This window comes from Phenylobacterium sp. LjRoot97 (genome assembly GCF_964254345.1).
Taxonomy (GTDB): domain Bacteria; phylum Pseudomonadota; class Alphaproteobacteria; order Caulobacterales; family Caulobacteraceae; genus Phenylobacterium.
This window is the reverse complement of record NZ_CAXUTH020000001.1, coordinates 163,798-219,832: the sequence shown is the minus strand read 5'-3', so window position 1 is coordinate 219,832 and position 56,035 is coordinate 163,798. Positions and strand designations below refer to the sequence as shown.

The window sequence follows — 56,035 nt, the reverse complement described above, 5'->3', positions numbered from 1 at the left end:
GCCGTTCCGCGGTCTTCACGGCGCAGCCCTTGTAGGTCGTGCCGCCCAGCGCGACCTCGGCGGCCAGCGGATAGACCAGGTCCGACATGCCGTCCGAGCAGCCGGCCTGCTCGCGCAGCGTGACCTTGATCGGCCGCGGGCCGTCGGCGTTCTCCCAGACCACCGCGCCGTTCACCGCCGAAGCGCCCTTGTTGGGGAAGGCGATGTTGGAGTCGGGGGTCGAGAACTCGATCTGGTTGTCGCGGATCCTCACCGCCCAGAACGGCTCGGTCCCGTGCGCGTCCAGGTCGCCCTGGAAGGCGGCCGGGAGCGCCGCGGCCGGCGGTGGAGCCGGAGCCGCGGCGGGCGCGACGGGCGCCGGCGCGGGCGCATCGGCCGGCGGCTGGGCCACCGAACCGTCGGGCGCCTGCGGCTGGCAGGCGGCGAGCGATACGGCGGCGAACGCCAGGAGGACAGCGCGCATCGAAGGGTCCTTTCGCTAGTGGTCCGCCGTCCGACCTTGCAGGCGTGAGGCGCAGCCCTGCAAGGTGGTCTCGCCGTATGTGACCATGGCCACATACGGATAGATCAGGTCGGAGGTTCCGTCCCGGCACTGTCCCTCATCCAGCAGAGTGACGATCAGAGCTTGGCCGTCCACCGTCGTCGACCAGACCGCGCGGTCCACCTCGTCCAGCACGCCGGGATTGTCGACCACCACCGGGGCGCGGCCGTCTTGATTCAGGGTCAGCTTGTCGGCGCGGATCTTCAGCGACCAGGGCGGGCGCATGCCGGCCGCATCGATGTCGCCCGCGAACAGGTTCTGCGGGGGCGGCGGCTCGTCGCTATGCTCGCCGCCGCCGCCCTGCCGTTGGCAGGCGCTCAGCGCCAGAACGGCGACTACGGCGATGAGCGCGCGTCGTATGATGGCGTCCGTACGCATGACGGTTAAACTTCCCTGCAGATGAGTCGGGCTCTCCACTTCTACGAGTTTTTTGCCGGCGGCGGCATGGCCCGCATCGGCCTTGGCGGCAACTGGACCTGCGCGTTCGCCAACGACTTCGATCGGCTCAAGGCCGCGACCTACCGCGCCAACTTCCCGGATGCCGAAGACCATCTGCACGAGGGCGACGTCTGGGCGATCGATCCGGCCGCCCTGCCGCCGCGTGTCGATCTGGCCTGGGCCTCCTCGCCCTGCCAGGACTTCAGCCTCGCCGGCGCCCGCGCCGGGCTGGCGGGCGGACGCTCGTCGGCCTTCTTCGGGTTCTGGCGGCTGGTCCAGGCGTTGGACGACGCCGCCCCCCGCGCCGTCGTCATCGAGAACGTCAGCGGCCTGCTCACCTCGCACGGCGGCGAGGACTTTATAGCCCTCTGCCAGGCGCTCGCCGATCAGGGCTACGCCTTCGGGGCGCTGGAGATCGACGCCGCCCGCTTCACCCCGCAGTCGCGTCCGCGGGTCTTCGTGGTCGCCACGCGCGAGCCGCCGGCGCCCGGACTGATCGGCGACAGCCCGTTCCAGACCCGTGCGGTGCGCGAGGCTCACGCCCGGCTGCCCGAGCATCTGGCCCGCCGCTGGATCTGGTGGCGTGGCGCCGCGCCCGCCGCCCGCAACACCGACCTCGCCGCCCTGCTCGAACCCGATGACGCCGTCGTCTGGCACGGACCGGACAAGACCGAGCGGCTGCTGGCGCTGATGGCGCCGCAACACCGGGCCAAGATCGAGGCCGCCCGCGCCGCGGGCAGCCGCCAGGTCGGCGCCGTCTTCCGGCGGATGCGGGTCGAGGACGGCCAGCGCGTACAGCGCGCCGAGGTCCGCTTCGACGGCCTGGCCGGCTGCCTGCGCACCCCGCGCGGCGGCTCTTCGCGCCAGACCCTGATGGTCGTCGAGAACGGCCAGGTCCGCAGCCGGCTGGTCTCGCCGCGCGAAGGCGCCCGCCTGATGGGTCTGCCCGACGGCTACGCCCTGCCGCGGGCCGCAACCGGCGCGCTGCACGTCGTCGGCGACGGGGTCGTGGTCCCGGTCGTGAGCTGGCTGGCCGAGCAAATCCTCGAACCGCTGCTCGACCGACGGGCGGCCGTCGCCGCCGAATAGCCAGGCTGGCCGACGAAACAGAAGAAGTGCGCTTCCAAATCTCTACTGGGCGCTTAGGTTGGCGGCACAGCTAAACCGACGAGAGAGCCATGGCCGACTCCACCTACGACGCAGCCCGCTACAAGCGTTCCGGCCGCGGCAAGATCTTCGACTCCGTCATCGACCTGATCGGCGACACCCCGCTGGTCCGCCTGCCGAACCTGACCAAGGCGCTGAAGCCCAAGGGCGAGGTCGTCGCCAAGCTGGAGTTCTTCAACCCGCTGGCCTCGGTCAAGGACCGCATCGGCGTGGCGATGATCGAGTGGCTGGAAGCCACCGGCAACCTGAAGCCGGGCGGTTCGATCGTCGAACCGACCAGCGGCAACACCGGCATCGCCCTGGCCTTCGTCGCCGCCTCCAAGGGCTATCCGATCACCCTGGTCATGCCGGAAAGCATGTCGATCGAGCGTCGCAAGATGCTGCTGATCCTCGGCGCCAAGCTCGAGCTGACTCCGGCCGAACGCGGCATGGCCGGCGCCGTCGCCCGCGCCAAGGAAATCGTCGAGGCCACGCCGGGCGCGGTCATGCCCCAGCAGTTCGACAACGAGGCCAACCCGCTGATCCACCGGGTCTCGACGGCCGAGGAAATCTGGAACGACACCGACGGCAAGGTCGACGCGGTGATTTCCGGGGTCGGCACCGGCGGCACCATCACCGGCATCGGCCAGGTGCTGAAGGCCCGCAAGCCTGGCCTGAAGATGGTCGCGGTCGAGCCCGAGGCCTCGCCCGTGCTGTCCGGCGGCCAGCCCGCCCCGCACAAGATCCAGGGCATCGGCGCCGGCTTCGTGCCCGCGATCCTCGACCGCGGCGTGATCGACGAGATCATCCAGGTGTCGAACGACGACAGCTTCGCCATGGCCCGCCGCGTGGCCAAGGAAGAGGGCCTGCCGGTCGGCATCTCGTCGGGCGCGGCCCTGACCGCCGCCTTCGACCTGGCGTCGCGCGACGAATACGCCGGCAAGCTGATCGTGGCGATCATTCCCAGCTTCGCCGAGCGCTACCTCTCCACCGCGCTGTTCGAAGGGCTCTAAGCCCCTGAGGATCGCAGTCGTCGGATGCGGCGTCGCCGGCATGGCGGCGGCGCGCGCCCTGGCGCGCAAGGGTCATGCGGTGACGCTGCTGGAGGCCTTCCAGCAGCCGCGCCCGCTGGGCTCGGGCCTGCTGCTGCAGCCCTCGGGCCTGGCGGCCCTGCGCCAGCTTGGCCTCGCCGAACAGGTGATCGCGCGCGGGGCGCGGGTCGAGCGGCTGGACGGCCGCGACCTGGGCGGCCGGCTGATCATGGATATGCGCTACGCCGACTGGCGGCGGGACGCGTTCGGCGTCGGCGTGCACCGCGCGACACTGTTCGACGTGCTGCATGAGGGCTTGGAGGCCAGAGGCGTCGAACTGCGCACCGGCGTCGAGGTGGCGAGCGTCGAGCACCGCTCCGCCGCACGCCTGATCGACACGGCCGGCCAGAGCCACGGCCCCTTCGACCTGGTGATCGTCGCCGACGGCTCGGCCTCGCGCCTGCGCGCGCAGCTACGGCCGAACGCCAAGGCTCCGGTCTATCCGTGGGGCGCGGTTTGGGCCAACGCCCGCGACGACGCCGGCGCCTTCGCCGGGTCGCTCTCCCAGCGCTATGATCGCGCCTCGACCATGATGGGCGTGCTGCCGATCGGGCGCGGCCCGGACGGCGGCGACCTGGTCAGCTTCTTCTGGTCCTTGCCGGTGACGCAGATGGACGGGTTCTTGAGCGGCGACCTCAGCGACTGGCGCAAACGCGCGGTCGCCATGTGGCCGCAGGCCGCGCCGATCATCGACCAGTTCCAGGATCCGGCCGTCTTCTCCCGCGCCAGCTATCGCGACGTGCGCGTCGGTCGCTGGTCGGACGGGCCCTTCGTGCTGATCGGCGACGCCGCCCACGGCACCAGCCCGCAGCTCGGCCAGGGCGCCAATATGGGGATCATCGACGCCGTCGAGCTCGCCGAGCGGCTGGGCGACGACGTCCCGCGCTCGGTCCGCGGCTTCCAGGCCTCGCGCCGCCGGCACGCCGGGCTCTACCAGTTCATGTCGCGCTGGCTGACGCCGATGTTCCAGTCCAGCGGCTGGCTCGGACCGTTCGTGCGCGACCTCGTCTTCACGCCGATGTCCAAGGCCCCGGGCGGCCACCAGATCGCCGCTCGGGTGCTGACCGGGACCTTGCGCCTGGGGCGCACGCCCAAGGCGCTGCGGCCATGAGCGACGTCTTCACCCCCGAGAAGCGCTCGGCGGTGATGGCCCGGGTGAAGGGCAAGAACACCGCGCCCGAGCTGAAGGTGCGCAAGGCGCTGACCGCGCTCGGCGCCCGCTATCGCCTGAACCGCAAGGACCTGCCCGGCTCGCCCGACATCGTCATGCCCGGCCGCCGGCTGGCGATCTTCGTGCACGGCTGCTTCTGGCACGGCCACGACTGCCCGCGCGGCTCACGCGTGCCGAAGGCCAACCGCGAGTACTGGACCGCCAAGGTCGCCCGCAACGTCGCCCGCGACCAACGCACCGCCGCCGAACTGACCGCCGCCGGCTGGCGGGTCGAAACGATCTGGGAATGCGATCTCAAGGACGCCGCGGCGCTGGAGCATCGGCTGGGCGAGCTCTTGGCCCCAAAACCCGCTCATCCCGGCGAAAGCCGGGACCCAAGCGGCGCCCCCGCCGAGCTAGTCCTGCCGTTCAGCTTGGTCCCCGGCTTTCGCCGGGGGTGAGCGGTGTGACGTCAAACCACCGTCACTTCGGTCTTCACCGAATTGGCGATAAAGCACTCCTCGTGCGCCTCGTGGTGCAGGTGAGCCAGCTGCTCGGCGTCGGGGGCGGCGCCGTCCCACTCGATCTGCGGCGACAGCGTCACCTTGGTGACCGCCATCTTGCCGGGCGCGATCTCCTCCATGATCCCGCTGGCGTGGTCGCGATAGGCAGTGACCACGAACCCAGCCAGCCGCGCCTTATGCAGGAAGGTCAGCATGTGGCAGTTCGACAGCGCGGCGACGAACATCTCCTCGGGATCGACCGCCTCCTGAACCGCCCACTTGCCGACCACATGCGGCGAGGCCGAGGCCGGCACGATCAGCCCGCCGTCGAAGCTGATCACGTGGCCGCGGCTGTAGCGGCCTTTCGCGAAGTCCTCGCCGTCGCGCAGGCTCCAGGCGACGTCGGCCGTATAGGCGGCCATCAGAACGCCTCCGCCGGCAGCGCCATCATCAGCTCGGCGCCGGTCTTCAGCTTGACCAGGTGCGCGGCCGTCTCCGGCAGCACGCGCTCGACGTAGTAGCGGCCGACCACCAGCTTGTTGGCGTAGAACGGATCGGTTTCGCCGGCCGCGATCTTGCCCTGCACGGTCTTGGCGATCTGCGCCCACATGTAGGCCAGCGCCGTCAGCCCGAAGAGGTGCATGTAGTCGGTCGAGGCCGCCCCGGCGTTGTCAGGATTCATCAGCCCGTTCTGCATCAGCCACATGGTGGCGTCCTGCAGCTCGCCCTTGGCCTTGGAAAGCCCGTCGGTGAACGGCTTGAGGTCCTTGTCGCCCTCGTTGGCCTCCACGAAGGCGTCGACGTCGGCGAAGAAGCTCATCACCGCACGGCCGCCCTGCGCCGCCAGCTTGCGGCCGACCAGGTCCAGCGCCTGCACGCCGTTGGTGCCCTCGTAGATCAGGGCGATGCGGACATCGCGCATGTACTGGCTGACTGGGAAGTGCTCGGTGAAGCCCGAGCCGCCATGCACCTGCACGGCGTTGGAGCAGACCTGCAGCCCCTTGTCGGTCAGGAAGCCCTTCACCACCGGGGTCATCAGCGCCATGTAGTCGCCGGCCTTCTGGCGCACCGCCTCGTCGGGGCTGGCGTGGGCCAGGTCGCCCTGCAGCGCGGTCCAGAACAGGAAGGCCCGGCCGCCCTCGATCAGCGCCCGCGAGTCCATCAGCATCCGCCGCACGTCCGGGTGGACGATGATCGGGTCGGCCGGACCGTCGGGGTTCTTCGGCCCGGTCAGCGAGCGGCCCTGCAGGCGTTCCTTGGCGAAGGTCGCCGCGGCCTGGTAGGCGGCCTCGGCCTGGGCCACGCCCTGCAGCCCGACCCCGATCCGCGCCTCGTTCATCATCACGAACATCAGCGAGAGGCCCTTGTTCTCCTCGCCGACCAACCAGCCGACCGACTCCTCGTGACGGATCACGCAGGTGGCGTTGCCGTGGATGCCCATCTTCTCTTCGAGGCCGTCGCAATAGACGCTGTTGCGCGCGCCCGGCTTGCCGTCGGCGTCGGGGATGAACTTCGGCACGATGAACAGGCTGATGCCGCGGGTGCCCTCCGGCGCGCCCTCGATCCGGGCCAGCACCAGGTGGACGATGTTCTCGGCCATGTCGTGCTCGCCGCCAGAAATCCAGATCTTCCCGCCCGTGATCTTGTAGGAGCCATCGCCCTGCGGGACCGCCTTGGTGCGCAGCAGACCCAGGTCCGTGCCGCAATGCGGCTCGGTCAGGTTCATGGTCCCGCCCCACTGGCCGCTCGCCAGCTTGGGCAGATAGAGGTCCTTTTGCGCGTCCGAGCCGCCGTTCAGGATCGCCGAATAGGCGCCGTGGGTCAGGCCCGGATACATCGAGAAGGCCATGTTGGCCGACGAGCTCATCTCCGAGAACGACAGGTTGACCACGTGCGGCAGGCCCTGGCCGCCATAGGCCGGCTCGGCGCCCAGCGCCGGCCAGCCGCCCTCGACCAGCTGGGCGTAGGCCTCCTTGAAGCCCGCCGGGGTCTTGACGGTGTGATCGGAGCCCCAGGTGCAGCCCTGCTTGTCGCCGACGCTGTTCAGCGGGGCCAGCACCTCGCCCGTGAAGCGGCCGGCCTCCTCGACGATCTGCGTGATCACGTCCATCGAGGCGTCGGCGAAGCCCGGCAGGTTCGCGTACTTCTCGATCTCCAGCACGTCGCGCAACAGGAACAGGTGGTCGCGTACGGGGGGCTGATAGGGCATGTCCGCTCCAATGACGGGCCGGTGACGGCGAAAGGGGCTCCCGACCGCGTCGAAAGCCCCGAAGGTTTATCGTGGTTGCATGATCACGGCGAACCGTGATCGGCGATTACTTGGCGTGTTCCAGATCGCCCAGCCGCTCGCGCAGCACCTGGTCGTAGTCGGCCGCTCGCGGCAGCAGATCGGGCCGGGTGGCCTTCAGGTGCTCCTCCAGCGCGTCGCAGCCCTTGCGCAGCTCGTCGATCGCCTGCTCGATGTCGTTGCGCTGGGCTTCCAGCTCGACGATGCGCTCGCGGAACTTGACCAGCGACTTGGCGTTCTGCGCCGCCCCGCCGTCGTTCAGTTCGTAGAGGTCGAGGATCTCGCCGATTTCGGAGAGCGCCAGCCCCACCCGCTTGCCGCGCAGGATCAGCTGCAGCCGGGCCCGGTCCTTGTAGGAATAGACCCGGTTCATCCCGTCCCGCGCCGGCGAGATCAGCCCCTTGTCCTCATAGAACCGCAGGGCGCGCGGGGTGCATTTGAACTCCAGGCAAAGCTGGCGGATCGTGAAGGTGCGATTGGGCCGACGAAGGTCAGTGGCCATGCGGCGCCCTCCCTGGACGCTGTCGTTTCTATTGATTGACACCGTAAGGCGGTGCTTCCGTTTACGTCAAGGTGATCAACGATCACCCGTGGGTGAGGCGCGCCCTGGACCGGTCGGATCGAACGACCCTAGGTTGGTCGCGCAAAGGGGGCGTTTTCATGGTTCGATCTGGTTTGTTGGCGACGGTCGCGGCCGCAGCCTGTCTGGCGCTCTCGCCCACCGCCTTCGCCGCCCCCGCCGACAAGCCGGCTGCATCCATCGCCGGCGCCGTGCGCCAGGACGGGCTGCTGCCGGTCTATGTCGACAAGGCCCGCGGCCGCATCCTGCTGTCGTTGCCCGCCCCTGACGCCCAAGGGGTCAGCGGCCGCTTCCTCTATGTCACCGCGCTCAAGACCGGCCTCGGCTCGGCCCCGGTCGGGCTCGACCGCGCGCGGATCGGCGACACCCAGGTGCTGGCCTTCCGCCGCATCGGCAGGAAGGTGGTGGCCGAGTTCGAAAACCATCGCTTCCGCGCCGCCGGCGCGCCCGACGCCGAACAGGCCGCGGCCCGCGAGGCGTTCTCGGTCTCCACGGTCTGGGCCGGCGAGGTGATCGAGACCGCGCCCGACGGGCGCATCCTCGTCGACATCGCAAGCTTCCTGACCCGCGACGGCATCGGCGTCGCCGACGCCCTCAAGCAGGCCGGCGAGAGCGGCTACAAGCTGGTCCCCGACCTCTCGCTGGCCGACCCCAGCGCGGTGAAGGTGTTCCCGGAAAACCTCGAGTTCGAGGCCCGCCAGACCTACGCCTCCGACACGCCGGGACCGGAGGTGCGCAACATCGCCCCCGATCCCAAGCTGATCACCTTCGAGGTCCGCCACAGCCTGGTGAAGCTGCCCGAACCCGGCTACCAGCCGCGCGCCTTCGACCCGCGCACCGGCGGGTTCTCGACCATGGTGCTCGACTACGCCGCCCCGCTTGGGGACGAGATCGTCCAGCGCTACGCCAACCGCTTCCGGCTGGAGAAGACCAACCCCGCCGCCGCCCGCTCGCCGGTCAAGAAGCCGATCGTCTTCTATGTCGACCGCGCCGCACCCGAGCCGATCCGCAGCGCCCTGGTCGAGGGCGCGGCCTGGTGGAACCAGGCGTTCGACGCCGCGGGGTTCGAGGACGCCTTCCAGGTCAAGGTGCTGCCCGAGGGCGCCGACCCGCTCGACGTCCGCTACAACGTCATCAACTGGGTCGACCGCGCCACCCGCGGTTGGTCCTACGGCCAGGCTGTGGTGGATCCGCGCACCGGCGAGATCGTCAAGGGCTCGGTGCTGCTGGGCGCGCTGCGCGTGCGCCAGGACATGCTGATCTTCGAGGGCCTGGTCGGCGCGCACCACAATGGAACCGGAGGTCCGAACGATCCCGTCCAGGTGTCGCTCGCCCGCCTCCGCCAGCTCTCGGCACATGAGGTCGGCCACTCGATCGGCTTTGCGCACAACTTCGCCGGCTCGACCCAGGACCGGGCCAGCGTCATGGACTATCCGGCCCCGCGGGTGCTGCTGAAGGACGGCCGCATCGACCTCTCGGACGCCTACGGCGTGGACATCGGCGGCTGGGACAAGTTCACCGTCGACTGGCTCTATGGCGAGGACGGCCTGCCGGCGCTGCGCAAGGTCAAGGCCTCGGTCGACCAGGGCCAGCGCTACGTCACCGACGTCGACGCCCGCCCGCTCGGGACCGCCCAGCCGTGGGGCAGCCTGTGGGACGACGGCCCCGATCCGGCCGCCGAGCTCATCCGCATGATGGAGGTGCGCCGTGTCGCGCTCAGCCAATTCGGCCTCGGCGCGCTGAAGCCCGGCGAGCCGGTGGCCAATCTCAAGCGCAAGTACGTCCCGATCTACCTGCTGCACCGCTACCAGCTCGAGGCGGCCAGCAAGCTCGTCGGCGGCGTCGACTTCGCCTACGCGGTGATCGGCGACGGTCGCGAAAGCTCGCCGCCGGTCCCCGCCGCCCAGCAGCGCGCGGCGCTGTCGGCCCTGCTGGCCACCCTCGACCCGAAGGAGCTCGACACGCCCGAGACCCTGACGGCGATGCTGTCCTCGGCGCAGTCGGGCGACCCGGACCGCCAGTACGTGATCGAGGTGTTCGCCACCGCCGGCGGCCCGGTGTTCGACCCGCTGGTCGCGGCCGAGGTCGCCGCCGGCCTGACGCTCGACAACCTGCTGGCCACCGACCGCCTGGCCCGTCTGGTCGACCAGCAGCGCCGCGATCCGAGCCAACTCGGCGTCGGGGAAATGCTGGACCAGTTGATCGACGCCGCGTTCACGCCGGCGCCCGGCCGGCTGGGCGAGATTTCCCGGCGGGTGCAGACCCGGCTGGTGCTGAACCTCGCCAATGCGGCGCGCGACCCCAAGGTCTCGCCGGCCGTCGGCTCGGCGATCGGCGCGCGCCTGGCGAGCCTGCCAGCGCGGCTCAAGGGCGGCGCCGACGCCGCCGACCGCGCCCACCGCCAGCGCCTGATCGCGCTACTCGGCGACCCGACGCTGCTGGCCGAGCTGTCGGAACCGAAGTTGAAGCCGCAGACCCCGCCCGGCATGCCGATCGGCGACGGGGATTTCGGGGGGCGGGAGTAGAGCAAACACCGCTCACCCCGGCGAAAGCCGGGGCCCAAGCGGTGCTTCAACCACCTGGGCGCTTTGACCGTCTTGCTCAGCTTGGGTCCCGGCTTTCGCCGGGATGAGCGGACATCAAGCCGCCGCCAGTTCCCCGGCCAACGCCTGCTCGATCAAGGCGATGGTCCGCTCCAGGCCGAAGATCGCCGCGAACGAGCCGAAGCGCGGCCCTTGGCTCTGGCCCAGCAGCACTTCGTACAGGGCCTGGAACCAGGCGCGCAGCGGCTCGAACCCGGCGGTCTTGCCGACCTCGAACACCTCGTTCTGGATGGTCTCGGCGTCGGCGTCGGCCGGCAGCGCCTTGAAGCGGGCCAGCAGGTCCTCCATCGCCGCGCGCTCCTTGTCGTCGGGCGCGCGGAACTTCTTCGAGGGCTTCACGAAGTCCTCGTAGTAGTTGATCGCATAGCCGATCAGCCGGTCCAGCATCGGCTCGGTTTCGGCCGAGGCGCCCGGCATGTAGCGGCTGACGAAGCCCCAGAGGATGTCCTTGGTCGAAGCGTCGGCCGCCGACACCAGGTTCAGCAGCAGCGAGAATGACAGCGGCGAGCCCTTCTCCGGCGGCGCGCCCCGGTGGACGTGCCAGGCCGGGTTGTCGATCGCCGTGCCATTGCTGGTCGCGCGCGCCTTGTTGAACGCCTCCAGCTGCTGGAGGTACTCGTCGGTCGCCTTCGGGATTACGTCGAAATAGAGCCGCTTGGCCGACTTCGGCGACTGGTACATGTAGTAGGCGAGGCTCTCGGGCGCGCCGTAGCGCAGCCATTCCTCCATGGTCAGGCCGTTGCCCTTGGACTTGGAGATCTTCTGGTTGTTCTCGTCCATGAACAGCTCGAAGTGGAAGGCCTCCGGCGGGGTCCCGCCCAGCACCTTCACCAGCTTGTTCGAGACCCGCACGGAATCGACCAGGTCCTTGCCCGAGGCTTCGAAATCGACGCCCAGCGCGTACCAGCGCGCGGCCCAGTCGGGACGCCACTGCAGCTTCACGTGGCCGCCGGTGACCGGGACCTCGGTCAGCGTCCCGTCCTCGTCGGCGAAGGTGATGGTGCCCTTCTCGACATCGCGGCTCACCGTCGGCGCCTGCAGCACCCGGCCCGACTTCGGGCTGACCGGCAGGAACGGCGAATAGGTCGCGCGGCGCTCTTCGCCGAGCGTCGGCAGCATCACGCCCTGCACCGCGTCGAAGCGGGCCAAGATCTTCAGCAGCACCTCGTCGAACCGGCCGGACTTGTAGGTCTGCGTGGACGACATGAATTCATAGTCGAAGCCGAAGCCGTCGAGGAAGGCGCGCAGGCGGGCGTTGTTGTGGGCCGCGAAGCTCTCGTACTCGCCGAACGGGTCGCGCACGGCCGAGACCGGCTTGTCGCGGTCCTCTTCCAGCATCTCGCGGTTGGGCACGTTGTCCGGGATCTTCCGCAGGCCGTCCATGTCGTCGGAGAACACGATCAGCTTGGTCGGGATGGCGTCCTCGGTCAGGGCGCGGAACGCCGTGCGCACCATGGTCGGGCGCGCCGCTTCACCGAACGTGCCCATGTGCGGCAGGCCCGAGGCCCCGAACCCGCACTGGAACACCACCGGCTGCGCCAGCGCCGGGAAGCTGCTCACCGCCTCGTCGGCCTTGCCCTGGGCGATCAGGTTGGCGGCCAGGTCCCGCTCGGCGTCCGACAGGCGAAGTTTGAGCGTCCGATCCAGCAGAATGCGGGCCTGTTCGAAGGGCCAGCTTTTCGCTTCGCGCGCCTGGGCAGAGAGGCCGCGCAGGGAGGGGTTCTGGATCGAGGTGTCGGACATCTGCGCGGCCTAACGCCAGTACGCCCTCGCCTCAAGCAGACTTTTGCGCTCATCATCGTCGCGGAGCTGTCACGGAACCGGCGCAAAAGCCCGGCCAGTCGCTCTTTCGGGGGAAGTTTCCATGCTCACGCGCCGCCTCGCGCTAACCCTGGCCGCCGCGCTCGCGCTGGCCGGCTGCAGCCAGAAGCAAGAGACCAAGGCGCCGCCCCAGGTGATCAACTTCTCGATCATGTCGACCGAGGGCCGCCAAACCCAGATGGACGACTGGGGTCCGTTCCTGGCCGACATGGAGAAGTCGGTTGGCGTGCCGGTGAAGCCGTTCTTCGGCACCAACTACACCTCGCTGATCGAGGCGATGCGCTTCAAGCAGACCGATGTCGGCTGGTTCACCAACCATTCGGGCCTGGAGGCCGTGCGCCGCGCCAACGGCGAGGTCTTCGCCCGCACGGTCAAGCCGAACGGCCCCGACGGCTACCAGGCGGTGATCGTGGTCAAGAAGGGCTCGGGGATCACCCTCGACCGGCTGCTGAAATGCGACCACACGCTGAACTTCGGCATGGGCGACGCCAAGTCGACCTCTGGAACCCTGGCGCCGATGACCTATCTGTTCGCGCCCAAAGGGATCGACCCCAACGCCTGCTTCAAGACCGTCCGCTCGGCCAACCACGAGGCCAACCTGTTCTCGGTCGCCCAGGGCCTGCTCGACGCGGCGACCAACAACACCGCCTCGATTGAGCGCATGGAGATGCTGGGCACGGACCTGGCCAAGAAGACCATGGCCAGCATCGACGTGATCTGGACCTCGCCGACCATTCCCGAAGACCCGATGGTCCGCCGCAAGGATCTCGACCCGACGCTGAAGGCCAAGATCGACGCTTTCATGTTCAGTTACGGAACCGGCGAGGGCCCCGAGGCCGAGCGCCAGCGCAAGGTGCTCGAACGCATCCAGACCAAGCCGTTCAAGCGCGCCGACAATTCGCACCTGTTGCCGGTCCGCGAGATGGAAGCGGCCGGCCAGCTGATCGTCGCCAAGCGCAAGGGCGATGCGGCCGCGACCGCCGCCGCCCAGGACGAGCTCGACAAGATCGCCGCCGAGAAGAAGGCCCTGCCGCCCGAGGCCTAGGGGAACCCAAGCGCCGCTTTCGCGTCCTCCCTACCTAGGCTGGTACGGAGGCGCATATGAATCTGGTGGTCGCAAAGCGGGCCTTGGGCCTGTTCTCCCTGGCGGTCGGCGTGGCCGCCGTCGCCGCGCCGCGCCAGGTGACGCGGTTTCTCGGCCTCAAGTTCGACGACCAGGCGATGAGCGCCTTCGGCGCGCGCGAGATCGCTTCGGGCGCCGGCCTGCTTTCGCCGGTGCCGCCCGGCCCGTGGTTCTGGATGCGGGCCGGCGGCGACCTCATGGACCTCGCCGCGCTCGGCCGCGCCATCGGCCGCGACAACCCACGCCGCAAGATCGCCTATGTCGCGTTCGGCGCGGTCGCCGCGGTGGCCGTGGTCGATATCGCCATCGCCATCCACACGGCCCGCAACCGCCGCGACGATCACGAGGCGGCGGCCTAACAGATCTCAATTCCTCCCCTTCTGGGGGAGGTGGATCGATGCGCAGCATCGAGACGGAGGGGGCCTGCTGAGTCAGCAATCCCCCTCAGTCAGCCATCCGGCTGACAGCTCCCCCAGAGGGGGAGCAACTAAGCGGTTCAGCCGCCTACGCCCCGCTCAGCAGGAAGTGCCCGCGCAGGGCGGCGGCGGGCTTGTCGCGCGCCTCCTGCCAGGCCTCGACATGGACGTTGGCGATCTGGCGGCCGACCTTCCGCACGTCGGCGCGGGCGTACATGGTCATCGCCTTGCCGGGCCGCAGGTACTCGATGGTGATGTCGATGGTCTTGTGGACCTTGGCGCTGGGGGCGATCACCGACAGCTGGGCCAGCGCTGTCATTTCCATGAACGCCCCGATCACCCCGCCGTGCAGGGCCGGCAGCACCACGTTGCCGATCAGGTGCGGCGCGAACGGCAGGATGGCGGTCATCTCGTCGCCGGCCAGTTCGGCCCGCATGCCGAGGAACCGGACGTACGGGACCCGGCCGAGAAACTCTTCGAGACGTTGGGCGGCGGCCTGCTGGGTCATGGCGCGGCCCGTTTCAGGATGAAGGCGGCCTGGGCCGTGGCGATCGGATCTTCCGGATCGGCGTCGAAGGCGTGGGCGCGCACGAAGGCGATGTTGCGGGTGAGCTTGTAGCAGTGGGCGTCGGCGATGATGTCGGCGCGCGGGGCGGCCGGGCGCATGTAGTCGATGCGCAGGTCCAGGGTCGCCGTGGACAGAAATCCGCCTTCCAGCGATCGGGAGGTCACGGCCAGGCCGCAGACATGATCGAGAAGCGCGGTGATCACTCCGCCCGCGATGACGCCGGTGTCGGGATCGCCGACCAGCTCTTCGCGCCAGGGAGTGAGAATGGAGCCGCGCTGGGGCTCTACGGAAAGCAGCTTGAAGCCGAGGGCGGAGGCCTGCGGCACGGTCTCAACCATGCGCCGGGCCGCATCGCGAAGGGCCTCCGGGGTAATCGTCATCCCCGTTCTTTGAGGCGCCTCCGCCTATCGGTCAACGTGACGGCAGGTCAACTTCGCACCTGCCGATTAAGCGACGCCGGCGGCCTTGGTCAGGATCGCGACGGCGATGGCCATCAGCGGGGTGGCGGCGAGAACGAGGTTGGCGAAGCCGTTGAAAGCGTAAGAGTTGCGCATGGTGTTGTCCCTCTGGTCTGGTGTGGTCCGCGATGTCCGCGTCCCGATGAGAGAGGTATAGGCAACGACTTCGACGAATACTCGTTAAGTCTTGGTCATGACGCCGATTTCACAATATGAATACTGTGTAATGTTCCTCCGGCCCGCCGCCACCCCATATCCCCAGGCATGATCCGGCCCGAAAGCCTGCTGTGCCCCAAGCCCGAGGGGCTGTACTGCGCGCCCGGCGACTTCTTCGTCGATCCGGTGGCCCCGGTGGCGCGCGCGGTGATCACCCACGGCCATGCCGACCACGCCCGCGCCGGCCACGGCACGGTCATCGCCACGCCGCAGACCCTGGCGATCATGGCCGAGCGCTACGGCGCCGATTTCGCCGGCTCGGTGCAGCCCGTCCCCTATGGCCAGAGCGTCAGCCGCGACGGGGTGCAGGTGACGCTGGTCCCGGCCGGCCACGTGCTCGGCTCGGCCCAGGCCGTCGTCGCCTGGAAGGGCCTGACCATGGTGGTCTCCGGCGACTACAAGCGCCGCCGCGACCCGACCTGTCCGCCGTTCGAGCCGGTCCCCTGCGACGTGTTCATCTCCGAGGCCACCTTCGGCCTGCCGGTGTTCCGCCATCCCGACGACGCCCACGAGATCGCCAAGCTGCTGCGCTCGGTGCAGCAGTTCCCCGAGCGCGCCCACATGGTCGGCGCCTATGCGCTCGGCAAAGCCCAGCGGATCATCCGACTGCTGCGCGAGGCCGGCTGGGACCAGACCATCTACGTCCACGGCGCGCTCGACCGGCTGAACCATCTCTACGAGCGCCACGGCGTGCCGCTGGGCCCGCTGGCCCCGGCCACCTCGGACGCCAAGCAAGACTTCGCCGGCCAGATCATCGTCGCCCCGCCCGGCGCCCTGGCCGACCGCTGGTCGCGCCGGTTTCCCGACCCGGTCACGGCCTTCGCCTCGGGCTGGATGCAGGTCCGCGCGCGGGCCCGCCAGCGCGGCGTCGAGCTGCCGCTGGTGATCTCCGACCATGCCGACTGGGACGAGTTGACCGCCACCGTCGACGAGCTGCGTCCCGGCGAGCTCTGGATCACCCACGGCCGCGAAGAAGCGCTGATGCGCTGGGCCGATCTGCACGGGATCAAGGCCCGCGCCCTGGCCCTGGTCGGCTACGAGGACGAGACCGAGGACTAGCGCTGCGCGCATTTCCGCACCGATGGTTGTGAAGGCCGCTTGCCGGAGATCACAGATCCGTTACCGTCGGGGGCGACATCTCGATGGAGCGGCGCATGCGATCGACGATCGGACTCGGACTGGCTCTCGTCCTGCTCGCTGGCTGCGGCAAACCCTCGGAACCCAAGCATTACGAAGATCTGGCAGCCGACGCAGCAGCAGCAGCGCCACAGGCGCTCGAAAGGCCAGCGACGCCAAGCGTCCCGGCCGGCGCGCCCATGCTCGCCTATTCCTACGGCTATGGCCTGCAAGCCTCGCCCAAGGGCGTCCGCACGCTCATCGCAAAGCACGAAGCCGCCTGCGCCAAAGCCGGTCCCACGCTCTGTCAGGTCACCGGGTCGTCGGTGAGCGAGCGCGGCCAGGATCAGTTGTCGGCCGAGCTCACCCTGCGCGCCGCGCCGCCCTGGCTGTCCCAGTTCCGCCAGGGACTGAGCGCCGACGCCAAGGACGCCGGCGGACGGGTCGTGCGCTCTGAGGTTTCCTCCGAGGACCTCTCGCGCCAGATCGTCGACACCGAGGCGATGCTCCGCGCCAAGATCACGCTGCGCGACCGACTTCAGGCCCTGCTCGCCTCTCGGCCGGGCAAGCTCGCCGACCTCGTCGAACTTGAGCGCGAACTCTCCAAGGTCCAGGGCGAACTCGACGCCGCGCAGTCGGAACTGGCCATGATGCGCCAGCGGGTGGCGACCTCGGACGTGACGATCCGCTACGAATCCGGCGGCGTGCTGGCGCCCCAGGGCGTCTGGTCTCCGATCGGCAAGGCGCTCAGCGACTTCCTCGGCATCCTCGCGGCCACCATCGCGCTGCTGATCAACGTCGTCGCCTGGACCCTGCCCTGGCTGCTGCTGGGCGGTCTGCTGCTCTGGGTGCTGCGCAAGCGGCTGAAGTGGCCCTGGCGGCGCAAGCGCGCCTGAGGCCAAGCTCGGCGTCGCGCGTTAAGCTGATCCCATGCGCGCCTTCGCCGAGCTCCTCGACCGCCTGTCGCTGACCGCCTCGCGGAACGCCAAGCTCGTCCTGCTGCGCGACCACTTCGCCAATGCGCCCGATCCCGACCGGGGTTGGGCGCTCGCCGCCCTGACCGGCGACCTGACCTTCGACGCCGCCAAGCCGGCCTTCATCCGCAAGGCGGTCGAGGCGCGGATGGATCCGGTGCTGTTCGGTTGGTCCTACGACTATGTCGGCGACCTGGCCGAGACCGTCGCCCTGGTGTGGCCCGCCCGCCCCGGCGCCAACCGCGAGCCCGAGCTGTCGGAAGTGGTCGACGCCCTGCGCGGCGCCTCCCGCGCCGAGGTCCAGCGGCTGATCGAGGGCTGGCTCGACGCCCTCGACGCCACCGGCCGCTGGGCGCTGCTCAAGCTGATGACCGGCGGCCTGCGGATCGGCGTCTCCGCCCGCCTCGCCAAGACCGCCGTCGCCGCCATGGGCCCCGTCGAGGTCGCCGAGGTCGAGGAGGTCTGGCACGCGCTGACCCCGCCCTACGACGACCTGTTCGCCTGGCTGGAGGGGCGCTCTGAGCGCCCCACCGCCGACGCTCCCGGCCGCTTCCGGCCGGTGATGCTGGCCCAGGCGATCGACGAGGCGGTCGACTTCGGCAAGCTCGACCCCGACGACTATGCCGCCGAATGGAAGTGGGACGGCATCCGCGTCCAGGCGGTCAGCGAGGGCGGCGTGCGTCGGCTCTACACCCGCACCGGCGACGACATCTCGCGCACCTTTCCAGACGTGATCGCGGCGCTGGACTTCGAGGGCGCGCTGGACGGCGAACTGCTGGTCCTGCGCGAAGACGGCGGCATGGCCAGCTTCGCCGACCTGCAGCAGCGGCTGAACCGCAAGAGCGTCACCGACAAGATGCTGGCCGACTTCCCGGCCGGCGTCCGCGCCTACGACCTGCTCTCGGACGGCGGCGAGGACGTCCGCGCCCTGCCGTTCGCTGAGCGCCGCGCCCGGCTGGAGGCCTTCGTCGGCGGCCTCGCGACCCGCCGCATCGACCTCTCGCCGATCCAGCCGTTCGCGACCTGGGAGGAGCTCGCGGACCTGCGCCGACAGCCGCCGCCGGGCGACCCGACCCTCGCCGAGGGCCTGATGCTCAAGCGCTGGGACAGCGTCTACGAGGCCGGCCGCCCGAAGGGCCCTTGGTTCAAGTGGAAGCGCGACCCGTTCCTGATCGACGCGGTGCTGATGTACGCCCAGCGCGGCCACGGCAAGCGCTCGAGCTTCTACTCCGACTACACCTTCGGGGTCTGGACGCAGGCGGTCGACGGCTCGCGCATCCTGACCCCGGTCGGCAAGGCCTATTTCGGCTTCACCGACGAGGAGCTGAAGGAGATCGACAAGTACGTCCGCGACCACACCGTCGACCGCTACGGCCCGGTCCGCGCCGTCCGCGCCGACGTCCGCCAGGGCCTGGTGTTCGAGGTCGCCTTCGAAGGCCTGCAGCGCTCGACCCGCCACAAGTCCGGCGTCGCCATGCGCTTCCCGCGCATCAGCCGCATCCGCTGGGACAAGCCCGCCGGCGAGGCCGACGAACTGACCACCCTGGAGCGGATGCTGGAGCAGATGGAGGGGCGTCCCTAGTTGCTCCCCTGCTGGGGGAGCTGTCGGCCGCATGGCCGACTGAGGGGGACTTTGACTCAGCTGCTGGAGAGCAGTCCCCCCGTCTCGATGCTGTGCCTCGATCCACCTCCCCCAAGGGGGGAGGAATTAAACAGGACCTACCCCGCGAACCGCTTGAAGAAGCTGTCGTCCTTCCACTTCGGCGTCGCCGGCGCGTTGGCGATGTCGGTGATCAGCTGTCCCAGGAAGGCGTCGAATTTCACAGCTTCAGCCTTCTCGACCGGCTGGGCCAGGTCGTCGGCCAGGGCGTGATAGCGCTCGGCCCGCCAGGTCTTCTCGGTCGCCGCGCGGTCGGTGTCCGCCTTGAAGCCGAACTTGAACGACAGCGCCGGGATGCCGGCGCGGATGAAGCTGTACTGGTCCGAGCGGATGAACGAGTTGCGGTCCGGATAGGGGTCGGCGACCACCTCCAGGTTCGCAGCCTTGGCCGCCGCCTTGGCGGTGTCGCCCATCGTGCTCTCGTCGATGCCGTAGATCAGCACCGAGTCGAATTTCCAGAGCGGCAGCGCCATGTCCATGTTGAGGTTGGCGACCACCGAGGCCGGCGGCACGCTAGGCTTGCCGGCGAAATACTTCGAGCCCAGCAGCCCCTTCTCTTCGCCGGTGACCAGCACGAACAGCACCGAGCGCTTGGGCTTCACCTTCGCCGCGGCCATGTCGCGGGCGATCTCCAGCACCGAGGCGACCCCGGCGGCGTTGTCCAGCGCGCCGGCGAAGTAGGGCGCCCCGACCCCCGAAGTGTTCGGACCCAGATGGTCGAGGTGGGCGGTGACGACGACGTGCTCAGCCTTCAGCTTCGGATCCGATCCCGGCAGCTTGGCGACCACATTGGCCGAGGCGACCTGCCCCACCTCGGTGGCGACCTGCGCCTTCAGGTCCATGTTCAGCGCAAAGCCCTTGATCGGCTTGGCCGCGTCGGCCAGGGCGAGCACCTCGGCGAAGGTATGGCCCGACTTGGCGAACAGCTTCTCGGCCTCGGCCGGATTAAAGCTGGCGGAGAACGCCTCGCCGGTCAGTTCGCGCAGGTCCTCGTCGGCCGGATACATGCCCGGCTGGCCGGCGCTGGCCATCTGCCGCGTCCACGGCACGTCCATCGACTTGGGCGTCGGCAGGGCGATCAGCCCGACCGCGCCGGCCGCCCGGGCCGCGCGCCAGGTCTCCGAGCCGCGCGAGTGCGCCTTCAGCGCCGCCGAGATATCGCCCGGCCCGCCGTTCACATAGACCGCGATCTTGCCCTTCAGGTCCTGGCCGGCGAAGTCGTCATAGCCGACCTCGGGCAGGTGCAGGCCGTAGCCGATGAACACCAGCGGCGCCTGGATGGCCTTGGGCTGGGGAATGCGCGCGCCCAGCAGCAGGTCGGGGCCGATGCGCAGCGGCTGCTCCTGGCCGTCCACGACCAGCGCGGCGCTGGAGCCCTCGGTCAGCACCCGCTGCACGGTGAACTTCATCGGCTGCAGGTAGCCGTCGGTCCCGGCCGGCTTCAGCCCGAACGCCTGGAACTGCCCCGCCGCATAGGCCGCCGCCTTGTCGTAGCCCGGCGTCCCGGTCAGGCGACCCTCGAACTGCGGCCCGGCCAGGGTCTCGACGTGCGACCACCAGCGGGCGCCGTCGGCGTCGGCCGCCGCGGCGGGAAGCGCGCTGAGCGCGGCGATCACAAGGGCAAGGGGAAGGCGCATCGGTCTTGGGCCGCTCCGGTTGTTGGGGGGGAAGGCTCGACCATTCGCCGATCCGGCCCCCTGCGGCAAGTCGCCGACCGACAAGATCCGGCCCGCCCGGCGAGGTGGATCGACGCACGGCGGGCGAGACCCAGCACAGGCCAGCTCCCACACTAGCCACGAAGGAGCATCCGAAAGACGCCAGATCCCGACTTTCACCCCCTGGGCGGTTGCGCCCGCCGCCCCACTCCGCATAACTCCCCCGCAAAGCGTGAAAACAGGGAGTGCGCGGCGTGAGCGAAGGCGAAGTCTTTCCGGTTCCCAAGGCCTGGGCCGAGCGGACGCACATGGACGCGGCCGGCTACGAGGCCGCCGTGGCGCAGGTCGAGGCCGATCCGATCGGCTACTGGACCAAGGTCGCCGGGCGGCTCGACTGGAGCAAGCCGTTCACCCAGGTAAAGGACGTCTCGTTCAACAAGGACGACTTCCGCATCCGCTGGTACGCCGACGGCGAACTGAACGTCTCGGTCAACTGCCTGGACCGCCACATCGCCACGCGCGGCGACCAGAAGGCGATCATCTGGGAAGGCGACGGCGGCGAGACCACGACCCTCACCTATCGCGAGCTGCTGGCCGAAACCTGCCGCATGGCCAACGTGCTCAAGGCCAAGGGCGTCAAGAAGGGCGACCGCGTCACCATCTACCTGCCGATGATCCCGCAGGCCGCGGTGGCCATGCTGGCCTGCGCCCGCATCGGCGCGGTGCACTCGGTGATCTTCGGCGGCTTCTCGCCCGACTCGATCGCCGGCCGCATCCAGGACTGCGACAGCCGCATCGTCATCACCGCCGACGAGGGCCTGCGCGGCGGCAAGACCGTGCCGCTGAAGCGTAACGTCGACGAGGCGCTGGCCTCGTGCCCGCAGGTCAAGGACGTCATCGTCGTGCGCCGCACCGGCGGCGACGTGCCGATGACCGACGGCCGCGACGCCTATTTCGGCGATCTGAAGAAAGACGTCGCCGACACCTGCGAGCCCGAGCCGATGAATGCGGAAGACCCGCTGTTCATCCTCTACACCTCCGGCTCGACCGGCAAACCCAAGGGCGTGCTGCACACCACCGGCGGCTACCTGACCTGGGCGGCTCACACCCACGAGCTGGTGTTCGACTATCGCCCCGGCGAAGTGTTCTGGTGCACGGCCGACGTGGGCTGGGTCACCGGCCACAGCTATGTCGTCTACGGCCCGCTGGCCAACGCCGCGACCAGCCTGATGTTCGAGGGCGTGCCGAACTACCCGACCAACTCCCGCTTCTGGGAGGTGATCGACAAGCACCAGGTCGAGATCTTCTACACCGCCCCCACCGCCATCCGCGCCCTGATGCGCGACGGCGACGAGCCGGTGACCCGGACCTCGCGCAAGTCGCTGCGCCTGCTGGGCACGGTCGGCGAGCCGATCAATCCGGAAGCTTGGCTCTGGTATCACCGCGTGGTCGGCGAGGGCCGCTGCCCGATCGTCGACACCTACTGGCAGACCGAGACCGGCGCCTGCCTGGCCTCGCCGCTGCCGGGGGCCCACGCCGCCAAGCCCGGCTCCTGCGCCAAGCCGCTGCCGGGCGTGAAATTCCAGCTGGTCGACGCCGAGGGCGCGGTGCTCGACGGCGCCACCTCCGGCAACCTCTGCATCACCGATAGCTGGCCGGGCCAGATGCGCACAGTCTACGGCGACCACCAGCGCTTCTTCGACACCTACTTCTCGACATATGCCGGAAAGTACTTCACCGGCGACGGCTGCCGCCGCGACGAGGACGGCTACTACTGGATCACCGGCCGGGTCGACGACGTCATCAACGTCTCGGGCCACCGCCTGGGCACCGCCGAGATCGAGAGCGCCCTGGTCGGCAACGAGCACGTCGCCGAGGCCGCGGTCGTCGGCTATCCGCACGACGTCAAGGGCCAGGGGGTCTACTGCTTCGTGACCCTGAAGGCCGACGTCGCGCCGACTGACATCCTGCAGGCCGAGCTCAAGGGCTGGGTCCGCCGCGAGATCGGTCCGTTCGCCGCGCCGGACGTCGTGCAGTTCGCGCCGGGCCTGCCCAAGACCCGCTCGGGCAAAATTATGCGCCGCATCCTGCGCAAGATCGCCGAGAACGACCTCGGCAACCTCGGCGACACCACCACCCTGGCCGATCCGGCCGTGGTCGACGACCTGGTCAAGAACCGTCACGGCTCCTGAGGCGTTAACCCCTCACGGGGAGAAGCTGCGCTGTGAGGGAACGCCATGCGGGCGCTTGCCGCCCTTGCCGTCGCCTTGGTCCTGGCCGGACCTGGGCCGGCTTGGGCTGACGCCGGCCCGAGCCGCGACGGCATTCGCGTCGAGGTGGTCGCCGATCCCGGCGGCGCTTCGGGGCAGATCCGCGGCAGCGTCGAGATCGACGCCCCGCCCGAGGCGGTCTGGAAGGTCGTGGTCGACTGCGACCTGGCGACGCGCATGGTCAAGCGCCTCAAGAGTTGCCGCATCCTGGAGCGCGACCCCGCCGGACGCTGGGACGTTCGCGAGCATGTCAGCCGCGCCGGGATCCTGCCCGCGGTGCGCAGCGTGTTCCGGTCCGAATACGACCCGCCGCACCGCATCCGCTTCTACCGCGAGGGCGGCCAGCTACAGGTCCTGAACGGCGAGTGGCGGCTGATCCCGCTCGACGGCGGCGCCCGCACCCGGGTGCTCTACGAGAGCCGCGCCTCGACCCCGTTCGCCATCCCCGCCCCCATCGCCCGCATGGCCCTGCGCCGCGACATCCCCGACGCCCTCGCCGCCCTCCGCCGTGAGGTGATGGCGCGGAAGTGATCAATTCCTCCCCGCTGGGGGAGGTGGATCGATGCGAAGCATCGAGACGGAGGGGGACTGCTCTCCAGCAGCTTCGGTCAAAGCCCCCCTCAGTCAGCCTCGGCTGACAGCTCCCCCAGAACGAGAGCATCTTTTGGCTTCTTGCTTCCCTGGCGGAGCGCTAATCCACCCCCATGTCCTTCGACCTGCCGCCCCAGCTCCGCCTCGCCGCCGACCGCCTGATGGAGGGCGTCTCGCGCAAGGACATGGCGCAGCGGGCAGGCGCGATCTCGGCCCGCTACCGGGCCGGCGGCGGCTCGGCGGCGGTGATCGCCTCTGAGGCCGACGCCACCGCCTATGTGCTGACCCGGCTGCCGGCGACCTACGCCGCCTGCGGCCGTGTGTTCGCCGAACTGTCCGACCGCGCCCCCGGCTTCGCCCCCGCCAGCCTGCTGGACGCCGGCGCCGGTCCCGGCGGAGCCGGGTGGGCGGCGCTGGAGACCTGGCCCGCGATCGCCCGCGCCAGCCTGCTCGACTCCAACCGCGCGTTTCTCGACATCGCCGCGACCCTGGCCGCGGACGCCCCGGCGCCGCTGCAGGCCGCCGAGCACCTCCGCGCCGACCTCACCGCCCCGGGCGACTGGCCCAGCGCCGACCTTGTGGTCGCCAGCTACGCCCTGGCCGAGATCCCGGAAGCCAAGCAGGCCGCCACCATCGCCGCGCTGTGGGCCTCGACCCTCGGCGTCCTGGCGATCGTCGAGCCCGGCACCCCCGCCGGCTGGCAGCGCATCCTCGCGGCCCGCGCGACCCTGATCGAGGCCGGCGCGGCGATCCTCGCCCCCTGCCCGCACCAGGCGCCGTGCCCGCTTTCCGCCCCCGACTGGTGCCACTTCAGCCAACGCTTGGCGCGCTCGCGCGACCACCGCCTGGCCAAGGGGGCCGAGACGCCGTTCGAAGACGAGAAGTTCATCTACCTGCTGGCCGCCCGCCCCGGCGTCGCGGCCGAACAGCCGACGCCCCGCGTGCTCGCCCCGCCGCGCGCCGGCAAGCCGGGGATCGAGCTCAAGCTCTGCACGCCGCAGGGAACCGCCGAGCTTCGCTTCGCCGCCAAGCGCGACAAGCCAGCCTACTCGGTCGCCCGCCGGCTCGACTGGGGCGACGCGCTCCCCGCCGACTGAAACATTTGTTTGAAGGCCCTGGCCTTACGGCGTTCGGCAGGCGACAACTTCCCTTCGGCCCATCCGCATTCAGGGCCGGCGCATTTCAAAAACGCAGGGAGGCCATATGCCCAAAAGCCGTGAGATCCACCTCGTCGCCCGCCCGAACGGCATGCCCGCCCAGGGCGACTTCGCGCTGATCGAGACACAAGTCGCCGACGCCGCCGACGGCGAGGTGCTGGTCGAGAACCTCTACATGTCGGTCGACCCGGCCATGCGTCCGCGCCTGACCGCCGGCCAGGACCTGAACGTGGCGATGATGGGCGGCGCGCTGGGCCGCGTCGTGCAGTCCAAGAATCCCGACTTCGCGGTCGGCGACCTGGTCTCCAACCGCAACGGCTTCCGGGAGTTCTTCACGTCCGACGGCAAGGGCCTGACCAAGCTCGCCGCCGATCCCGACCTGTCGCTCACCGTCCACATGCATGCGCTCGGCATGACCGGCTTCACCGCCTATGGCGGCCTGCTGCACATCGGCGCGCTGAAGGACGGCGAGCAGGTGTTCGTCTCCACCGCCGCCGGCGCGGTCGGCTCGGTCGCCGCCCAGATCGCCAAGATCAAGGGCTGCTACGTGGTCGGCTCGACCGGCGCGGCCGACAAGGCCGCCTGGCTGAAGGACGAGGTCGGGCTCGACGCGGTGATCAACTACAAGGAAACCCCGATCCGCAAGGCGCTCGAAGAGGCCACGCCGAAGGGCATCGACGTCTACTTCGACAATGTCGGCGGCGATCATCTCGAGGCCGCCCTGCGCCGCATCAACACCCTCGGCCGGATCCCGGTCTGCGGCTTCATCTCCGGCTACAACTCCGGCCACTCCAGCGTCTCGAACCTGTCGAACATCATCTACGCCCGGGTGATGCTGCGCGGCTTCGTCGGCACCGACTTCATGCACCTCTATGGCGACTTCCAGCGCGACATGGCCGGCTGGCTGAAGGAGGGCAAGGTCAAGTACCAGGAGACCATCCTCGACGGCATCGCCAACGCCCCCAGCGCGCTCATCGGCCTGATGGAAGGCAAGAACTCCGGCAAGATGCTGGTCAAGCTGGCGGAGTAGACGCCCAAGATCCTCCCCCACTGGGGGAGGTGGATCGGCGCAACGCGCCGAGACGGAGGGGGACTTCTCTCAGTTCGGTCAAAGTCCCCCTCAGTCAGCCATACTGGCTGACAGCTCCCCCAGCGGGGGAGCAACCGGGCCTGACATGACAATCCCGTAAGCTTCCCAACCTCGAGGCGGGTGCTAGGGTCGGCGCTCGCCAATCGGGAAGTCCGTATGCTTCGTCACGCCGCCCTTGCGTTCACCCTCTGCCTGGGCCTCGCCCTTCCCGCATATGCGGCCGACGCCGTTCCGCCCATCGCCTACAAGGAGCGCACGCTTGCCAACGGCATGAAGGTGTTCTCCTCGGTCGACCGCACCACGCCGAACGTCACCGTCCAGGTCTGGTACGGCGTCGGCTCCAAGGACGATCCGGTCGGCCGCTCCGGCTTCGCGCACCTCTTCGAACACATGATGTTCAAGGCCACGCGCGACATGCCGTCGGAGACCATCGACCGCATGACCGAGGACGTCGGCGGCTTCAACAACGCCTCCACCTACGACGACTTCACCAACTACTACGAGGTCGTGCCGGCCAATCACCTGCAGCGCCTGCTGTGGGTCGAGGCCCAGCGCCTCGGCTCGCTGGTGGTCGACGAGGCGACCTTCAAGTCCGAGCGCGACGTCGTGAAGGAGGAGCTGCGCCAGTCGGTGCTGAGCCAGCCCTATGGCCGGCTGTTCTATCTCTACCTGCCGCAGGCCAGCTACCAGACCCACCCCTACAAGCGCCCCGGCATCGGTTCGATCGAGGAGCTGGACGCCGCCACCATCGACGACGTGCGCGCCTTCCACGCCGCCTACTACCGCCCCGACAACGCCGCCCTGATCGTGGTCGGCAACTTCGACCAGGCCGAGCTGGACGCCTGGGTCGACAAGTACTTCGGCGCCCTGAAGACCCCCGCCGCGCCGATCCAGCGCGTCACCGCGGTGGAGCCGCCGCGCACCGCGCCCGGCCTCTTCAAGGGCTACGGCCCCAACGTGCCGCTGCCGGCGATCCTGATGACCTGGCATGCGCCCGACGCCGCCAGCCCCGACGCCCCCGCGCTCAGCGTGCTCGACGCCATCCTCTCCAGCGGCAAGTCCTCGCGGCTCTACAACAGCCTGGTCTACGAGCAGCAGGTCGCCACCGAGGTGTTCTCCGACGCCTCCCTGCCCCAGCAGCCCGGCCTGGTGATGCTGGGCGCCATCCTCTCGGGCGGCAAGTCGATCGAGGACGGCCAGAAGGCGCTGCTCGCCGAGGTCGCCAAGCTGCGCGACGCCCCGCCCACTGAGGCCGAACTGGCCGAGGCCAAGAACGAGCTGATCGCCGGCAAGCTGCGCGAGCGCGAGACCATCGACGGCCGCGCCTACGCGCTCGGCTACGCCCTGCGCACCGCCGGCGACGCCGCCCTGGCCAACCGTGAGCTCGCCGAGCTCCAGGCCGTGACCGCCGCCGACGTGCAGCGCGTGGCGCAGAAGTACCTGACCGACGCCGGCCGCATGACCATCCTCTACCAGCCCGAGAGCGCCCGCCCGGCCGGCGAGAAGGACGCCTCGCCCAAGCCGCCGGTCGTCGCCTCGGCCAAGTACACGGGCCCGATCGTCGCCCTCGCCCCGGAAGGCCAGCGCCAGGCCCCGCCGCCCGTCGCCGCGCCGGTCGAACCGGTGCTGCCCAAGCCGGCCGAAAAGACCCTGGCCAACGGCCTGCGGGTCATCGTCGCCAAGTCCTCCGACCTGCCGCTGGTCTCGGCCGCGCTGACCGTGCGCGCCGGCGCCTGGGCCGATCCGCAAGGCTTGGCCGGGGCTATGGGCATGACCGCCGGCATGCTGACCGAGGGCACCAAGACCCGCGGCGCCCAGGAGATCGCCAGCCAAACCGAGGCGCTGGGCGCGGTGCTGTCGTCCGGCGGCGGCCAGGAGTCCTCGTCCGTCAGCCTCAACGTGATGCCCGAAAAGCTGCCCGCCGCCATGGCGATCATGGCCGACGTGGCGAAGAACCCGGCCTTCGCGGCCGAGGAGCTGGAGCGCCAGCGCGTCCAGGCGCTCGACGGCCTCTCGGTCGCCTACCAGTCGCCGGGCCAGTTGGCCGGTTTCGCCGCTTCGCCGGTGATCTTCTCGGGCACCAGCTTCGGCCACGTCGCCTCGGGCACCCCGGCCTCGCTGGCCAAGCTCAAGACCGAGGACCTCGCCAAGCTGCACGGCCAGTACTTCCGGCCCGACAACGCCATCCTGGTGCTGACCGGCGACATCACCCCCGAGCAGGGCTTCAAGCTGGCCGAAGGCGCGTTCGGCGACTGGAAGGCGCCGGCCGGCCCCGCGCCCGCCCGGGCCGACGTCGCCCCCAAGGCCGCGCCCCGCGCGGTCGCCATCGACCTGCCGGGCACCGGCCAGGCGGCGGTCACCGTCGCCAAGGCCGCGATCTCGCGCGGCGATCCGGCCTACTATCCGGGCGTGGTCGCCAACTCGGTGCTCGGCGGCGGCTATTCGGCCCGCCTCAACCAGGAGATCCGCATCAAGCGCGGCCTATCCTACGGCGCCAATTCGCGGCTCTCGGCCATGCGCACCACCGGCCTGTTCCGCGCCAGCGCCCAGACCAAGAACGAATCCGCCCCGCAGGTGCTCGACCTGATGCTGGGCGAGCTCAAGCGCCTGGCCGACGCGCCCACCAGCGCCGACGAACTCAAGGCCCGCAAGTCGGTGCTGGTCGGCGGCTTCGGCCGTGAACTGGCCACCACCGACGGCCTGGCCGGCATCCTCGGAAACCTCGCGCTCTACGACCTGCCGCTCAGCGAAGTCGCCGACTACACCGGCAAGGTCGAGGCGGTCTCGGCCGGCGAGGTCCAGACCTTCGCCGCCAGGAACCTCGCCCCCGACACCGTCAGCGTCATCGTCGCCGGCGACGCCAAGGCCTTCGAGACCGGCCTCAAGCAGCGCCGCCCGAACCTGGAGCTGGTCCCGGCCAAGGACATCGACCTCGATGCGGTGAGCTTGCGGAAGTGATGCGACTGCAGATGCTCCCCCTCTGGGGGAGCTGTCGGCCGACAGGCTGACTGAGGGGGACTTTGACTCTCCTGCATTGAGAGCAGTCCCCCTCCGTCTCGGCGCTGTGCGCCGAGCCACCTCCCCCAAGAGGGGGAGGATCTGAGTGAAACCCTAAGCCCCGCGCGCCCACTTCGTCAGGTCGCGCTCGCGGCCCATCAGCGCCAGGCCCGAGGCGATCGACTCCAGTTCCGAACCGCTCTCGATCTTCGCCGCGTCGAACCGCCGGTAGAAGATGTCGCGCACCGCCGGCACTAGCGACGAGCCGCCGGTCAGGAACACCCGGTCGATGCTCCCCGCGTTAAGACCCGCGTCGCCCATCGCCCGGTCGACCGCGTCCTCGATCAGGTGCAGTTCCGGCGCGATCCAGTCCTCGAACTCGGCCCGTTCGACCGGGCGGCTGATGTCGATGCTGCCGGCCGCGAACTGGAACTGCGCGGTCTGCTGCGACGACAGCGCCTCCTTCAGCGCCGACACCGAGCGGTAGAGCCGGTAGCCGTAGTTCTCGTCCAGCACCTCAACCAGCCGCTCGATCTTCTCGGGCTCGACCGCCTCGCGGACCAGCTTTCGGATCTCGCGCATGTCGCGGCTGGCCCGCATCAGCGCCAGCTGGTCCCAGCGCGCGAAGGTCGAATAGTAGCGGTTCGGCACCGGCAGGATCTTGCCGAACGACTTGTAGCTCGAGCCCTTGCCCAGCTCCGGCGAGACCAGATTGTCGATGATCCGGTAGTCGAAGGCGTCGCCCGCCACCCCGACCCCGGCCCGGCCCAGCGGCGTCGAGCGGATCTCGCCGTTCTCGCGGCTGAAGCGGATGATCGAGAAGTCGCTGGTGCCGCCGCCAAAGTCGCCGACCAGCACGGTGGCGTCCTGCTGCAGTTCGCGGGCGAAGAAGAACGCCGCCCCGACCGGCTCGTAGGAATAGAGGATCTCCTCGAACCCGAGCCGCCGGAACGCGGTCTCGTAGCGGGCCAGCGCCAGCTCCTCGTTCGGCGCGCCGCCGGCGAAGGTGACCGGCCGCCCGACGATCACCCGCTTGGGCAGCTCGGCCAGGTCCTCGCCGGCGTGCTCGCGCAGCTTCAGCAGGAAGGCCGAGAGCAGGTCCTCGAACTGGTAGCGGCGGCCGATGATCTGGGTCTCGGTGAAGCTCTCCGAGGCCGCGAAGCTCTTGAACGACTGGATGAACCGCGTCTCCAGCGGGTCTTCCACATAGGCCTCGATGGCCCACGGCCCGGCCTCGACCTCGCGGTCGTTGGGCAGGTCCGGCGGGGCGTAGAACGACAGCGCCGAACGGAAGGCGAAGATTTCCCTTTCCGGCGCAGGGAACTTGACCAGATGCGCCGGCCCGTCGGCCCCTGCGAGCGCGACGACCGTGTTGGTCGTGCCGAAATCGATGCCGATGCTGAGACCGGTCATGGGTCGCGCTCCTTGTTGGTTCGGGGTGGGACGGCCAAGCCGCCCGCACCCCGAGGAGCGGACGGCTGGTTAGTTCAGGCTGTTGAGCGCGAGGCTCACGCTTGCGCCTCGATGGCGTCCTGCTCGTAGGCGGCCAGGGTCGCCATCTGCAGAACGCGGGAGACCGAGGCCGAGAGCGGGGCGATCTGCACCGACTTCGACAGGCCCAGCAGCAGCGGCCCGATCACCGTGGCGCCGCCGAGCGACTGCACCAGCTGGGTCGAGATCGCCGCCGAGTGGATGGCCGGCATGATCAGCACGTTGGCCGGGCCGGTCAGGCGCATGAACGGATAGTTGACCCGCTTGCTGGGGTCGAGCGCCAGCTCCGGCGGCATTTCGCCTTCGTACTCGAAGTCGACGTCCATCATGTCGAGGATCGACACCGCGTCGCGCACCTTCTCGGAGCGCACGCCCATCGGGTTGCCGAAGGTCGAGTAGGACATGAATGCCACGCGCGGCACATAGCCCAGCGACTTGACCGTGCGGGCCGCCTCGCAGGCGATCTCCACCAGCTCCTCGGCCTCCGGCATCTCGGTGACGTTGGTGTCGGCGATGAACAGGGTGTGGCCCTTGGCCAGCACCACGCTCATGCCCATGATCCGCCCGTCCGGAGCCGGGTCGATCACCCGCAGCACCTCTTCCAGCACCTGGTCGTAGGACCGGGTCACGCCGGTGACCATGCCGTCGGCATAGCCCAGCGCCACCATCGAGGCGGCGAACGAGTTGCGGTCCTGGTTGATCAGGCGCTGCACGTCGCGCTTCAGGTAGCCCTGGCGCGACAGCCGCTCGTAGAGGAAGTCCACGAACTCGGGGTTATGGCGCGAGACGCGGGCGTTGATGATCTCGAGCTTGGTCTCGGCCGGGTCCAGCCCGACCTCGATCATGTTCTCCTTCACCAGCTCGTCGCGGCCGACCAGGATCGCGTGACCCAGGCCTGCGGCTTCGAACGCGTGCGCCGCGCGGATCACCGTCGGCTCCTCGCCTTCGGCGAAGACGATGCGCTTGTTCGGGGCCTTCAGCACCGCGCCCTGCAGCTTCTGCAGGAAGGCCGCGGTCGGGTCGAGGCGCTGGGCCAGCGAGTCCCGGTAGGCGTCCATGTCTTCGATCGGCTTGCGCGCCACGCCAGTGTCCATCGCCGCCTGGGCGACGAACGGCGGGATGTAGGACAGCAGCCGCGGATCGAACGGGGTCGGGATGATGTACTGCGGCCCGAACTTCAGCTGGGTGCCGTGATAGGCGGCGGCGACCTCGTCCGGCACGTCCTCGCGAGCCAGTTCGGCCAGCGCCCGGGCGCAGGCGATCTTCATTTCCATGTTCACGCGGCGGGCGCGCACGTCCATCGCGCCGCGGAAGATGTAGGGGAAGCCCAGGACGTTGTTGACCTGGTTGGGATAGTCCGAGCGGCCGGTGGCGACGATGGCGTCGGAGCGGACCGCGTAGACCTCTTCCGGGGTGATCTCCGGATCGGGGTTGGCCATGGCGAAGATGATCGGCTTGGGAGCCATCGCCTTGATCATGTCGGCGGTCAGCGCGCCCTTGACCGACAGGCCGATGAACACGTCGGCGCCGACCAGCGCCTCGCTGAGCGTGCGCGCGTCGGTCTCGGTGGCGTGCGCGCTCTTCCACTGGTTCATGTCGTTGGGTCGGCCGCGATAGATCACGCCCTTGGAGTCGCAGGCGATCGCGTTTTCCGGCGACACGCCCATGGCCTTGATCAGGTCGAGGGTGGCGATGCCCGCCGCCCCGGCGCCGTTCAGCACCACCTTGATCTTCGAGATGTCGCGGCCGGTGATGGCGCAGGCGTTGATCAGGCCGGCGGCCGAGATGATCGCGGTGCCGTGCTGGTCGTCGTGGAACACCGGGATGTCGAGCAGCTCCTGCAGCTCGGTCTCGATGCGGAAGCACTCGGGGGCCTTGATGTCCTCGAGATTGATGCCGCCGAAGGTCACGCCGATGTTCTTGACCACCGTGATGATCTCGTCGGGATCGGTGGCGCTGACTTCGATGTCGATGGAGTCGACGTCGGCGAAGCGCTTGAAGAGGACGCTCTTGCCCTCCATCACCGGCTTCGAGGCCAGGGCCCCGAGGTTGCCGAGCCCGAGGATCGCGGTGCCGTTCGAAATCACCGCCACCAGGTTGCCCTTGGAGGTGTAGTCGTAGGCGGTCTCGGGATCTTCCGCGATCTTGAGCACCGGTACGGCCACGCCCGGCGAATAGGCAAGCGACAGGTCCCGCTGGGTGGCCATCGGCTTGGTCGGCGCAATGGCGATCTTCCCGGGGGTCGGGTGCTTGTGGAAGCTCAGCGCTTCCTCGTCGGTGAAGGTGCGTTTCTCGGCGTCGCTCATAGGCGCGGCGTTTCCTCTTGGCCCCTAAGGGCCCGCTTGGACTGAAAGGGCGCCAACCTATAGAGCCGCAGCGCGGCCTGACAACCGCCGAACGCTGTCCTAGCTTGCTCCCGTTGCGGCGCCGTGGCGTTGTTGCCGCGTCTGCGAGCCGTCCGGAGACAGGAAGACGAGGGCCGTCTCGTCGAACCGGATGCGCCGCGAGGGCGCCCCTTCGACATGGAACAGGCCCTTGTCGTCGAGCGGGACCAGCACGCTCGGCGGCCGCCGGCCGACGACCAGCTGCAGCCGCCCGTCGACCACCTTGGCCTGGTACGGACCATAGGCGCCCTCGTAGCGGGCCAGCGCCTGGGCGGCGATGGGCGGCGGCGGCGACAGCGCCTCCAGGGCCCAGCGGTTCTCGGTCAGCACCGGTTCGCCGAGCGGCGCGGCGGCCAGCTTGGTGAGCGCCAATTGCTGAGCCTGATCAAGCGCCTGCGCCGCTGGAACCGCCGCGTCGGGCGTCACGCCGGTCCCTTCCCAGTTCTTGCCGGTGATCGGATTGATCGGCGTGCCCGACGAGATGAACACCGAGAGCCCGTCGCCCAGCGAGGCGCCGCCGCCGGGGTTGGCCCCGCCGGCCGAGGGCTCTCCGACCACGGTCGCCCGCTTGGCCGCCTGCAGGGTGTAGGCGAAGCTTTCGGCGGCCGACGCGGTGCGCCCGCTGGTCAGCACATAGAGCGGGACGTCCGTCCGCCGCTGGCCCTTGATCGGCACGCTCGGCGCCTCGTCGCTGTCGGGTTCGCCGCGGGTCTTGAAGGTGTTGTAAATCTTCGCCCCGTCCGGGACGAAATGGCCGATCAGGTAGCCGACCATGGCCGGCGAGCCGCCGCCGTTGTCGCGCAGGTCGAAGATCAGCGCATCGGTCCCGGCGACCAGAGCCAGGGCCGCGTCGGCCGCCTGCCGCGGGGCCTGGTCGCCGTCGGCCGCGAAATCGGCGAAGCCGCGCATGTCGATATAACCGATATTGCCCGGCAGCACCCTGACCGCCACGAAGCCGTAGCCGCCCCGCCGCGACAGGAACGGCGGCGGCCCGCTGGGCGCGCGCGCGACGGCCGCGCTCGCCGGAGCCGGCGGCGTCCAGTTGACCGCGAAGTGGCCGTCCTGCGGCCGCAGCCGCTCGGTCATCGCCGCGGCGAAGTCGCGCGGGTCGGTCAGCTTGTCGTAGGTCCCCTTGTTGGCCTCGGCGCGCAGCTCGGCGGCGATCTTGCCCGCCCGGGCCGGATCGTAGAATTGCGCGTCGATCGCCGCGGCCAGCGCCTCGACCTTGGCGCGCGGCGTGATCGGGGTCTGGGCCAGCGCCGCGCTGGCCGTCAGCGCGGCGCACAGGCTCATTGCGGTCAGCAGCTTCATCACTGGACTCTCCGGTTCGACGAACCTCGTCCAGCGCAAGCTAGGCTATTTTGCGGCGCGCCCTGACGCCTATTGCGCGGCCGCCTGGGCCAGGTCCCGGCGGCGGATGCGGGCCAGGGCCGACAGCGCCGCCGCCGCGAAGGCGCCCGACCGCTCGGCCGTCTGCTCGCTCTCGGCCGGGCCGCTGGCGGCCACCACCCCGTCGGCGCGCAGGCTCCAGCTCCAGCGCTCGCCGCCCTGTTCGATCACCACCTCATAGCCCTGCTCGACCATCTCGATCCTCCTCCGTGATGCACGTCGAGCATCGCCGCGCGCCGTGCAGCCGGGCCTGCGCAAGCCAAGGAGATTTTGTGCAGACGTTCAGGCCGCCCGCGGCAGGGTGGCGACGAACCGCGCGCCGGCCTCGCTCGCGATCAGCTCGATCGTCCCGCCATTGGCGGCCAGCAGCGAGCGGGCGATGGAGAGGCCCAGCCCCGTCCCGCCCTCCGCTCGGCGTGTGGTGAAGAACGGCTCGAACAGCCGCGCGGCGTCGGCCGCGCCGACCCCCGGCCCGTCGTCGGCCGCCTCGATCAGCACCTGGCCGCCGGCTGCGCGCAACACGATCATCGCCTGGCGCGCCCCGGCCTGGCGGCTGTTCTGCAACAGCACCCCGACCACCGCCTCGATGGTCGCCGCCGGGACCGCGACCGACGGCAGGCCCGGCGGAACCTGCGTCTCCACCTGAAAGCCGCCGCCGTTCATGGCGTCCGCGGCCCGCTGCACCGCCGTGCCGGCGTCGGTCGACAGCCCCGCCTCCGGCCGCGCCATGTCGGCCCGCGCCAGGTCCAGCAGCCGGGTGACCAGCTGCGACAGCCGCGCGGAGTCCGCGGCGATATTGCCGAGGAAGCGCGAGCGCTCCTGTGGGCTCATCTCCTCGCCGTGGTCCTGCAGCAGCTCGACCGCGCCGCTGATCCCGGCCAGCGGGGTCTTGAACTCGTGGCTGACCGAGGCGGCGAAGTCGCGCAGATAGCCGCTGCGCCGCTCGATCGCCGCCGACATCGCCCGGAAGTCTTCGTACAGCGACTGGATCTCGACCGCCGCCGTAGTCGGGGTCTCCAGGGTCTGCACCCCGCCCGCCGCCACCTGCCGCGAGGCCGCGCTCAGCTCCTCGATCGGCCGCGTCACCCCGCGCGAGACCAGGCCCGCCAGCACCACCAGCAGGGCGGCGATGCCGACCACGCCGATGGCGATCTTGCCGCGGTCCTAGTAGATGCCGCGGAACAGCGCCCGCGGCGAGCGCGACAGCAGCACCACCCCGACCACCCGGCCGTCGACCTCGATCGGCCGCGCATGATGCAGCCGCAGGCCCGACGCCCGGCTCAGCCATTCCAGCGAATAGCGCGGGCGATAGTCGCCGACCCGCCGCAGCACCGTGTCGGGATCCCCGGCCAGGGCCGAGCGCACCTCCGGCAGCGCCGCCAGCGAGCCGCCTTCCGGCGCGATCACGCCGCGCGCGTCGAGCAGCACCACCGAGGCCAGGGTCGTGCGCACGGTCTGGTCGATCATCGGCCCCAGCCGCGCGGCGGTCTCAGCGGCCGCAGCCTCGGGCGGCCCGCTCGGCGTCGGGGCCGGCCGCTCGGCCAGCAGCGACGAGGCCTGCAGGTCGATGGTGCTCCGCTCGGGCGCGTAGCGGCCCTGGGCCGGGGGACCGGCGGCGACCGGCGGGGGCGCGCCCGGCCACCCGACCGCCGCGGCCGCCGCGATGGCCGCGCCCTGGGCGACCAGCTCGGCCTCGGTCTGGCGCACCAGGGTGTTCTCGTAGACCCGCAGGAAGATCGCGCTCAGCCCGGGCATCGCCGCAGCGAAGAACAGCACCGCGAACAGGATCACCCGCAGCCGCAGCCGTGGCCAATGGCGCTTGGCGAAGTCCTTGGCGGCCCCGATCACGCGCCCTGGCCCAGGCAGGCCCCCAGCCGGTAGCCGACGCCGGATCGCGTCTCGATCACGTCGTGCGCGCCCAGGGCCGCGAACTTGCCGCGCAGGTTGCGCACGTGGCTGTCGACCGTGCGGTCGGTGATCGCAAAGCCCGGCCCGCGCAGCCGGTCGATGATCGCATCGCGGGTGAACACCTTGGCCGGCGCCGCGGCCAGGGTCCGCAGGATGCCGAACTCGGTCACCGTCAGGGCCAGCGGCTGACCGTCCCAGTGCGCCAGCCAGGCGTCGGGGTCGAGGCTCAGCCGCCCGCGCGCCACCTCGCCGCCGCCCGCGGGCGCCGTCGGGGCCGGCCGCGCCCGGCGCAGGATCGCCGTCACCCGCGCCACCACCTCGCGCGGGCTGAACGGCTTGACCACGTAGTCGTCGGCCCCGAGCTCGATGCCCAGCACCCGGTCGATCTCCTCGTCGCGCGACGACAGGATTAGGATCGGCAGCTCGCCGCGGGCCCGCAGCTGACGGCAGACGTCCAGCCCGCTCATCCGCGGCATGTTGAGGTCGAGCACCAGCAGGTCGGGGGCGGCGGTCTCCGCCTTCGCCAGCGCCGCCTCGCCGTCCTCGGCCTCGACCACCTCGAAGCCGGCCTTCTCCAGGGCGAAGGCCAGCAGCTGGCGGATGTGCGGGTCGTCGTCGGCGATCAGGATCTTGGCCATGAGCGTCATGTTCCGGCTTGCACGGGCGCCGTCAATGCGGCCGCCGCATCCAGTCGCCGCTGCCCGCGCCAGGTCCAGGTGCGCCAGTGCGCCTGGCGCGCCGCCAGCTCCGCCTGCGCCTCGCGCTGCGCGGCCTGGACCTCGGCGGCGAGCGCCGGCGGCAGCGGCCGGGCGGCCAGTTCGCTCAGCGGGACCAGGGCCGCCGGCCCCAGCTCGCGCAGAAGCACTAGATCCAGGCTCGGATGGCGCGGATCGCCGGTCGCCTCTCGCGCATGGCGCACGTTCCAGCTCGCGCTCTTCTCCCGCACCAGCCGCACACAGATCAGCACCAAGCCGAGCCCGACCAGCCCCATCCAGATCAGCGCCGAGATCCGCAGCTGGGTCAGGCCATAGGCCTCGACATAGTCGATCGTTCGCAGGGCGCTCGAGGCCACCAGCATCACGTTCTGCGCCACCCAGGCGATCACCAGCCCGCGCACCAGCCGGCTCTGCGCCGCGCCCGGCCGCAGGAACACCAGCACGAACCCCCCGGCCAGCAGCGCCGTGACGATCAGCAGGTACGCGCCGCGATGGGCGTACTCGGCGAAGCTGACCCCATCCGGCAGCGCCGCGCCGCTCCACAGGAACGCCAGGTCCAGCGCGTTCTGCAGCGCGAACAGCGCATTGAACACCACCAGCGACATGACCACCGACGCCGAGGCGGTTCCCGGCCCGCGGCTGCGCCAGGCCGGCATGAACCGCCGCCGCGCCCCGCGCGGCCGCAGCAGCGCCCAGGCGACCATCGCCATCCAGACCCAGAACAGCAGCCGCGGCAGCGAGAGCGGCGGCAGCCGCCAGGCCGCCAGGGCCGCCTCCATCACCGGATTGGCCAGCACGAACAGGCCCAGGAACACCGCCCCGCCGATCACCGGCAAGGCGGCGGCGACCAGCGCCCGCCGCACCGCCCCCGGCCGTCCGCCCCGCGCGCCGGCCCGGCGAGCGTCGAGCGCCGGCGCCGCGAACGACCACAGCCCGGCCCGCAGCAGCCGCAGCGCCCAGTCGCCGACATCGCTGCGCCCATCGGCTCGCGGCGACAGCACCGCCACGCCCAGCGCCAGCACCGCCATGCACCAGGCGATCAGCCCCGGCCGGTCGATCAGCAGCAGCGCGAAGCCGCCGGCGACCGCGAACGCCGCCAGCGCCCGGCGGTCGCGCCAGGTCTCCGGGTGGGCGGACGCCGCGACGACCAGCGCCGCCAGCGTCAGCAGCCCGAGATTGGCCCCGATGTCGTGGTCGAACAGCAGCAGGTCGGCGACGGCGACCAGGCCGGCGGCCAGCACGGTCTTGAGGCGGAACGAGCGGGCGGTCATGCGAACGGCTCCGGTTGCAGGAACCCCAGCTATCGCCGGCCCGCTTCCAGCCCTGCGGGAGGCGCCGTCCACGGGCCAAGGCGTTGCCGTGCAGAAGCCGTGCAGGCTGGCGCCTTGACCGCGACCGCCAGGACGGGAGACTAGCGCGCTCAAGTTTTTCGCCGTGTCGGAGTCCTCCCCCTGTCCAGCCCCATCGACATCGCCGTGGCCGGCGCGCTCGGCCGCATGGGCCAGGCCGTGACCGCAGTCGTCTCCGGCCGCGCCGACGTGCGCGTAGCCGCCCGCTTCGAGCGCCCGGGCGTCGAGGGCGAAGGCCTCGTGCCGCTCGATCAGGCGCTGGAGAAGGCGCAGGTGGTCATCGACTTCACCACCCCGGCCGCTTCGGTGGCGCTGGCCCAGGCCGCCGCCGCCCGCGGCGCGCCGGCCCTGGTGATCGGCTCGACCGGCGCCTCGCCCGAACAGATCGACGCCATCGAGGCGGCGTCGAAGTCCATCCCGATCGTCTTCGCCGGCAACTACTCGCTGGGGGTCAACATGCTGATGGGGCTGGTCGCCCAGGCCGCCAAGGCGCTGCACGCCGACGCCTACGACATCGAGGTCACCGAGAGCCACCACAAGCGCAAGGTCGACGCCCCGTCCGGCACCGCCCTGATGCTGGGCGAGGCCGCCGCCCGCGGCCGTCAGGTCGCCCTGGCCGACGTCGCCCAACGGGTCCGCGACGGCATCACCGGCGCGCGCCCGACCGGCGAGATCGGCTTCTCGGTGATCCGCGGCGGCGGCATCATCGGCGAGCACTCGGTGATCTTCGCGGCCGAGGACGAGATCCTCACCCTCAGCCACTCGGCCCGCGACCGCGGCCTCTTCGCCCGCGGCGCGGTCGAGGCCGCCCGCTGGGTGGCGGGCCAGCCGCCCGGCCTCTACGACATGCAAGATGTTCTCGGGCTGAAATGATGGCCGACCTCCTCGCCCGCGACGCCACCGGTCAACTGTCGGCGCTCCGGGCCAAGGAGGTCTCCGCCGTCGAACTGCTCAAGCTGGCCCTGACGCGGCACGAGCAGACCCACGCCCGGCTCAACGCCGTCGTCGCCGCCGACCTGGAGCGGGCGCTGGACCAGGCCAAGGCCGCCGACGACCTGCGCGCCAAGGGCGCCGGCGGGCCGCTGACCGGCCTGCCGATGACCATCAAGGACACCTTCGACGTGATCGGCATGGCCGCCTCGTCGGGGATCGAGGCGCTGCGCCGGCGCAAGCCCGACGACGCCGCCGTGGTCGCCGCCGCCCGCCAGGCCGGGGCGGTGATCTGGGGCAAGACCAACGTGCCGGTGATGGCCGCCGACTGGCAGTCGTTCAATCCGCTGTACGGCGCGACCAACAATCCGTGGGACCCGACCCGCGTCCCCGGCGGCTCGTCTGGCGGCGCGGCCGCGGCGCTGGCCGCCGGCGTCACCGCCCTGGAGATCGGCTCCGACATCGGCGGCTCGCTGCGGGTGCCGGCCAGCTTCTGCGGGGTCTTCTCGCACAAGCCGACCTGGGGGCTGGTCTCGCAGGTCGGTCACGTCCCGCCCGCGCCGGGCACCCACGCCGAGCGCGATCTCAACGTCGTCGGCCCGATGGCCCGCTCGGCCCGCGACCTGCGGCTGCTGCTGTCGATCCTGGCCGAGGGCGTCCCGGCCAAGGCCGAGCTCGCCGACCTCAAGACCCTCAAGCTCGGCCTCTGGCTCGACGGCTTCCCGCTGGACCCAGAGGTCCGCGCCGTGATCGAGGACCTGGCCGGCCGCCTGCGCGCCGCCGGGGTCGAGGTGCGGCCGATCTCGGCCCCGGTCCCGCTCGATCAACTGACGGACGCCTATCGCGTGCTGCTCGGCTCGCTGGTCGCCACCGACATGCCGCCGAAGGCCCAGCTCGCCATGCGCCGCATGCGCGGCCCGGCCGCCCTCGCCCTGGCCCTGGGGGCGCGGCGCGAGTCCTGGGCCGGCCTGACCCGCGCCTACACGGCCAGTCACGCCGAGTGGATCGCCGCCGACGAGGTCCGCGCCCGCCTGCGCAGCACGATGTCGGACGCCTTCGACGCCTTCGACGCCATCCTCGCCCCAGTGTCGCCCACCGTCGCCTTCCCGCACGACCACAAGCCGTTCGCCAGCCGCCGGCTGAAGACCACCGACGGCGTCGCCATCCCCTATCCGGCGATGCTCAACTGGATCGCGCTGGCCACCGCCTGCCACCTGCCGGTGACCACCATCCCGGCGGGCCTGGCCGCCAGCGGCCTGCCGGTCGGCGCCCAGATCATCGGTCCGCACGGCGCCGACTCCCGCACCCTCTCCATCGCCCAGGCGATCGACGAAGCGCTCGGCGGCTACGTCGCCCCGCCGCCAGGATAGGAGCCGCAACCCTTGCCTGCAGCGCCGCGACATGTACCCTTGTTGCGGGCATTCCGGGGGGAAGTGTTTTGCAGCGTAGAGTTCTGGCGGCCGCCGCGACGGCGGGCGTCCTTGGTTTTGTCGCGTCGGCGCAGGCCGCGCCCCCGCCCGCGTCCGCCTTCGGCCGCTATCCGGCCATCGCCGAAACGGCGATCTCCCCCGACGGCCGCCGCGTCGGCATGCTGGGCGGCCAGGGCGACAAGCGTTTCGTCTCCATCGCCACCATCGACGACCCGAACATCCCGGTGCTGCCGCTCGGCGTGGGCGAGGGGCTGGACCTGGCCTGGATCGGCAACGAGCATCTGCTGCTGCGCACCGCCTACTGGTACGAACGGCGGCCGAAGGAGATTCACCGCTTCGAGCGCCACATCTCGATCAACCCGCAAGCCCAGGTCGTCACCCGCCTGCTGGAGACCGAGCGCTACTCCCAGCACATCTACAACCAGCCGATCGTTGCGCTGCCGTCCGGCGAGCCGGCCCAGGTCGTGGTCCGCGGCGGCGACAACGGCGGCAATCAGGGGACCGTGTTCGCGCTCTGGCGCGTCGACCCCACCACCGGGGCCGGCCAGGCCGTGGCGCGCGGCGACTGGACCACCCTGTCCTGGGGGCTCGATACGACCGGCGCCGTGCGCATGCGGCGCGACATCGACTACAACCGCATCACCGACGTCGACCGCATCCACTTCGCGCGCCCCGGCGCCGGCTCCAATCTCTGGACCCGGTTCTGGTCGACGGACATCAGCTCGCGCGAGCGGTATCTCGGCTACTCCGGCCCCGAGGATGCGATCTATCTGTTCCTGGCCGGCGGCGAAGTCGTGCGCAAGCGGGTCGCCGACGGAGCAACCGACGTCATCGCGCCCGCCTCGGGCGACGCGTCGCTGGACATGATCTGGGATGCGGCGCGGATGTCGCCGCTTGCCGTGACCAGCAGCGGAATCACGACCGGCTACACGTGGCTGGACCCCGAAGTCGGTGCGATCTACGGCTCGCTGTCGAAGATCTTCAAGGGCCAGGAGGTCACCCTGCTCGACTGGTCGGCCGACCGAAGCCGGGTGGTCTTCGACGTGCAGTCGCGCGCCACGGCGCCGACGCTCTATCTCTTCGATCGCGGCCGCAAGGAGGTCTCGGCCCTCGGCGACGCGTATCCGGAGTTGAAGGGCGTCGCGCTCGGCCCCACCCGCCTCGTCAGCCTGCAGGCCCGCGACGGCCGCCGGCTCCAGGCCTACCTCACCCTGCCCCCAGGCCTGGCCGCAGGGACCAAGCCGCCCTTGGTGGTCATGGCCGGCGAGGCGCCCGGCAACGGCCCGCGCGAGAACTTCGACTACATGGCCCAGTTCATGGCCAGCCGCGGCTATGCGGTGCTGCAGCCCTATCACCGCGGCCTGTGGGGCTTTGGCGACGAATTCTACGAAGCCGGGTTCGGCGAGTGGAACGGCAAGGTGCAGACCGACATTCTCGACGCCGTCGCCGCCGTCGCCAGCGAAGTGGACGTCGCCCGGCCCTGCATCGTCGGCCACGACTTCGGCGGCTATGTCGCGCTGACCGCCGCGGCCCTGCATCCCGAGGCCTACCGTTGCGCCGCCTCGTTCGGCGGCTTCTCGGACCTCGGCCTGATGATGTCGAAGGAGCGGCTCTATCACCAGTTCGAGTCGCCGACCCTGGAACGCCTGCGCCAGCGCATCGGCGGGGCCGGCAAGGCCAAACTTAGCGGCGCCTCCCCGGCCCGCTTCGCCGGCGCCGTCGGCGGTCCGGTGCTGCTGATCCACGGCGCCCAGGACACCGAGATCGATCCCGAGCAGTCCAAGGTGATGGCGGACGCGCTGAAGGCCGCCGGCAAGCCGGTCGAGCACATCGTCATGAAGGACGAGGCGCACGACTTCTCGCGCGGGACCAACCGGGTGCAGATGCTGGAGGCGCTGGAGAGCTTCCTGGCCAAGAGCTATCCGGCCAGCTGACGCGAACTTGGGGGTGCGGCGCCCCGTCTGGTTGCGCGACTGCGCCGTATCCTTATAGAGCCGTTCCGGGGGACTTCGGCTCGGCCGCATCCAAGGAATAGCTCAGCCATGCGTATCATCACGGCCGTCGCGCTCGCGACTCTCGCGGGCGCAGCCCATGCTGCGCCGCCGCCGGCCGCCGCGTTCGGCCGCGTCCCGGCCGTCGTCGACACCGCCATCTCGCCGGACGGCCGCCGCGTCGCCCTGCTCGGCGGCACGTCCGAGCAGCGCTATGTGTCGATCGCGACCATCGACGATCCGAACATGCCGGCCCTGGCGCTCGGCGACGCCGAGGCCGTCGGCCTGAGCTGGGCGGGCAACGACCACGTCCTGGCGCGCATGGCCTACTGGCGGTCGGAGGGGCCGCGGCTGGCCTACCGTTTCGAGCGCAACGTCTCGATCAACACCCAGGGCCAGGCCGTCTCGCGCCTGCTCGAAAGCGACGCCTTCTCCCAGTACCTCGTGACGCAGCCGGTGCTCGGCGTCGTCGCCGGTCCGCCGGCCAGCGTCTACGTGCTGGGCCTGACGCCGATCGAGGCCAACAGCGGCATGGACACCCGCATCAAGCGCAAGGGGACCGAAGGCTGGGCCTATGCGCTGATGAAGGTCGATCCGGCCACCGGCAAGGGCGTGCGCGTCGAGAAGGGCGATTCCGACACCATCAGGTGGGAGCTCAACCCGGCCGGGGAGGCCAAGGTGCGGCTCGACGTCGATGAGCTGACCCACAAGTTCGAGGTCTACGCCCGTTCGGGCGCCCGCGCCTGGACCCAGGTCTGGCAGGGCGGCGACTTCGAAAGCCGCCGCCAGTATCTCGGCTACTCGGCGCCGGAGGATGCGATCTACCTGGCCAAGGACGGTCGGATCGTCCGCAAGGCGCTGGCCGGCGGCGGCGAGCAGCCGGTGGGCCAGCCGCTGAACGGCGTCTCGCCGCAGATGCTCTGGGATCCCCACCGCGTCGCTCCGGTCGCCATCGTCGGCGGAACGGAGAAGCCGGTCTACGAATGGCTCGACGCCGAGCTCGGCGCCACGCACGCGGCGCTGGCCAAGGCCTTCAAGGGCAAGGACGTTTCGCTCACCGACTGGTCGGCCGACCGCACCCGCTTCCTGGTGCGGGTGAGCTCGCCCTCCTCGCCCGGCGCCCGCTACCTGTTCGACAAGGCCCGCAAGGAGCTCTCGCCGCTCGGCGACGAGTATCCCGAGCTCAAGGACGCCGCCCTCGGCCAGACCAGCTGGATCACCTACAAGGCCCGCGACGGCCTGGAGATCCCGGCCTACCTGACCCTGCCGCCCGGCCTGGCGGCCGGCGCCAAGCCGCCGCTGATCGTGCTGCCGCACGGCGGGCCGACCGCGCGCGACGATTTCGACTTCGACTACATCGCCCAGTTCCTGGCCACCCGCGGCTATGCGGTGCTGCAGCCGCAGTTCCGCGGTTCGTGGGGCTTTGGGGCCGCCTTCGAAAACGCCGGGGCCGGCGAGTGGGGCGGCAAGATGCAGACCGACCTGCTCGACGGCATCGCCGCCGTCTCCGACAAGGCCGACGCCGGCAAGGTCTGCATCGTCGGGGCCAGCTTCGGGGGCTACGCCGCCCTGGCCGGCGCGACCATGCACCCCGAGGCCTACACGTGCGCCGCCTCGATCGCCGGCGTCGCCGACCTCGGCCTGCTGCTCGAGCAGCTGTGGCGGACGTCGGGCGACGACGCCGCCGGCATCGGCGAGCTGCGCGCCATGCTCGGGGCCGCCGACAAGGGCAAGCTCAACGCCACCTCGCCGGCCCTGCTGGTCAGCAAGGCCACCGCGCCGATCCTGCTGATCCACGGCGACCAGGACACCATCGTCGCTCCGCAGCAGTCGCAGGTGATGGCCAATGCGCTCAAGGCGGCCGGCAAGCCCGTCGAGTACGTCGTCCTGCCCGGCGAGAACCACTACATGACCCGCTCGGCCACCCGCACCCAGATGCTGCAGGCGCTGGAGACCTTCCTGGCCAAGCAACTGCCAGTGACCAACTGACCCTTCGCCGGCCGTCGCCCTTGAGGCGGCGGCCGGGCTCTGGCATTCCGCCCTCACACTTAGAGCAAGGGCGACCCCGGATGACTGAAACGCGCGGCCTGACGGCGACCTTCAAGCGCTGGGAGGGCAACCACGACCTGCCGCTGCCCGCCTACGCCACCGCCGGCGCCGCCGGCTTCGACTTCCGCGCCGCCGTGCCCGAAGGCGAGACGGTGACCATCGAGCCGAACGCCCGGGCGCTGATCCCGACCGGCTTCGCCGTCGCCCTACCGATCGGCTACGAGATGCAGATCCGCCCGCGCTCAGGCCTGGCCGCCAAGAACGGCGTCTCCATCGTCAACACGCCCGGCACGGTCGACTGCGACTATCGCGGCCAGATCCTGGTCTGCCTGATCAATCTCGGCGCCGAGGCCTTCCACGTCCGCCGCGGCGACCGCATCGCCCAGGGGATCATCGCCGCCGCGCCGCAATGGACCCTGGTCGAGGCCGACGAGCTCGACGACACCGTCCGCGGCGCCGGCGGCCACGGCTCCACCGGCGTCTAGCTTCTCGCACGCCGCCTCAAATACCGGTCATCCCGGCGAAGGCCGGGACCCAGATCGTAGGGCTGTGCGTCGGCGAACAACTGCCATCTGCTCAGGGTGAAGCTGGGTCCCGGCCTTCGCCGGGATGACCGGATGAGTGAAGTCCCGCTGTACGGCGCCCTTAGTTGAACGCCTTGCGGACGCTGAGCCGCACATTGCGATAGCTCTCCTCGTCGCGCCGCTCGGCGTAGACGAGGTCGGCGACGTGCCGTAGCCCGGCGTGCACGTCGCGCTCGCTCCAGGCGCTGCGGCCGGTCAGGTTGTTGACCTCCAGCCGCAGGGTCACGTCCGAGCGCGGCGAATAGTCGACGAAGGCCGAGGCCCACGGTTCGGCGCCGCTGACCTCGGTCCCGTCGAACCGGTAGGCGGTCTTGTCGGTGAAGCCCGACAGGTTGACGCCCCAGGTGGCGTTCCACTCCGGCAGGTCCTGGGTGAAGGCCGCGTTCCACTCCAGCGCCGACTGGCCCGAATAGCTGCGGCGCTCGCCGGTCGCCGCGTCGGTCACTTCGGAGCGGATCGCCTTGAGGCCGGCTTTCAGCAGCCCGCCGGAAATCCCACCGGCGTCCAGCGGCAAGGTCGAATTCACCTCGAGCATCTGCCGCAGGCCCGGGCCGACATTGCTGCGCGCGTCGAACAGGCCGTTGGGGCCGGCGACCGGGGCCAGGCCGATGACGTCCTCGATCTGCTCCTGGCGCAGGATCGCCGCCAGCGCCCCGCGGCCCGCGAACCGCTGCTCGAAGGCGACCTCGGCGCGCAGGGTCTGGGTCGGGGCCAGCATGCCGGCTCCGGCCGTCACCACCCCGGTGTACATGTTCACCGAGGCGACGAAGTCGTTGAAGTTCAGCTGCCCGACTTCGCGCTCGATCCGTACACGGATCAACTGCTGCGCGTTGGGCGTCCAGGTCAGCGCCGCCGACGGCTTGGCGAACTCCAGGCCCTGCTCCTCGCCATGTCCGGGATCGAGGACCGAGGCCTCGAACCGCAGGCCGGCCTCCAGCGCCAGCACCGGCGAGGGCTGCCAGACCCCGGTGGCGAAGCCTTCGCCGCGCCGCTCCTCGACCCGCGCCTGCGATCCGGGCGCCGGGACCAGCACGCCGCCGACCATCAGGGCGCTGTCGCCCTCCAGCCAGTTGAACGCCGCCTCCAGCCCGGTCTCCAGCGACAGCGAGTCCCAGCCGTGGAACCGCAGCACCGCGCGCCCGACGGTCTCGCCGGACTCGTCGAAGCGGCGATAGCCGACGATCTTCGCGGCGTTGGTCGAGGTCGCCCGCGTCTCGTTGGTGCGCCACGAGCGCAGCGCCACGGTCTCCAGCTCGACCCCGCCCCCCAGCGGCGCGACGTAGCGGCCGCCGAACTCGCCGCCCGCCCCGCGATAGGCTTCGCGCAGCAGGCCGGCGCCGACGGGATAGTCGAACGCGTCGCGCTCGGTCACGTCGCTGGTCTCGCGATAGCCGCGGATGTTCAGCCGCACGTCGCCCAGCGGCAGGGCGGTTTCGTAGGCGGCCGAGCCGACCACCTCCTCGCCCGGCTTGTCGCTGTCGATCTGCGAGTCCAGCAGCAGCCGTCCGTCGCCCGCCGTGCGGACCCGGTGAGTGCGGCGGCGATCGTGCGCGTCGCCGCGCTCGTAACTGGCGGCGACCTCGAAGACATGCGCGCCCAGCCGCGCGGCCAGGTCGGCGGCGATCTCGCCCTCGTTGCGGCCGTCGGCGTCGAGTGTCAGGGTGTCGGACAGCGTGACCGTCCCGCTGATCCCCCCGCGCGGGTCGCGGATGACATTGGCCACCACCGGCTTGCGCTGCATGTCGATCCCCGGCGCGCCGCCGCGGATCACGTCGATGCGGATCACCTGGTCGGCCGGGATGCGGGCCAGCACGTCGCTCAGCGAGTCGCTCTTGGAAGAGGGCCGGCGCCCGTCGATCAGCACGTTGCCCGCCGCGCCCGACAGGCCGCGCACGGCGCCGCCGCCGTCGAAGGCGAATCCGGGGATGCGGTCGATCATCGCCTTGGCGTCGGCCGGCCGCGACGCGGCGAAGAAGCCGCCGTCATAGCTGGTCACCGCCTGGTCGGCCGGCGCGGCGCCCGCATCCTGGGTCAGGGCCGCGGCCAGCAAGGCGATCGACAGTATTCCCACGCGCGTCCCCCTCCCGAACTCGGGTCGTGATCTAGGGCTCAGTACGGCGGATGTCTACGGCGCGAGCGGCGGTTTATCGCCCTTAAGACCCCTGTGGCGGTAACGCTTTCTGGAGATAGGCGACAATCGCCGCCTGATCGGCGCTCGACGCCTCGGCGCCCTTCTCGACCATCGCCTGGACGACGTCGCTCCAGGCGGCGTTCTTCTGGCTGCGATGCACGAGCACTTCGGCCTCGTGGCAGCCGGTGCAGACCCTCACCGTCTCCGCCCGGCCCGGACCTGCCGGCAGGTCGTCGGGGCTCTCGGCCGACGCGCCCGTGGCGGCGACCAGGACGAGCAGGGCCAGCCGCCTCAAACGCGGCCCGCCAGCGCCGCCGGCGCGGGGCCGCCCGCCGCCCAGTCGAGCAGCTCGACCGTGTGCACCACCGGCACGCCTGAGCCGCCGGCGATCTGGGTCAGGCAGCCGATGTTGCCGGCCGCGATGACGTCGGGCTTGGTCGCCTCGAGGTTGGCGACCTTGCGCTCGCGCAGCCGCCCGGCCAGTTCGGGCTGCAGGAGGTTGTAGGTGCCGGCCGATCCGCAGCAGATGTGCGGCTCGATCGGCTCCACGATCGTCAAACCTGCCGCTTGCAGCAAGGCCTTGGGAACATTGCCGATTTGCTGGCCGTGCTGCAGCGAGCAGGCCGAGTGGTAGGCGACCCGCAGCGGCGGGATCCCGACCTGCGGCAGCGACCCAAGCCCTTGAAGAACCTCAGTAATGTCCTTGGCCAGCGCCGACACCTTGGCCGCCCGCTCGGCCCATTCGGCAGATTCCCGGAAGACGAAGCCGTAATCCTTCACGGTAGTCCCGCATCCGGAGGCCGTGACGATGATCGCGTCGAGCCCCTCGCCGTCGATTTCGCGGGTCCAGGCGGCGATGTTGGCCTGCGCCAGCAGGTGGGATCGGTCGGCCTTGCCCAGGTGCTGCGGCAGCGCCCCGCAGCAGCCCGAACCGGGCGCGGTGACCACCTCGACGCCCAGGCGGTTCAGCAGCCGGATCGCGGCGGTGTTGATCTCCGGCGCCAGCACCGGCTGGGCGCAGCCGGCCAGCAGCGCCACCCGCGCCCGCCGCGCGCCCACGGCCTTGAAAACCCGGGGCTTTTCCGCCGGATCGGGCGGCGGCAACCTCGCCGGCGCCATCGCCGCCATGCCCTTCAGCCGCCCCGGCAGCAGTCCCGCGAACGGCCGCCCGGCCTGCGCCAGCCGCAGCGCCAAGCGGAACAGCGCCCGGTCCGGCAGCACCCGCGCCAGCATCCCGCGCAGAAAACGATCCGGCCACGGACGAACATGATGTTCCTCGATATAGGCCCGCGCGTGATCGACCAGGTGCATGTAGTTCACGCCCGACGGGCAGGTGGTCATGCAGGACAGGCACGAGAGGCAGCGATCGACGTGCTTGACCGCCCGCGGCGACGGCGGCCCGCCCTTCTCGAGCATCTCCTTCATCAGGTAGATCCGGCCCCGCGGGCTGTCGAGCTCGTCGCCCAGCAGCAGGTAGGTCGGGCAGGTCGAGGTGCAGAACCCGCAGTGCACGCAGGTGCGGATGATCTTTTCCGACGCCGCCGTATCCGGGTCGGCCAGTTGCGCGGGCGAGAAGCTGGTCTGCATCAGGCGTACATCCGGCCGGGATTGAAGATGCGCTGCGGGTCGAACTGCGCCCGCACCCGCTCGGTCAGCGCCGCCACGCCAGGCGCCGGCGGCTGGAACGGCGGAACCTGCGCCCGCACCACGACGTCGGCCCGCATCAGGGTGGCGTGGCCGTCGCCGCCGGCGACCTGCGCCAGCACCTCGCGCACGCGGCTTGCGTGGGCGTCGGGCGCGGCGGGCAGCTCCAGCCAGATCGCCCCGCCGCCCCAGTCGTAGAAGCAACGACCGTTCAGCTCGTCCGCCAACCGCCGCCCGACCGCCGCGCCCAGCATCGGCGGAACCGACAGCTTCCAGACCTGGCCCTCGCCGCCGACCAAGGCCGCCGCATCGGCGATCTCCTTCCAGGCTAGGTGGGAGGCCTCGCGGTCGAGCACCGCCTGCCGTGTCTCGCTGGACAACACGTCCGCCAGATGCGCGATTCGCGCGGTCACCGAGGGGCCGACGCCCTCGACCCGCAGCAGCGTCACCGCGCCATGCGCCGCCGAGAGTTCGCCGACCTGCGAGCGGGCCGCGACGTCCGCCGGCAGGTGCGCGGCCGACGACACCTGGGCCGGGCAGCCGAGCGCCTTGGACATCACCGCCATCGCCGCCTCATCCGACAGGCCGCGGATGGCCAGGGTCTGCGCCTGCGGCGGCGCGGGCAGCACCTTCAGGGTCAGCTCGGTGACCGCGCAGAGCGTGCCGAAGCTGCCGGTCGCCAGCTTGCAGACGTCGAAGCCGGTGACGTTCTTGACCACCCGCCCGCCGGCCGCGAACGCCTCGCCAAAGCCGTTGACGCCCTTGATCCCCAGGCAGTGGTCGCGCGGTCCCCCGGCCGTCAGCCGCCGCGGGCCGCCACGGCCGGTCATCATCGCGCCGCCCACGGTGCCCAGGCCTGCCGGCAGCCCCCACAACGGCCCGAAATCGGGGGGCTCGAACGCCAGGCATTGGCCGGCATCGGCCAGCATGTCGGCGACCTGCGCCATCGGCGTCGCCGGCTCCACCGCCAGGATGAGCTCCTCGGGCTGGTAGGTGACCACCCGGTTCAGCGCCGAGAGGTCGAGCACCTCGTCCGCGGCCACCGGCCGCCCGAAGCCTCGCCGCGTCCCGGTCCCGACCAGTTCCAGCGTGCGCCCCTGGGCGAGGGCGTCCGCGACCGCCGTGCGCGCGTCGTCCGCCGTCTTGGGAGTCCAGGCCACGCTCAGAACCGATCCAGTTCGGGGAAGCGGACCTTGCCGCCATGGATGTGCACCCGGCCGAGCTCGGCGCAGCGGCAGAGCTTGGGGAACACCTTGCCGGGGTTGAGCAGGCCGTCCTCGTCGAAGGCGCACTTCAGCCGCTGCTGCTGGTCCAGGTCCGCCGGCCCGAACTGCACCTCCATCAGGTCGCGCTTCTCGACGCCGACCCCGTGCTCGCCGGTCAGCACCCCGCCGACCTCGACGCAGAGGGTCAGGATCGCCGCGCCCAGCTCCTCGGCCCGGTGCAGCTCACCCTCCTTGTCCGCATCGTAGAGGATCAGCGGGTGCAGGTTGCCGTCGCCGGCATGGAAGACGTTGGCGATGCGCAGGCCGTACTCTTCCGACAGCTCCGTCATCCGCCGCAGCACCAGCGGCAGCGTGCCTCGCGGGATGGTGCCGTCCATGCAGTAGTAGTCCGGCGAGATCCGCCCCACCGCCGGGAACGCCGCCTTGCGCCCGGCCCAGAAGCCCTTGCGCTCGTCCTCGTTCATCGAGATCCGCAGGTAGCTGGCGCCGCAGGCCTCGCCGATCTCACGCACCACCTCGATCAGGTGGTCGACCTCGGCCGGAGGCCCGTCCAGCTCGATGATCAGCAGCGCCTCGACGTCGAGCGGATAGCCGACCTTCACGAACGCCTCGGCCGCGGCGATGGCCAGGCGGTCCATCATCTCCATGCCGGCCGGAATGATCCCAGCGGCGATCACCGCGGCGACGCAGGCCCCAGCCGCCTCGACCTCCTGGAACCCCATCAGCAGGGCGCGCTGGGTCTCCGGCGCCTGCAGGATGCGGACAGTCACCTCGGTCACCACCCCCAGCAGGCCTTCCGAGCCGCAGACCACGCCCAGCAGGTCCAGCCCTTGTGGATCCAGGTGCTTGCCGCCGAGCCGCATGACCGTGCCGTCGATCAGCACCAGCTCGACGCCGAGCAGGTTGTTGGTGGTCATGCCGTATTTCAGGCAGTGCACGCCGCCGGCGTTCTCGGCGACGTTGCCGCCGATCGAGCAGGCGATCTGGCTGGAGGGATCCGGCGCGTAATAGAACCCCTCGCCCGCCACCGCATGGGTCACCGAGAGGTTGGTCACGCCGGGCTGCACCACCGCGCAGCGGTTGGCGTAGTCGACGTCGAGGATGCGGTTGAACTTGCCCATGCCGAGGATCACCCCGTCGGCCAGCGGCAGCGAGCCGCCCGACAGCGAGGTCCCGGCCCCGCGCGGCACCACCTTCAGCCCGACGCTGTGGCAGTAGGCGAGCACACGGCTGACCTGGTCGACAGTCTCGGGAAGCACCACGATCATCGGCCGCTGGCGATAGGCGGTCAGGCCGTCGCACTCGTAGGCGGCCAAGCCGGCGTCGTCGTCGATCACGCCCTCGCCGGGGACGATCGCACGCAGTGCGGCGACGAACTCGCCGCGACGGGCCAGCAGGCCCTGGTCGGGCGCGGGCATCAGCATGGCTGCGCCGTTCTCATCATGGCCGCCCGGCCTCCCCGCTCGAACTGACGGCTCGACATAGCCCGGCCGCTCGGCCATGACCACCGCCGCGGTGCGGCATGCTTCCCCTAGGTGAGCCCGTTTCGTATACTGAATACGAAAGCCCGGCTCGGTCGCCGGGCCGGGGCGTGGATTGATGGACGGCGATTTTCCCCTGGGCGACCCGCACGGCGCCACGCCGACCACGCTGAAGTCGCACATCCTGCGCCTGCTGCGCCAAGCGATCCTGTCGGGGCGCTATCCGCCCGGCTCGCGCCTCAACGAGAGCCAGCTGGCCCGCGAGTTCAGCATCAGCCGCATTCCGATCCGCGAGGCGCTGATGCAGCTGCAGGAAAGCGGCCTGGTCACCAACCACGCGCGGCGCGGCATGTTCGTCACCCGCCTGACCGACGAGGACGTGCAGCGGATCAACAGCATCCGCGTGGTGCTGGAGGCCGAGGCCCTGCGCCTGTGCCGCGCCAACATGACCAAGGCGGCGGCCGCGCGGCTCAGCGCCATGGTCGAGCAGATGGAGGCCTGGGAGGTCGGCGACCGCCCGGCCGGCGCCACCACCGACTTCGAATTCCACCGCGAGATCTGGGCGCTGTCGGGCAATCCGTACCTGGCGCGCACCCTCGACTCGCTGTGCACCGTACTCTTCGCCCACGCCGCCCAGGACCGCGGCGAGACCATCAAGTGGCGCTTGAACCGGCACCGCGGACTTCTGGATGTGGTTTTGGGCCGCACCAACGTCTCGCCAGAGGACGCCGTGATTGCACACCTGAGGGTCTCCTATGACGAGCCGGAGAAATTCTCCAGCTACGCCGCGACGCAACGGACCGACGAGCCGGCCGTTGACCGCTCGCGGCCGAAACGCCGGACCGCAGCACGATGAGCAGGATCGCCCCTATGACCCCACGCAGCATTCTTGGCCTGGCCGCCGGGTTCGCCCTCGCCGCCGGCCTCGCCTCCTCGGCCGCCGCCCAGGTTCAGGGCGAGACGGTGTTCAAGCAGCAGTGCGGGACCTGCCACACCATCGCCCCCGGCGGTCCAGCCAAGCTCGGCCCGCCGCTCAAGGGCATGGTCGGTCGCAAGGCCGGGACCGTGCCGGGCTACGCCTACTCCAAGGCGTTGAGCGCCTGGGGCCAGACCTGGACCACTGCCAACCTCGACAAGTACCTGGCCAAGCCGTCGGCCGTCGTGCCGGGCGGCAAGATGCTGGTCGGGGTGGCGAACGCCGATCAGCGCGCGGCGGTCATCGCCTATCTCGCAACCCAGAAGTAGCCGCCAACTCCCAGGTGACTCATGAACACGCTTGAAGTCCGGTCGGGGGCCCGTCCCGCCGGGGCGACGCCGCACGCCTGCCTGACGCCCCGCGCGCCAGACTACCATGCGCTCGGGACGTTCTCGGAAACCTGGGCTTTCCTGGAGTACTTCATCGACCGCTGCCTCCAGGCCGGCGGCGGCGAGACCGCCAGCGACCGGCCGCTGAGCCTGGCCGTGCGCCTCGACGCGCTGGAGCGCCTCGACCTCGGCCCTCAAGGCGGCGAGGCCGCCGCCCTGGTCTCTGAGGCGCGCGCGCTGGCCGAGCGCCGGCAAGGCGCGCTGCAAGACCTGGCGCGCGCCAGCCTCAACCGCATGGGCCTGGGCCAGTTCGACATCGAAGGCGCCCTGCCTCACGACGGCGACAAGGCGCTCGAGGCCCTGCACATGCGGACCTGCGACTTGGTGCGCCGCACAGTGATGCTGCTGTGCGCCCTGCAGAAGGCCGGGCGCTGAGGGCTCAGCCCAGCGCCTGCGCCATCCGTTCGGCGAGCTTGCGGGCCACCTCGGACTTGGCGGTCCGGTCCCAGCGCTCGACGCCGTCCTTGGTGACGATGGAGACGGCGTTGTCGTCACCGCCCATGGTGCCCGCGATGCTGACGTCGTTGGCGACGATCCAGTCGCAGCCCTTTTTGGCCAGCTTGGCCTTGGCGTAGGTCTCGACGTCGTTGGTCTCGGCCGCGAAGCCGACCACCAGCGCCGGGCGACGCGGCGACTGCGACAGCGTCGCCAGGATGTCCGGGTTCTCCACCAGGCTGATCGTCGGCGGCCCGTCGGCGCCCTTCTTCATCTTGGTTCCGGCCGCGCTTTCCGGCCGCCAGTCGGAGACCGCCGCCACGCAGACCGCGATGTCGGCCGGCAGCGCCGCCTCGCAGGCGGCGAGCATCTCGCGGGCGGTCTCGATGTCGACGCGTTTGACCCCGACCGGGGTCGGAACCGCGACCGGGCCAGCGACGAGGGTCACCTCGGCCCCCAGCTCGGCCAGCGCCTCGGCGATCGCGAAGCCTTGCTTGCCGCTGGACCTATTCGTCAGCACACGGACGGGATCGATCGGTTCGGCGGTCGGACCTGCGGTGACGATCGCCCGCTTACCGGCCAGCGGCCGCGCCGCCGGGCCTTCCAGCGCCGCCAGGATCGCCTCGAAAATAACCGGCGGCTCGGCCAGCCGCCCGAAGCCGTATTCGCCGCAGGCCATCGCGCCTTCGTCGGGACCGACGAACAGCACGCCGTCAGCCTTCAGCTGCGCGACGTTGCGGCGGGTGGCCGGATGCTCCCACATCCGCACATTCATCGCCGGGGCCATCAGCACCGGCTTGTCGGTGGCCAGCAGCGTGGTCGAGGCCAGGTCGTTGGCGTGACCGTGCACGGCCTTGGCGATCAGGTCGGCGGTGGCCGGGGCGACGACGACGAGATCGGCCGACCGCGACAGCTCGATGTGGCCCATCTCGGCCTCGTCGGTCAGCGAGAACAGCTCGGAGTAGACCTTGTCCTCGCTGATCGCGGCCAGCGACAGCGGGGTCACGAACTGCTCGCCGGCCTTGGTCAGGATCGGCCGGACGCCGATGCCCGCCTTGCGCAGCAGCCGGGTCAGTTCCAGCGCCTTGTAGGCCGCGATGCCGCCGCCGACGATCAGGAGAATCCGCTTGTCCGACAAGGCTTCGTGCCCCTCCGCAATGGTGGTCCGGTCATAGGCCATACGAAGCGGCTGGACAAACGTCGGTTTCCGTTCTTAATTTGTTCCACAACTTGGCCGTGAGAGGGAGACGACGGATGGCTGAGTACAAGATTGCGTTGAGCCTGGGCCTGGCCCTGATCCTGACCACCGCTTGCGAGCGGCCCTCGGCCGTCGCCCAGAAAGACGAGGCCCCACCGGCGTCCGAGGCCCGTCAGTTCGCCGCCGCGCCGTCGCGCTCGACGAGCGCGGCTCGCGTCGACGAACCGGTGCGCGAGCTCGACGGCCGCGCGATCTGGTCCGCCAGCCGCCGCGGCACCGCCGAGGAGAACGCCCAGCGCGCCTTCGACCGCAACGGCCAAGCGTTCGGCGCCCGCGACCTCGACGACTTCGTGCGCAAGGCCCACGCCTTCATCGAGAAGCCGCCGGCCGGGACGCAGCGCCTGACGCGCGCCAACGGCGACGTGCTGCTCTATGACCCCAAGGGCAACATCTTCGCGGTCGCCACCAAGGACGGCGCGCCGCGCACCATGTTCAAGCCCGACGAAGGCGCAGCCTACTGGGACGAACAGAAGGCCCGCCAGGCGCGGCAGGCGTCCGGCGGCTCGCGGGACAGCGGCGAGAGCTGACACTCAAACAAATGTTCGAACCGCCTCTTTCGCCGCTTCCGCCCCTGCGCTAGCGTCCGCGCCAATCAATTGCAGACGCGGGAGACGGACATGAAAGCGGTGCTCAGCAAGGTGACGGGCGGACCCGAAACCCTGGTGTACGAGGACGTTCCCGCGCCGGAGGCCAAGCCTGGCCATGCGGTCATTTCGGTCAAGGCGGTCGGCGTCAACTTCCCCGACGTGCTGATGATCGAGGACAAGTACCAGTCCAAGCCGCCGCGCCCGTTCTCGCCGGGCGGCGAGCTGTCGGGCGTGGTCAAGGCGGTCGGCGAAGGCGTCACCAACGTCAAGGTCGGCGACCGCATTCTGGCCAACACCGGCTCGGGCGGCATGGCTGAGGAAGTCCTGCTCCCGGCCAACCGCCTGTGGCACATCCCCGACTCCATGCCGCACGACATCGCCGCGGCGTTCATCCTCACCTACGGCACCTCGTGGCACTCGCTGAAGGACCGCGCCGACCTGAAGACCGGCGAGACCCTGCTGGTCCTGGGCGCCGCCGGCGGCGTCGGCCTGGCGGCCGTCGAACTGGGCAAGGCGATGGGCGCGCGGGTCATCGCCGCGTGCTCCAGCCAGGAGAAGGTCGATCTGGCGATCAAGCACGGCGCCGACGCCGGCGTGGTCTACGGCCGCGGTCCGTTCGACCGCGACGGCCAGAAGGCGCTGGGCCAGCTGTTCAAGGAGGCCGGCGGTGAACACGGCTTCGACGTGATCTATGACGCCATCGGCGGCGACTACGCCGAGCCGGCGCTGCGCTCGATCGCCTGGGAAGGCCGCTACCTGGTGGTCGGCTTCGCGGCCGGCGACATTCCGAAGATTCCGCTGAACCTTGCCCTGCTCAAGGGTTGCCAGATCGTCGGCGTGTTCTGGGGCACCTGGGCGGCGCGCAATCCCGAACTGTTCGCCAAGAGCATCGACGAGCTGCTCGAGCTCCACGCCCAGGGCAAGGTCACGCCGCACGTCTCCGAGCGCTTCCCGCTCGAGCGGGGAGCCGACGCGATCGCCCACCTGGGCAGCCGCAAGGCCATGGGCAAGGTCGTCGTCACCATCGACTGACGACGCTGAAGTGGAAGCCGCCGAAACGGCTTCCACTTTCTCCTGCCCCGCTCTAGTTATCGCCGATCACATAAAAAAGATCGGGAGCGGAATATGGCGAGACGTCTGGACGGCAAGGTGGCGCTGATCACCGGCGGCGCATCGGGAATCGGGCTCGGCACGGTCGAGCTGTTCGTCGCCGAAGGCGCCCAGGTGGTGGCGGCC

The 56,035-nt window shown here is 70.5% G+C and carries 49 protein-coding genes (2 of these 49 running past the window's edge); 26 read left to right on the top strand and 23 right to left on the bottom strand.

What is annotated here, in order from left to right; translation table 11 throughout:
- Both ACSQ2H_RS01065 and ACSQ2H_RS01060 read right to left on the bottom strand, forming a co-directional pair.
- Positions 1–463, bottom strand: the 5' portion of a protein-coding gene (locus ACSQ2H_RS01065; RefSeq protein WP_436059632.1) for a COG3650 family protein. 17 nt of this gene lie to the left of the window's left edge; 463 of the gene's 480 nt are visible here — the first part of the coding sequence; the start codon lies at positions 461–463; its stop codon lies off the left edge, out of view.
- A 15-nt stretch (positions 464–478) separates the two neighbouring features.
- Positions 479–919: a hypothetical protein gene (locus tag ACSQ2H_RS01060; protein ID WP_436059631.1), complete on the bottom strand. Its 441-nt coding sequence runs from the start codon at positions 917–919 to the stop codon at positions 479–481.
- 21 nt (positions 920–940) lie between these two features.
- Between ACSQ2H_RS01060 and ACSQ2H_RS01055 the strand changes: the two genes are divergently transcribed.
- The 4 genes from ACSQ2H_RS01055 (at position 941) to ACSQ2H_RS01040 (ending at position 4,827) form a co-directional block, all read left to right on the top strand.
- A complete protein-coding gene (locus ACSQ2H_RS01055; RefSeq protein WP_436059630.1) occupies positions 941–2,068 on the top strand; it encodes a DNA cytosine methyltransferase in 1,128 nt (375 codons plus the stop codon).
- Between the two features lie 89 nt (positions 2,069–2,157).
- On the top strand, positions 2,158–3,138 hold the full coding sequence (gene cysK / locus ACSQ2H_RS01050; protein WP_436059629.1) for a cysteine synthase A: 981 nt from the start codon (positions 2,158–2,160) through the stop codon (positions 3,136–3,138).
- Positions 3,139–3,142: 4 nt separating this feature from the next.
- Entirely contained in the window at positions 3,143–4,327 is a 1,185-nt protein-coding gene (locus ACSQ2H_RS01045; protein ID WP_436063528.1) for an FAD-dependent oxidoreductase, read from the top strand.
- Positions 4,324–4,827: a very short patch repair endonuclease gene (locus ACSQ2H_RS01040; protein WP_436059628.1), complete on the top strand. Its 504-nt coding sequence runs from the start codon at positions 4,324–4,326 to the stop codon at positions 4,825–4,827. The genes ACSQ2H_RS01045 and ACSQ2H_RS01040 overlap by 4 nt, the downstream gene beginning before the upstream one ends.
- An 11-nt stretch (positions 4,828–4,838) precedes the next feature.
- On the opposite strand, the gene ACSQ2H_RS01035 is transcribed toward ACSQ2H_RS01040, so the two are convergent.
- The 3 genes from ACSQ2H_RS01035 to ACSQ2H_RS01025 form a co-directional block, all read right to left on the bottom strand.
- Positions 4,839–5,291 carry an OsmC family protein gene (locus tag ACSQ2H_RS01035; protein WP_436059627.1) on the bottom strand — a complete coding sequence of 151 codons (453 nt, stop codon included), beginning with the start codon at positions 5,289–5,291 and terminating at the stop codon, positions 4,839–4,841.
- A complete protein-coding gene (locus tag ACSQ2H_RS01030) occupies positions 5,291–7,078 on the bottom strand; it encodes an acyl-CoA dehydrogenase C-terminal domain-containing protein (protein WP_436059626.1) in 1,788 nt (595 codons plus the stop codon). The genes ACSQ2H_RS01035 and ACSQ2H_RS01030 overlap by 1 nt, the downstream gene beginning before the upstream one ends.
- Before the next feature lie 106 nt (positions 7,079–7,184).
- Complete coding sequence (locus ACSQ2H_RS01025; RefSeq protein ID WP_436059625.1) at positions 7,185–7,658, bottom strand: MerR family transcriptional regulator; 474 nt, start codon at positions 7,656–7,658, stop codon at positions 7,185–7,187.
- A 158-nt stretch (positions 7,659–7,816) separates the two neighbouring features.
- Between ACSQ2H_RS01025 and ACSQ2H_RS01020 the strand changes: the two genes are divergently transcribed.
- Complete coding sequence (locus ACSQ2H_RS01020) at positions 7,817–10,261, top strand: zinc-dependent metalloprotease (protein WP_436059624.1); 2,445 nt, start codon at positions 7,817–7,819, stop codon at positions 10,259–10,261.
- Positions 10,262–10,375: 114 nt separating this feature from the next.
- Here ACSQ2H_RS01020 and ACSQ2H_RS01015 read toward each other — a convergent pair whose 3' ends face one another.
- On the bottom strand, positions 10,376–12,082 hold the full coding sequence (locus ACSQ2H_RS01015; protein ID WP_436059623.1) for a lysine--tRNA ligase: 1,707 nt from the start codon (positions 12,080–12,082) through the stop codon (positions 10,376–10,378).
- Positions 12,083–12,203: 121 nt separating this feature from the next.
- Between ACSQ2H_RS01015 and phnD the strand changes: the two genes are divergently transcribed.
- Positions 12,204–13,205, top strand: coding sequence for a phosphate/phosphite/phosphonate ABC transporter substrate-binding protein (phnD, locus tag ACSQ2H_RS01010; RefSeq protein WP_436059622.1), 1,002 nt, complete (start codon positions 12,204–12,206; stop codon positions 13,203–13,205).
- 56 nt (positions 13,206–13,261) lie between these two features.
- Positions 13,262–13,642 (top strand): hypothetical protein, encoded by a 381-nt coding sequence (locus ACSQ2H_RS01005; protein ID WP_436059621.1) that lies wholly within the window; start codon positions 13,262–13,264, stop codon positions 13,640–13,642.
- A gap of 145 nt (positions 13,643–13,787) precedes the next feature.
- Here the strand turns inward: ACSQ2H_RS01005 and ACSQ2H_RS01000 are convergent, their stop codons facing one another.
- On the bottom strand, positions 13,788–14,207 hold the full coding sequence (locus tag ACSQ2H_RS01000; protein WP_436059620.1) for a PaaI family thioesterase: 420 nt from the start codon (positions 14,205–14,207) through the stop codon (positions 13,788–13,790).
- On the bottom strand, positions 14,204–14,647 hold the full coding sequence (locus ACSQ2H_RS00995) for a PaaI family thioesterase (RefSeq protein WP_436059619.1): 444 nt from the start codon (positions 14,645–14,647) through the stop codon (positions 14,204–14,206). The genes ACSQ2H_RS01000 and ACSQ2H_RS00995 overlap by 4 nt, the downstream gene beginning before the upstream one ends.
- A 342-nt stretch (positions 14,648–14,989) precedes the next feature.
- Here ACSQ2H_RS00995 and ACSQ2H_RS00990 point away from each other — a divergent pair, with 342 nt between their 5' ends.
- From ACSQ2H_RS00990 to ACSQ2H_RS00980, 3 genes are all read left to right on the top strand, one after another.
- On the top strand, positions 14,990–16,000 hold the full coding sequence (locus ACSQ2H_RS00990) for a ligase-associated DNA damage response exonuclease (protein WP_436059618.1): 1,011 nt from the start codon (positions 14,990–14,992) through the stop codon (positions 15,998–16,000).
- A gap of 257 nt (positions 16,001–16,257) precedes the next feature.
- Positions 16,258–16,953 carry a DUF4349 domain-containing protein gene (locus ACSQ2H_RS00985; protein ID WP_436059617.1) on the top strand — a complete coding sequence of 232 codons (696 nt, stop codon included), beginning with the start codon at positions 16,258–16,260 and terminating at the stop codon, positions 16,951–16,953.
- Positions 16,954–16,987: 34 nt separating this feature from the next.
- Entirely contained in the window at positions 16,988–18,613 is a 1,626-nt protein-coding gene (locus ACSQ2H_RS00980) for a cisplatin damage response ATP-dependent DNA ligase (RefSeq protein WP_436059616.1), read from the top strand.
- Between the two features lie 137 nt (positions 18,614–18,750).
- Here the strand turns inward: ACSQ2H_RS00980 and ACSQ2H_RS00975 are convergent, their stop codons facing one another.
- On the bottom strand, positions 18,751–20,328 hold the full coding sequence (locus ACSQ2H_RS00975) for a M20/M25/M40 family metallo-hydrolase (protein ID WP_436059615.1): 1,578 nt from the start codon (positions 20,326–20,328) through the stop codon (positions 18,751–18,753).
- Positions 20,329–20,654: 326 nt separating this feature from the next.
- Between ACSQ2H_RS00975 and acs the strand changes: the two genes are divergently transcribed.
- The 5 genes from acs to ACSQ2H_RS00950 all read left to right on the top strand — a co-directional run bounded on the left by acs (position 20,655) and on the right by ACSQ2H_RS00950 (position 28,412).
- On the top strand, positions 20,655–22,538 hold the full coding sequence (gene acs, locus ACSQ2H_RS00970; protein ID WP_436063527.1) for an acetate--CoA ligase: 1,884 nt from the start codon (positions 20,655–20,657) through the stop codon (positions 22,536–22,538).
- Between the two features lie 45 nt (positions 22,539–22,583).
- Entirely contained in the window at positions 22,584–23,147 is a 564-nt protein-coding gene (locus ACSQ2H_RS00965; protein ID WP_436059614.1) for an SRPBCC family protein, read from the top strand.
- Between the two features lie 173 nt (positions 23,148–23,320).
- Positions 23,321–24,304, top strand: a complete 984-nt coding sequence (locus ACSQ2H_RS00960) for a small ribosomal subunit Rsm22 family protein (RefSeq protein WP_436059613.1) — start codon at positions 23,321–23,323, stop codon at positions 24,302–24,304.
- A gap of 106 nt (positions 24,305–24,410) precedes the next feature.
- Positions 24,411–25,394 (top strand): NADP-dependent oxidoreductase, encoded by a 984-nt coding sequence (locus tag ACSQ2H_RS00955; RefSeq protein ID WP_436059612.1) that lies wholly within the window; start codon positions 24,411–24,413, stop codon positions 25,392–25,394.
- A gap of 216 nt (positions 25,395–25,610) precedes the next feature.
- The gene (locus tag ACSQ2H_RS00950) at positions 25,611–28,412 is read left to right on the top strand and encodes a M16 family metallopeptidase (RefSeq protein ID WP_436059611.1); all 2,802 of its coding nucleotides are present in this window, start codon (positions 25,611–25,613) and stop codon (positions 28,410–28,412) included.
- Between the two features lie 153 nt (positions 28,413–28,565).
- Here the strand turns inward: ACSQ2H_RS00950 and ACSQ2H_RS00945 are convergent, their stop codons facing one another.
- From ACSQ2H_RS00945 to ACSQ2H_RS00910, 8 genes are all read right to left on the bottom strand, one after another.
- Positions 28,566–29,864, bottom strand: coding sequence for an Hsp70 family protein (locus ACSQ2H_RS00945; protein ID WP_436059610.1), 1,299 nt, complete (start codon positions 29,862–29,864; stop codon positions 28,566–28,568).
- A gap of 95 nt (positions 29,865–29,959) precedes the next feature.
- Positions 29,960–32,248 carry an NADP-dependent malic enzyme gene (locus ACSQ2H_RS00940; protein WP_436059609.1) on the bottom strand — a complete coding sequence of 763 codons (2,289 nt, stop codon included), beginning with the start codon at positions 32,246–32,248 and terminating at the stop codon, positions 29,960–29,962.
- A gap of 99 nt (positions 32,249–32,347) precedes the next feature.
- Entirely contained in the window at positions 32,348–33,637 is a 1,290-nt protein-coding gene (locus ACSQ2H_RS00935) for a S41 family peptidase (RefSeq protein WP_436059608.1), read from the bottom strand.
- Between the two features lie 69 nt (positions 33,638–33,706).
- Positions 33,707–33,910 carry a hypothetical protein gene (locus ACSQ2H_RS00930; protein ID WP_436059607.1) on the bottom strand — a complete coding sequence of 68 codons (204 nt, stop codon included), beginning with the start codon at positions 33,908–33,910 and terminating at the stop codon, positions 33,707–33,709.
- Between the two features lie 87 nt (positions 33,911–33,997).
- Positions 33,998–34,855 carry a sensor histidine kinase gene (locus ACSQ2H_RS00925; protein ID WP_436059606.1) on the bottom strand — a complete coding sequence of 286 codons (858 nt, stop codon included), beginning with the start codon at positions 34,853–34,855 and terminating at the stop codon, positions 33,998–34,000.
- A 24-nt stretch (positions 34,856–34,879) separates the two neighbouring features.
- The gene (locus ACSQ2H_RS00920) at positions 34,880–35,563 is read right to left on the bottom strand and encodes a hypothetical protein (protein WP_436059605.1); all 684 of its coding nucleotides are present in this window, start codon (positions 35,561–35,563) and stop codon (positions 34,880–34,882) included.
- Positions 35,560–36,270 (bottom strand): response regulator transcription factor, encoded by a 711-nt coding sequence (locus tag ACSQ2H_RS00915; protein WP_436059604.1) that lies wholly within the window; start codon positions 36,268–36,270, stop codon positions 35,560–35,562. Before ACSQ2H_RS00915 ends, ACSQ2H_RS00920 begins: the two co-directional genes overlap by 4 nt.
- The gene (locus ACSQ2H_RS00910; protein WP_436059603.1) at positions 36,267–37,610 is read right to left on the bottom strand and encodes a DUF4153 domain-containing protein; all 1,344 of its coding nucleotides are present in this window, start codon (positions 37,608–37,610) and stop codon (positions 36,267–36,269) included. The genes ACSQ2H_RS00915 and ACSQ2H_RS00910 overlap by 4 nt, the downstream gene beginning before the upstream one ends.
- 180 nt (positions 37,611–37,790) lie before the next feature.
- Between ACSQ2H_RS00910 and dapB the strand changes: the two genes are divergently transcribed.
- From dapB to dut, 5 genes are all read left to right on the top strand, one after another.
- Positions 37,791–38,561 (top strand): 4-hydroxy-tetrahydrodipicolinate reductase, encoded by a 771-nt coding sequence (dapB, locus tag ACSQ2H_RS00905; protein ID WP_436063526.1) that lies wholly within the window; start codon positions 37,791–37,793, stop codon positions 38,559–38,561.
- Positions 38,561–39,988 (top strand): amidase family protein, encoded by a 1,428-nt coding sequence (locus ACSQ2H_RS00900; protein ID WP_436059602.1) that lies wholly within the window; start codon positions 38,561–38,563, stop codon positions 39,986–39,988. Before dapB ends, ACSQ2H_RS00900 begins: the two co-directional genes overlap by 1 nt.
- 68 nt (positions 39,989–40,056) lie before the next feature.
- The gene (locus tag ACSQ2H_RS00895; protein WP_436059601.1) at positions 40,057–41,982 is read left to right on the top strand and encodes an alpha/beta hydrolase family protein; all 1,926 of its coding nucleotides are present in this window, start codon (positions 40,057–40,059) and stop codon (positions 41,980–41,982) included.
- A 108-nt stretch (positions 41,983–42,090) separates the two neighbouring features.
- Complete coding sequence (locus ACSQ2H_RS00890; RefSeq protein WP_436059600.1) at positions 42,091–44,028, top strand: alpha/beta hydrolase family protein; 1,938 nt, start codon at positions 42,091–42,093, stop codon at positions 44,026–44,028.
- A gap of 80 nt (positions 44,029–44,108) precedes the next feature.
- Positions 44,109–44,573, top strand: a complete 465-nt coding sequence (gene dut / locus ACSQ2H_RS00885; RefSeq protein WP_183775280.1) for a dUTP diphosphatase — start codon at positions 44,109–44,111, stop codon at positions 44,571–44,573.
- Between the two features lie 160 nt (positions 44,574–44,733).
- Here dut and ACSQ2H_RS00880 read toward each other — a convergent pair whose 3' ends face one another.
- The 5 genes from ACSQ2H_RS00880 to ACSQ2H_RS00860 all read right to left on the bottom strand — a co-directional run bounded on the left by ACSQ2H_RS00880 (position 44,734) and on the right by ACSQ2H_RS00860 (position 51,175).
- The gene (locus tag ACSQ2H_RS00880) at positions 44,734–46,743 is read right to left on the bottom strand and encodes a TonB-dependent receptor plug domain-containing protein (protein ID WP_436059599.1); all 2,010 of its coding nucleotides are present in this window, start codon (positions 46,741–46,743) and stop codon (positions 44,734–44,736) included.
- Between the two features lie 82 nt (positions 46,744–46,825).
- Positions 46,826–47,098: a hypothetical protein gene (locus ACSQ2H_RS00875; protein ID WP_436059598.1), complete on the bottom strand. Its 273-nt coding sequence runs from the start codon at positions 47,096–47,098 to the stop codon at positions 46,826–46,828.
- A complete protein-coding gene (gene glcF, locus ACSQ2H_RS00870; protein WP_436059597.1) occupies positions 47,095–48,390 on the bottom strand; it encodes a glycolate oxidase subunit GlcF in 1,296 nt (431 codons plus the stop codon). The genes ACSQ2H_RS00875 and glcF overlap by 4 nt, the downstream gene beginning before the upstream one ends.
- Positions 48,390–49,607 carry an FAD-binding protein gene (locus ACSQ2H_RS00865; RefSeq protein WP_436059596.1) on the bottom strand — a complete coding sequence of 406 codons (1,218 nt, stop codon included), beginning with the start codon at positions 49,605–49,607 and terminating at the stop codon, positions 48,390–48,392. The genes glcF and ACSQ2H_RS00865 overlap by 1 nt, the downstream gene beginning before the upstream one ends.
- A gap of 2 nt (positions 49,608–49,609) precedes the next feature.
- Complete coding sequence (locus ACSQ2H_RS00860; RefSeq protein WP_436059595.1) at positions 49,610–51,175, bottom strand: FAD-linked oxidase C-terminal domain-containing protein; 1,566 nt, start codon at positions 51,173–51,175, stop codon at positions 49,610–49,612.
- A gap of 97 nt (positions 51,176–51,272) precedes the next feature.
- On the opposite strand from ACSQ2H_RS00860, the gene ACSQ2H_RS00855 reads away from it, so the two are divergent.
- Genes ACSQ2H_RS00855 through ACSQ2H_RS00845 form a run of 3 tightly spaced genes read left to right on the top strand, consistent with a single transcriptional unit; the run spans position 51,273 to position 52,894 of the window.
- Positions 51,273–52,010, top strand: coding sequence for a GntR family transcriptional regulator (locus ACSQ2H_RS00855; RefSeq protein WP_436059594.1), 738 nt, complete (start codon positions 51,273–51,275; stop codon positions 52,008–52,010).
- 14 nt (positions 52,011–52,024) lie between these two features.
- Complete coding sequence (locus ACSQ2H_RS00850) at positions 52,025–52,399, top strand: c-type cytochrome (RefSeq protein WP_436059593.1); 375 nt, start codon at positions 52,025–52,027, stop codon at positions 52,397–52,399.
- 21 nt (positions 52,400–52,420) lie between these two features.
- Positions 52,421–52,894: a hypothetical protein gene (locus ACSQ2H_RS00845; RefSeq protein WP_436059592.1), complete on the top strand. Its 474-nt coding sequence runs from the start codon at positions 52,421–52,423 to the stop codon at positions 52,892–52,894.
- 4 nt (positions 52,895–52,898) lie between these two features.
- On the opposite strand, the gene coaBC is transcribed toward ACSQ2H_RS00845, so the two are convergent.
- The gene (gene coaBC, locus ACSQ2H_RS00840; RefSeq protein ID WP_436063525.1) at positions 52,899–54,092 is read right to left on the bottom strand and encodes a bifunctional phosphopantothenoylcysteine decarboxylase/phosphopantothenate--cysteine ligase CoaBC; all 1,194 of its coding nucleotides are present in this window, start codon (positions 54,090–54,092) and stop codon (positions 52,899–52,901) included.
- Positions 54,093–54,208: 116 nt separating this feature from the next.
- On the opposite strand from coaBC, the gene ACSQ2H_RS00835 reads away from it, so the two are divergent.
- The 3 genes from ACSQ2H_RS00835 to ACSQ2H_RS00825 form a co-directional block, all read left to right on the top strand.
- Positions 54,209–54,739 (top strand): hypothetical protein, encoded by a 531-nt coding sequence (locus ACSQ2H_RS00835; RefSeq protein ID WP_436059591.1) that lies wholly within the window; start codon positions 54,209–54,211, stop codon positions 54,737–54,739.
- A 90-nt stretch (positions 54,740–54,829) separates the two neighbouring features.
- Complete coding sequence (locus ACSQ2H_RS00830; RefSeq protein ID WP_436059590.1) at positions 54,830–55,831, top strand: NADPH:quinone oxidoreductase family protein; 1,002 nt, start codon at positions 54,830–54,832, stop codon at positions 55,829–55,831.
- A 93-nt stretch (positions 55,832–55,924) separates the two neighbouring features.
- Positions 55,925–56,035 carry the 5' end (the start) of an SDR family NAD(P)-dependent oxidoreductase gene (locus tag ACSQ2H_RS00825; protein ID WP_436059589.1) on the top strand. The gene runs 744 nt beyond the window's last position, so 111 of the gene's 855 nt are visible here — the first part of the coding sequence; its start codon is at positions 55,925–55,927; its stop codon lies off the right edge, out of view.

What these genes read in the sequence shown, in the direction of transcription:
- ACSQ2H_RS01005 (WP_436059621.1), top strand. Translation starts at nt 13,262, where the DNA reads ATGAATCTGGTGGTCGCAAAGCGGGCCTTGGGCCTGTTCTCCCTGGCG.
- ACSQ2H_RS00985 (WP_436059617.1), top strand. Translation starts at nt 16,258, where the DNA reads ATGCTCGCCTATTCCTACGGCTATGGCCTGCAAGCCTCGCCCAAGGGC.
- ACSQ2H_RS00890 (WP_436059600.1), top strand. Translation starts at nt 42,091, where the DNA reads ATGCGTATCATCACGGCCGTCGCGCTCGCGACTCTCGCGGGCGCAGCC.
- ACSQ2H_RS00935 (WP_436059608.1), bottom strand. Translation starts at nt 33,637, where the DNA reads ATGAAGCTGCTGACCGCAATGAGCCTGTGCGCCGCGCTGACGGCCAGC.
- ACSQ2H_RS00845 (WP_436059592.1), top strand. Translation starts at nt 52,421, where the DNA reads ATGAACACGCTTGAAGTCCGGTCGGGGGCCCGTCCCGCCGGGGCGACG.
- ACSQ2H_RS00900 (WP_436059602.1), top strand. Translation starts at nt 38,561, where the DNA reads ATGGCCGACCTCCTCGCCCGCGACGCCACCGGTCAACTGTCGGCGCTC.
- ACSQ2H_RS00860 (WP_436059595.1), bottom strand. Translation starts at nt 51,175, where the DNA reads ATGGCCGAGCGGCCGGGCTATGTCGAGCCGTCAGTTCGAGCGGGGAGG.
- ACSQ2H_RS00945 (WP_436059610.1), bottom strand. Translation starts at nt 29,864, where the DNA reads ATGACCGGTCTCAGCATCGGCATCGATTTCGGCACGACCAACACGGTC.
- acs (WP_436063527.1), top strand. Translation starts at nt 20,655, where the DNA reads ATGGACGCGGCCGGCTACGAGGCCGCCGTGGCGCAGGTCGAGGCCGAT.
- ACSQ2H_RS00835 (WP_436059591.1), top strand. Translation starts at nt 54,209, where the DNA reads ATGGCTGAGTACAAGATTGCGTTGAGCCTGGGCCTGGCCCTGATCCTG.
- ACSQ2H_RS00915 (WP_436059604.1), bottom strand. Translation starts at nt 36,270, where the DNA reads ATGACGCTCATGGCCAAGATCCTGATCGCCGACGACGACCCGCACATC.
- ACSQ2H_RS01040 (WP_436059628.1), top strand. Translation starts at nt 4,324, where the DNA reads ATGAGCGACGTCTTCACCCCCGAGAAGCGCTCGGCGGTGATGGCCCGG.
- ACSQ2H_RS01015 (WP_436059623.1), bottom strand. Translation starts at nt 12,082, where the DNA reads ATGTCCGACACCTCGATCCAGAACCCCTCCCTGCGCGGCCTCTCTGCC.
- ACSQ2H_RS00990 (WP_436059618.1), top strand. Translation starts at nt 14,990, where the DNA reads ATGATCCGGCCCGAAAGCCTGCTGTGCCCCAAGCCCGAGGGGCTGTAC.
- ACSQ2H_RS01000 (WP_436059620.1), bottom strand. Translation starts at nt 14,207, where the DNA reads ATGACCCAGCAGGCCGCCGCCCAACGTCTCGAAGAGTTTCTCGGCCGG.
- ACSQ2H_RS00965 (WP_436059614.1), top strand. Translation starts at nt 22,584, where the DNA reads ATGCGGGCGCTTGCCGCCCTTGCCGTCGCCTTGGTCCTGGCCGGACCT.
- ACSQ2H_RS00855 (WP_436059594.1), top strand. Translation starts at nt 51,273, where the DNA reads ATGGACGGCGATTTTCCCCTGGGCGACCCGCACGGCGCCACGCCGACC.
- ACSQ2H_RS00850 (WP_436059593.1), top strand. Translation starts at nt 52,025, where the DNA reads ATGACCCCACGCAGCATTCTTGGCCTGGCCGCCGGGTTCGCCCTCGCC.
- phnD (WP_436059622.1), top strand. Translation starts at nt 12,204, where the DNA reads ATGCTCACGCGCCGCCTCGCGCTAACCCTGGCCGCCGCGCTCGCGCTG.
- ACSQ2H_RS00910 (WP_436059603.1), bottom strand. Translation starts at nt 37,610, where the DNA reads ATGACCGCCCGCTCGTTCCGCCTCAAGACCGTGCTGGCCGCCGGCCTG.
- ACSQ2H_RS00830 (WP_436059590.1), top strand. Translation starts at nt 54,830, where the DNA reads ATGAAAGCGGTGCTCAGCAAGGTGACGGGCGGACCCGAAACCCTGGTG.
- ACSQ2H_RS01030 (WP_436059626.1), bottom strand. Translation starts at nt 7,078, where the DNA reads ATGCCCTATCAGCCCCCCGTACGCGACCACCTGTTCCTGTTGCGCGAC.
- ACSQ2H_RS01025 (WP_436059625.1), bottom strand. Translation starts at nt 7,658, where the DNA reads ATGGCCACTGACCTTCGTCGGCCCAATCGCACCTTCACGATCCGCCAG.
- ACSQ2H_RS00995 (WP_436059619.1), bottom strand. Translation starts at nt 14,647, where the DNA reads ATGACGATTACCCCGGAGGCCCTTCGCGATGCGGCCCGGCGCATGGTT.
- ACSQ2H_RS00980 (WP_436059616.1), top strand. Translation starts at nt 16,988, where the DNA reads ATGCGCGCCTTCGCCGAGCTCCTCGACCGCCTGTCGCTGACCGCCTCG.
- ACSQ2H_RS00960 (WP_436059613.1), top strand. Translation starts at nt 23,321, where the DNA reads ATGTCCTTCGACCTGCCGCCCCAGCTCCGCCTCGCCGCCGACCGCCTG.
- ACSQ2H_RS00955 (WP_436059612.1), top strand. Translation starts at nt 24,411, where the DNA reads ATGCCCAAAAGCCGTGAGATCCACCTCGTCGCCCGCCCGAACGGCATG.
- ACSQ2H_RS01055 (WP_436059630.1), top strand. Translation starts at nt 941, where the DNA reads ATGAGTCGGGCTCTCCACTTCTACGAGTTTTTTGCCGGCGGCGGCATG.
- ACSQ2H_RS00975 (WP_436059615.1), bottom strand. Translation starts at nt 20,328, where the DNA reads ATGCGCCTTCCCCTTGCCCTTGTGATCGCCGCGCTCAGCGCGCTTCCC.
- ACSQ2H_RS00940 (WP_436059609.1), bottom strand. Translation starts at nt 32,248, where the DNA reads ATGAGCGACGCCGAGAAACGCACCTTCACCGACGAGGAAGCGCTGAGC.
- dut (WP_183775280.1), top strand. Translation starts at nt 44,109, where the DNA reads ATGACTGAAACGCGCGGCCTGACGGCGACCTTCAAGCGCTGGGAGGGC.
- ACSQ2H_RS01035 (WP_436059627.1), bottom strand. Translation starts at nt 5,291, where the DNA reads ATGGCCGCCTATACGGCCGACGTCGCCTGGAGCCTGCGCGACGGCGAG.
- ACSQ2H_RS01020 (WP_436059624.1), top strand. Translation starts at nt 7,817, where the DNA reads ATGGTTCGATCTGGTTTGTTGGCGACGGTCGCGGCCGCAGCCTGTCTG.
- ACSQ2H_RS01060 (WP_436059631.1), bottom strand. Translation starts at nt 919, where the DNA reads ATGCGTACGGACGCCATCATACGACGCGCGCTCATCGCCGTAGTCGCC.
- ACSQ2H_RS00930 (WP_436059607.1), bottom strand. Translation starts at nt 33,910, where the DNA reads ATGGTCGAGCAGGGCTATGAGGTGGTGATCGAACAGGGCGGCGAGCGC.
- ACSQ2H_RS00950 (WP_436059611.1), top strand. Translation starts at nt 25,611, where the DNA reads ATGCTTCGTCACGCCGCCCTTGCGTTCACCCTCTGCCTGGGCCTCGCC.
- cysK (WP_436059629.1), top strand. Translation starts at nt 2,158, where the DNA reads ATGGCCGACTCCACCTACGACGCAGCCCGCTACAAGCGTTCCGGCCGC.
- glcF (WP_436059597.1), bottom strand. Translation starts at nt 48,390, where the DNA reads ATGCAGACCAGCTTCTCGCCCGCGCAACTGGCCGACCCGGATACGGCG.